This window comes from Krasilnikovia sp. MM14-A1259 (assembly GCF_047159535.1).
Lineage (GTDB): Bacteria > Actinomycetota > Actinomycetes > Mycobacteriales > Micromonosporaceae > Actinoplanes.
Genome location: NZ_BAAGAJ010000002.1, coordinates 6,499,537 through 6,555,492, shown reverse-complemented (window position 1 = coordinate 6,555,492; position 55,956 = coordinate 6,499,537). Strand labels below are relative to the sequence as shown.

General features: G+C 71.9%; 57 protein-coding genes and 1 tRNA gene (2 of these 58 cut by a window edge). 17 read left to right on the top strand and 41 right to left on the bottom strand.

Annotation, left to right across the window (positions count from 1 at the left end):
* The 3 genes from ACMCNK_RS29835 to ACMCNK_RS29825 all read right to left on the bottom strand — a co-directional run.
* A protein-coding gene (locus ACMCNK_RS29835; RefSeq protein ID WP_412739666.1) for a hypothetical protein crosses the window boundary here: on the bottom strand, positions 1-792 show its 5' portion. The gene continues 630 nt to the left of window position 1, outside the view; only the first 792 of its 1,422 coding nucleotides appear in the window; its start codon is at positions 790-792; its stop codon lies beyond the left edge, outside the window.
* 162 nt (positions 793-954) lie between these two features.
* Positions 955-1,449: an SRPBCC family protein gene (locus ACMCNK_RS29830; protein ID WP_412739665.1), complete on the bottom strand. Its 495-nt coding sequence runs from the start codon at positions 1,447-1,449 to the stop codon at positions 955-957.
* Positions 1,446-1,817: an ArsR/SmtB family transcription factor gene (locus ACMCNK_RS29825; RefSeq protein WP_412739664.1), complete on the bottom strand. Its 372-nt coding sequence runs from the start codon at positions 1,815-1,817 to the stop codon at positions 1,446-1,448. The genes ACMCNK_RS29830 and ACMCNK_RS29825 overlap by 4 nt, the downstream gene beginning before the upstream one ends.
* A gap of 191 nt (positions 1,818-2,008) precedes the next feature.
* On the opposite strand from ACMCNK_RS29825, the gene ACMCNK_RS29820 reads away from it, so the two are divergent.
* Positions 2,009-2,929 (top strand): carbonic anhydrase family protein, encoded by a 921-nt coding sequence (locus ACMCNK_RS29820; RefSeq protein WP_412739663.1) that lies wholly within the window; start codon positions 2,009-2,011, stop codon positions 2,927-2,929.
* A 131-nt stretch (positions 2,930-3,060) separates the two neighbouring features.
* Here the strand turns inward: ACMCNK_RS29820 and ACMCNK_RS29815 are convergent, their stop codons facing one another.
* The 6 genes from ACMCNK_RS29815 to ACMCNK_RS29790 form a co-directional block, all read right to left on the bottom strand.
* Positions 3,061-4,953, bottom strand: a complete 1,893-nt coding sequence (locus tag ACMCNK_RS29815) for an adenylyl cyclase (protein ID WP_412739662.1) — start codon at positions 4,951-4,953, stop codon at positions 3,061-3,063.
* A 221-nt stretch (positions 4,954-5,174) separates the two neighbouring features.
* On the bottom strand, positions 5,175-5,405 hold the full coding sequence (locus ACMCNK_RS29810; protein ID WP_412739661.1) for a helix-turn-helix domain-containing protein: 231 nt from the start codon (positions 5,403-5,405) through the stop codon (positions 5,175-5,177).
* A complete protein-coding gene (locus ACMCNK_RS29805; protein ID WP_412739660.1) occupies positions 5,405-6,013 on the bottom strand; it encodes a hypothetical protein in 609 nt (202 codons plus the stop codon). The genes ACMCNK_RS29810 and ACMCNK_RS29805 overlap by 1 nt, the downstream gene beginning before the upstream one ends.
* Positions 6,014-6,118: 105 nt before the next feature.
* Positions 6,119-6,643, bottom strand: a complete 525-nt coding sequence (locus tag ACMCNK_RS29800) for an SRPBCC domain-containing protein (RefSeq protein WP_412739659.1) — start codon at positions 6,641-6,643, stop codon at positions 6,119-6,121.
* Entirely contained in the window at positions 6,640-6,960 is a 321-nt protein-coding gene (locus ACMCNK_RS29795) for an ArsR/SmtB family transcription factor (protein WP_412739658.1), read from the bottom strand. The genes ACMCNK_RS29800 and ACMCNK_RS29795 overlap by 4 nt, the downstream gene beginning before the upstream one ends.
* A 91-nt stretch (positions 6,961-7,051) precedes the next feature.
* Complete coding sequence (locus ACMCNK_RS29790; protein WP_412739657.1) at positions 7,052-7,702, bottom strand: DNA-directed RNA polymerase II; 651 nt, start codon at positions 7,700-7,702, stop codon at positions 7,052-7,054.
* 124 nt (positions 7,703-7,826) lie between these two features.
* Here ACMCNK_RS29790 and ACMCNK_RS29785 point away from each other — a divergent pair, with 124 nt between their 5' ends.
* Both ACMCNK_RS29785 and ACMCNK_RS29780 read left to right on the top strand, forming a co-directional pair.
* Positions 7,827-9,095, top strand: a complete 1,269-nt coding sequence (locus ACMCNK_RS29785; protein ID WP_412739656.1) for a GNAT family N-acetyltransferase — start codon at positions 7,827-7,829, stop codon at positions 9,093-9,095.
* Positions 9,096-9,122: 27 nt separating this feature from the next.
* Entirely contained in the window at positions 9,123-9,647 is a 525-nt protein-coding gene (locus tag ACMCNK_RS29780; RefSeq protein ID WP_412739655.1) for a hypothetical protein, read from the top strand.
* 163 nt (positions 9,648-9,810) lie between these two features.
* Here ACMCNK_RS29780 and ACMCNK_RS29775 read toward each other — a convergent pair whose 3' ends face one another.
* The 5 genes from ACMCNK_RS29775 to ACMCNK_RS29755 all read right to left on the bottom strand — a co-directional run bounded on the left by ACMCNK_RS29775 (position 9,811) and on the right by ACMCNK_RS29755 (position 13,440).
* Positions 9,811-10,290, bottom strand: a complete 480-nt coding sequence (locus ACMCNK_RS29775) for a ribose-5-phosphate isomerase (protein ID WP_412739654.1) — start codon at positions 10,288-10,290, stop codon at positions 9,811-9,813.
* A gap of 24 nt (positions 10,291-10,314) precedes the next feature.
* Positions 10,315-11,235, bottom strand: a complete 921-nt coding sequence (locus tag ACMCNK_RS29770) for an alpha/beta hydrolase (protein ID WP_412739653.1) — start codon at positions 11,233-11,235, stop codon at positions 10,315-10,317.
* A 15-nt stretch (positions 11,236-11,250) separates the two neighbouring features.
* Positions 11,251-12,441 (bottom strand): DUF1015 family protein, encoded by a 1,191-nt coding sequence (locus ACMCNK_RS29765; RefSeq protein WP_412739652.1) that lies wholly within the window; start codon positions 12,439-12,441, stop codon positions 11,251-11,253.
* 29 nt (positions 12,442-12,470) lie between these two features.
* A complete protein-coding gene (locus ACMCNK_RS29760) occupies positions 12,471-12,749 on the bottom strand; it encodes a hypothetical protein (RefSeq protein WP_412739651.1) in 279 nt (92 codons plus the stop codon).
* A gap of 64 nt (positions 12,750-12,813) precedes the next feature.
* Entirely contained in the window at positions 12,814-13,440 is a 627-nt protein-coding gene (locus ACMCNK_RS29755) for a DsbA family protein (protein ID WP_412739650.1), read from the bottom strand.
* A gap of 170 nt (positions 13,441-13,610) precedes the next feature.
* Here ACMCNK_RS29755 and pepN point away from each other — a divergent pair, with 170 nt between their 5' ends.
* Together pepN and ACMCNK_RS29745 are read left to right on the top strand one after the other, a co-directional pair.
* Positions 13,611-16,184: an aminopeptidase N gene (gene pepN, locus ACMCNK_RS29750; RefSeq protein WP_412739649.1), complete on the top strand. Its 2,574-nt coding sequence runs from the start codon at positions 13,611-13,613 to the stop codon at positions 16,182-16,184.
* A gap of 114 nt (positions 16,185-16,298) precedes the next feature.
* A complete protein-coding gene (locus tag ACMCNK_RS29745; protein WP_412741034.1) occupies positions 16,299-16,856 on the top strand; it encodes a Uma2 family endonuclease in 558 nt (185 codons plus the stop codon).
* Between the two features lie 15 nt (positions 16,857-16,871).
* Here ACMCNK_RS29745 and ACMCNK_RS29740 read toward each other — a convergent pair whose 3' ends face one another.
* Together ACMCNK_RS29740 and ACMCNK_RS29735 are read right to left on the bottom strand one after the other, a co-directional pair.
* Positions 16,872-17,318: a DUF5130 family protein gene (locus ACMCNK_RS29740; RefSeq protein WP_412739648.1), complete on the bottom strand. Its 447-nt coding sequence runs from the start codon at positions 17,316-17,318 to the stop codon at positions 16,872-16,874.
* Positions 17,305-17,595 carry a hypothetical protein gene (locus ACMCNK_RS29735; protein WP_412739647.1) on the bottom strand — a complete coding sequence of 97 codons (291 nt, stop codon included), beginning with the start codon at positions 17,593-17,595 and terminating at the stop codon, positions 17,305-17,307. The genes ACMCNK_RS29740 and ACMCNK_RS29735 overlap by 14 nt, the downstream gene beginning before the upstream one ends.
* A 190-nt stretch (positions 17,596-17,785) precedes the next feature.
* On the opposite strand from ACMCNK_RS29735, the gene ACMCNK_RS29730 reads away from it, so the two are divergent.
* Together ACMCNK_RS29730 and ACMCNK_RS29725 are read left to right on the top strand one after the other, a co-directional pair.
* Positions 17,786-18,295, top strand: coding sequence for a hypothetical protein (locus ACMCNK_RS29730; RefSeq protein ID WP_412739646.1), 510 nt, complete (start codon positions 17,786-17,788; stop codon positions 18,293-18,295).
* A gap of 10 nt (positions 18,296-18,305) precedes the next feature.
* Positions 18,306-18,968 (top strand): class F sortase, encoded by a 663-nt coding sequence (locus tag ACMCNK_RS29725; protein WP_412739645.1) that lies wholly within the window; start codon positions 18,306-18,308, stop codon positions 18,966-18,968.
* A 24-nt stretch (positions 18,969-18,992) separates the two neighbouring features.
* On the opposite strand, the gene ACMCNK_RS29720 is transcribed toward ACMCNK_RS29725, so the two are convergent.
* Complete coding sequence (locus tag ACMCNK_RS29720) at positions 18,993-19,535, bottom strand: HNH endonuclease (RefSeq protein WP_412739644.1); 543 nt, start codon at positions 19,533-19,535, stop codon at positions 18,993-18,995.
* A 238-nt stretch (positions 19,536-19,773) separates the two neighbouring features.
* On the opposite strand from ACMCNK_RS29720, the gene ACMCNK_RS29715 reads away from it, so the two are divergent.
* The 4 genes from ACMCNK_RS29715 to ACMCNK_RS29700 all read left to right on the top strand — a co-directional run bounded on the left by ACMCNK_RS29715 (position 19,774) and on the right by ACMCNK_RS29700 (position 24,462).
* Complete coding sequence (locus ACMCNK_RS29715; protein WP_412739643.1) at positions 19,774-20,832, top strand: mechanosensitive ion channel domain-containing protein; 1,059 nt, start codon at positions 19,774-19,776, stop codon at positions 20,830-20,832.
* Positions 20,833-21,103: 271 nt separating this feature from the next.
* A complete protein-coding gene (locus ACMCNK_RS29710; protein WP_412739642.1) occupies positions 21,104-22,624 on the top strand; it encodes an MFS transporter in 1,521 nt (506 codons plus the stop codon).
* Entirely contained in the window at positions 22,621-23,094 is a 474-nt protein-coding gene (locus tag ACMCNK_RS29705; protein ID WP_412739641.1) for a globin, read from the top strand. Before ACMCNK_RS29710 ends, ACMCNK_RS29705 begins: the two co-directional genes overlap by 4 nt.
* A gap of 93 nt (positions 23,095-23,187) precedes the next feature.
* Complete coding sequence (locus ACMCNK_RS29700) at positions 23,188-24,462, top strand: delta-60 repeat domain-containing protein (protein WP_412739640.1); 1,275 nt, start codon at positions 23,188-23,190, stop codon at positions 24,460-24,462.
* Positions 24,463-24,573: 111 nt separating this feature from the next.
* On the opposite strand, the gene ACMCNK_RS29695 is transcribed toward ACMCNK_RS29700, so the two are convergent.
* The 5 genes from ACMCNK_RS29695 to ACMCNK_RS29675 form a co-directional block, all read right to left on the bottom strand.
* On the bottom strand, positions 24,574-25,155 hold the full coding sequence (locus tag ACMCNK_RS29695; RefSeq protein WP_412739639.1) for a YbjN domain-containing protein: 582 nt from the start codon (positions 25,153-25,155) through the stop codon (positions 24,574-24,576).
* Between the two features lie 128 nt (positions 25,156-25,283).
* The gene (locus tag ACMCNK_RS29690; protein WP_412741033.1) at positions 25,284-25,943 is read right to left on the bottom strand and encodes a hypothetical protein; all 660 of its coding nucleotides are present in this window, start codon (positions 25,941-25,943) and stop codon (positions 25,284-25,286) included.
* Positions 25,944-26,105: 162 nt separating this feature from the next.
* The gene (locus tag ACMCNK_RS29685) at positions 26,106-26,519 is read right to left on the bottom strand and encodes an acyl-CoA thioesterase (protein WP_412739638.1); all 414 of its coding nucleotides are present in this window, start codon (positions 26,517-26,519) and stop codon (positions 26,106-26,108) included.
* The gene (gene ettA, locus ACMCNK_RS29680) at positions 26,512-28,188 is read right to left on the bottom strand and encodes an energy-dependent translational throttle protein EttA (protein ID WP_412739637.1); all 1,677 of its coding nucleotides are present in this window, start codon (positions 28,186-28,188) and stop codon (positions 26,512-26,514) included. The genes ACMCNK_RS29685 and ettA overlap by 8 nt, the downstream gene beginning before the upstream one ends.
* A gap of 151 nt (positions 28,189-28,339) precedes the next feature.
* Positions 28,340-28,852, bottom strand: a complete 513-nt coding sequence (locus ACMCNK_RS29675) for a hypothetical protein (RefSeq protein ID WP_412739636.1) — start codon at positions 28,850-28,852, stop codon at positions 28,340-28,342.
* A gap of 102 nt (positions 28,853-28,954) precedes the next feature.
* Here ACMCNK_RS29675 and ACMCNK_RS29670 point away from each other — a divergent pair, with 102 nt between their 5' ends.
* Positions 28,955-30,352 carry an alpha,alpha-trehalose-phosphate synthase (UDP-forming) gene (locus ACMCNK_RS29670; RefSeq protein ID WP_412739635.1) on the top strand — a complete coding sequence of 466 codons (1,398 nt, stop codon included), beginning with the start codon at positions 28,955-28,957 and terminating at the stop codon, positions 30,350-30,352.
* Here the strand turns inward: ACMCNK_RS29670 and cobA are convergent, their stop codons facing one another.
* Genes cobA through cobC form a run of 3 tightly spaced genes read right to left on the bottom strand, consistent with a single transcriptional unit; the run spans position 30,353 to position 33,695 of the window.
* Positions 30,353-31,582: a uroporphyrinogen-III C-methyltransferase gene (cobA, locus tag ACMCNK_RS29665; RefSeq protein ID WP_412739634.1), complete on the bottom strand. Its 1,230-nt coding sequence runs from the start codon at positions 31,580-31,582 to the stop codon at positions 30,353-30,355. It lies immediately after the preceding gene.
* Positions 31,579-32,634 carry a nicotinate-nucleotide--dimethylbenzimidazole phosphoribosyltransferase gene (cobT, locus tag ACMCNK_RS29660; RefSeq protein ID WP_412739633.1) on the bottom strand — a complete coding sequence of 352 codons (1,056 nt, stop codon included), beginning with the start codon at positions 32,632-32,634 and terminating at the stop codon, positions 31,579-31,581. Before cobT ends, cobA begins: the two co-directional genes overlap by 4 nt.
* Positions 32,631-33,695, bottom strand: coding sequence for an Rv2231c family pyridoxal phosphate-dependent protein CobC (gene cobC, locus ACMCNK_RS29655; protein ID WP_412739632.1), 1,065 nt, complete (start codon positions 33,693-33,695; stop codon positions 32,631-32,633). Before cobC ends, cobT begins: the two co-directional genes overlap by 4 nt.
* 84 nt (positions 33,696-33,779) lie before the next feature.
* Here cobC and ACMCNK_RS29650 point away from each other — a divergent pair, with 84 nt between their 5' ends.
* A complete protein-coding gene (locus ACMCNK_RS29650; RefSeq protein WP_412739631.1) occupies positions 33,780-35,978 on the top strand; it encodes a transglycosylase domain-containing protein in 2,199 nt (732 codons plus the stop codon).
* 50 nt (positions 35,979-36,028) lie between these two features.
* Here the strand turns inward: ACMCNK_RS29650 and ACMCNK_RS29645 are convergent, their stop codons facing one another.
* Together ACMCNK_RS29645 and ACMCNK_RS29640 are read right to left on the bottom strand one after the other, a co-directional pair.
* The gene (locus ACMCNK_RS29645; protein ID WP_412739630.1) at positions 36,029-36,661 is read right to left on the bottom strand and encodes a TIGR03086 family metal-binding protein; all 633 of its coding nucleotides are present in this window, start codon (positions 36,659-36,661) and stop codon (positions 36,029-36,031) included.
* 73 nt (positions 36,662-36,734) lie between these two features.
* Positions 36,735-38,504 carry a cobyrinate a,c-diamide synthase gene (locus tag ACMCNK_RS29640; RefSeq protein ID WP_412739629.1) on the bottom strand — a complete coding sequence of 590 codons (1,770 nt, stop codon included), beginning with the start codon at positions 38,502-38,504 and terminating at the stop codon, positions 36,735-36,737.
* A gap of 141 nt (positions 38,505-38,645) precedes the next feature.
* Between ACMCNK_RS29640 and ACMCNK_RS29635 the strand changes: the two genes are divergently transcribed.
* Together ACMCNK_RS29635 and ACMCNK_RS29630 are read left to right on the top strand one after the other, a co-directional pair.
* A complete protein-coding gene (locus ACMCNK_RS29635) occupies positions 38,646-39,569 on the top strand; it encodes an SURF1 family cytochrome oxidase biogenesis protein (protein WP_412739628.1) in 924 nt (307 codons plus the stop codon).
* A gap of 66 nt (positions 39,570-39,635) precedes the next feature.
* Positions 39,636-40,070: a hypothetical protein gene (locus tag ACMCNK_RS29630; protein ID WP_412739627.1), complete on the top strand. Its 435-nt coding sequence runs from the start codon at positions 39,636-39,638 to the stop codon at positions 40,068-40,070.
* Here ACMCNK_RS29630 and ACMCNK_RS29625 read toward each other — a convergent pair.
* From ACMCNK_RS29625 to ssb, 8 genes are all read right to left on the bottom strand, one after another.
* Positions 40,043-41,599, bottom strand: coding sequence for an ATP-dependent DNA ligase (locus ACMCNK_RS29625; protein ID WP_412739626.1), 1,557 nt, complete (start codon positions 41,597-41,599; stop codon positions 40,043-40,045). The two genes, ACMCNK_RS29630 and ACMCNK_RS29625, sit on opposite strands and share 28 nt — an antisense overlap.
* A gap of 171 nt (positions 41,600-41,770) precedes the next feature.
* Positions 41,771-43,261 (bottom strand): FAD-dependent monooxygenase, encoded by a 1,491-nt coding sequence (locus ACMCNK_RS29620; RefSeq protein WP_412739625.1) that lies wholly within the window; start codon positions 43,259-43,261, stop codon positions 41,771-41,773.
* Between the two features lie 3 nt (positions 43,262-43,264).
* On the bottom strand, positions 43,265-44,614 hold the full coding sequence (locus ACMCNK_RS29615) for a dipeptidase (RefSeq protein ID WP_412739624.1): 1,350 nt from the start codon (positions 44,612-44,614) through the stop codon (positions 43,265-43,267).
* A gap of 179 nt (positions 44,615-44,793) precedes the next feature.
* Positions 44,794-45,870 carry a M48 family metallopeptidase gene (locus ACMCNK_RS29610; RefSeq protein ID WP_412739623.1) on the bottom strand — a complete coding sequence of 359 codons (1,077 nt, stop codon included), beginning with the start codon at positions 45,868-45,870 and terminating at the stop codon, positions 44,794-44,796.
* A 56-nt stretch (positions 45,871-45,926) separates the two neighbouring features.
* A complete protein-coding gene (locus ACMCNK_RS29605) occupies positions 45,927-46,559 on the bottom strand; it encodes a uridine kinase (RefSeq protein WP_412739622.1) in 633 nt (210 codons plus the stop codon).
* Positions 46,549-48,087: a cobyric acid synthase gene (locus ACMCNK_RS29600; RefSeq protein ID WP_412739621.1), complete on the bottom strand. Its 1,539-nt coding sequence runs from the start codon at positions 48,085-48,087 to the stop codon at positions 46,549-46,551. Before ACMCNK_RS29600 ends, ACMCNK_RS29605 begins: the two co-directional genes overlap by 11 nt.
* Entirely contained in the window at positions 48,084-49,115 is a 1,032-nt protein-coding gene (locus ACMCNK_RS29595; protein WP_412739620.1) for a cobalamin biosynthesis protein, read from the bottom strand. Before ACMCNK_RS29595 ends, ACMCNK_RS29600 begins: the two co-directional genes overlap by 4 nt.
* Before the next feature lie 125 nt (positions 49,116-49,240).
* Complete coding sequence (gene ssb, locus ACMCNK_RS29590) at positions 49,241-49,969, bottom strand: single-stranded DNA-binding protein (RefSeq protein ID WP_412739619.1); 729 nt, start codon at positions 49,967-49,969, stop codon at positions 49,241-49,243.
* A 180-nt stretch (positions 49,970-50,149) separates the two neighbouring features.
* Here ssb and ACMCNK_RS29585 point away from each other — a divergent pair, with 180 nt between their 5' ends.
* Together ACMCNK_RS29585 and ACMCNK_RS29580 are read left to right on the top strand one after the other, a co-directional pair.
* Positions 50,150-51,172: an alpha/beta hydrolase gene (locus tag ACMCNK_RS29585; RefSeq protein WP_412739618.1), complete on the top strand. Its 1,023-nt coding sequence runs from the start codon at positions 50,150-50,152 to the stop codon at positions 51,170-51,172.
* Positions 51,173-51,219: 47 nt separating this feature from the next.
* Positions 51,220-51,295: transfer RNA gene (locus tag ACMCNK_RS29580), tRNA-Arg, on the top strand.
* Between the two features lie 90 nt (positions 51,296-51,385).
* Here ACMCNK_RS29580 and ACMCNK_RS29575 read toward each other — a convergent pair.
* From ACMCNK_RS29575 to ACMCNK_RS29550, 6 genes are all read right to left on the bottom strand, one after another.
* Complete coding sequence (locus ACMCNK_RS29575) at positions 51,386-51,553, bottom strand: tyrosine-type recombinase/integrase (protein WP_412741032.1); 168 nt, start codon at positions 51,551-51,553, stop codon at positions 51,386-51,388.
* Between the two features lie 295 nt (positions 51,554-51,848).
* A complete protein-coding gene (gene serS, locus ACMCNK_RS29570) occupies positions 51,849-53,138 on the bottom strand; it encodes a serine--tRNA ligase (RefSeq protein WP_412739617.1) in 1,290 nt (429 codons plus the stop codon).
* 73 nt (positions 53,139-53,211) lie between these two features.
* Positions 53,212-53,787, bottom strand: coding sequence for a histidine phosphatase family protein (locus tag ACMCNK_RS29565; RefSeq protein ID WP_412739616.1), 576 nt, complete (start codon positions 53,785-53,787; stop codon positions 53,212-53,214).
* Between the two features lie 2 nt (positions 53,788-53,789).
* A complete protein-coding gene (locus tag ACMCNK_RS29560; RefSeq protein WP_412739615.1) occupies positions 53,790-54,692 on the bottom strand; it encodes an aminoglycoside phosphotransferase family protein in 903 nt (300 codons plus the stop codon).
* A gap of 32 nt (positions 54,693-54,724) precedes the next feature.
* Positions 54,725-55,726 carry a hypothetical protein gene (locus ACMCNK_RS29555; protein ID WP_412739614.1) on the bottom strand — a complete coding sequence of 334 codons (1,002 nt, stop codon included), beginning with the start codon at positions 55,724-55,726 and terminating at the stop codon, positions 54,725-54,727.
* A gap of 5 nt (positions 55,727-55,731) precedes the next feature.
* Positions 55,732-55,956, bottom strand: the 3' portion of a protein-coding gene (locus tag ACMCNK_RS29550) for a hypothetical protein (RefSeq protein ID WP_412739613.1). Its footprint extends 795 nt past the window's final position; the window shows 225 of its 1,020 coding nt (coding positions 796-1,020); the start codon falls outside the window, past its right edge — the gene reads right to left on this strand; its stop codon occupies positions 55,732-55,734.

Below are 55,956 nucleotides of genomic sequence, written 5' to 3'. Positions count from 1 at the left end.
GCGGGCCACGAACCGGGCCGCTTCGGCCCGCGCGGCCAGCCACGTCCGGTCGCCGGTCAGCTCGGCGAGCTGCGTGAACAGCGCGACCAGGTCGGCGTTGTGGGTGGTGGTGACCTGCCGGAAGGCGCCGCCGTCGCGGCCGATGCCCGCGGTGAAACCGCCGAGCGGGCCGGACGAACGGCAGGTCCGCACGATCCACTCGCCGAGCCGGACGGCGCCGCCGAAGAACCGGTCGTCGCCGGTACGCCGGTGCAGCCCGCACAGCGCCAGCGCGGCCCACGCACACTCGCCCGTGCCGGACCCGCTGAACCCGAACGCGCCGCCGACGTTGACCGTGCCGTCGGGCCGCACGAACCCGTACGGCTGGGCCACGCCGCCGCGCGTGTACGGCCCCACGGTGTACGCCTGCCGCAGCCGGCCGTCGGAGTACTGCGGGTCGTGTTGCTGGGCGTAGACCAATGACTGCCCGAGCAGCCGGGCCTGATCGTCGGACTCGGGACGGTCGTCGTCCAGGAATGCCAGGGTCGCCAGCGCGGCGTCGTAGGTGAATCCGGTCGTGAACAGCCCGATCTGGTCGGCGTACGACTGGGGCAGCCGCAGCTCGCCGGACTGGCCGTGGGCCGCCGTCATCGCGTCCAGGAACCGCAGCGCGCGCCCGCGTGCCGCCACCGGGACCACCGGCGGCGGCGCGGCATCGGCCCGGCCCGGCGCCGCATCGGCCCGGCCCGGTGCCAGGACGGCCCCGGTCAGCGCGGCGCCGCCGACACCGGTCAACAACGCCCGCCGGCTCACGGCCGGCCCCGCACCGTTCACGTACTCCCCCGTCGGTCCCGGTCGGCGTCCGGTCGGATGCCGGTTCCTCCCCATCCCTACCGGAACCGGGTCCGCGGCGAGCCGGGAATCGGGGAATCCGCGGCCGCCGCCGCGCCCGGGTCGGCGTGTTTGCGGCAGCGCTCAGCGCAGGGCGCCGGCGAGCACCTCGTCGATCTGGCCCATGGCCAGGCGCATGCCTTCCTCCATGCCCATGGCCAGCATCTTCTCCAGTTGCTCCGGGTTGGCGAACGTGGTGAGCGTCGTCATCCGCGTGCCCGCGCCCGCGGTTTCGAGCGTCACGACCATGTGGACGGTGTCGGCGGGGTCCACCGGTTCCCCGGTGTCGTCGGCGAAGCCGTCGTCGAATTCCAGCCGGTGCGGCTCGTCGATGGCGGTGATCGTCCACCAGCCGCGCGCCTTCTGCCCCTCCGGCCCGGTCATGTAGTAGCGGGACTGGCCGCCGACGACGAACTCGTGCCGGTCGAACGTGGCCGGCCACGTCGGCGGCCCCCACCACCGCTCAAGCCGGCGCGGGTCCTGCCAGACCTGCCACACCTGGGCGATGCCCGCGTCGAACTCGGCGACGAACGTGAGCGTCAGGGCTTCGACGTCCTTGTGTGTGCTGATCACGGTCACGGGTTTGCTTCCTTTCGCTGATCTTCGGCCAGGATTTGTTCGATGCCGCGGGCCCGGTGCGCCCACAGCCGTTCGTACGCGCTGAGCAGCCGGGCGGCCCGGCGCAGCACGGCCATGTCCACGTGCACCACCTGCTCCCTGCCGCGTTTCTGCTTGACCACGAGGGCGGCCTTTTCCAGCACCGCCACGTGCTTCTGCACCGCCGCGAGGCTCATCGGGTAGTGCCGGGCGAGCGCGGAGACGGACTGCTCGGCCCGGATCGCCCGGACGAGGATGTCGCGGCGGGTGGTGTCCGCCAGGGCGTGGAAGACGCGATCGGCGCCTTCGGGGCCGAGTTCGTCGAGCACGTCCGTTCGATCTACAACCATATGGTTGTAGATTAGTGGCACCGGGCGCCCGGTGCAAGCGCTTCGGCCGGATGGCCTGGTCACGGCGTGCACTCCCGGGGCTTACCCACGGATGGCGTAGATCATGAGATGGCATGTCGGCGCGTTCCCCGGATGCCACAGACTCGGTCGCAGTGACGGCCCGGTCCCGCAGTGTCCACGGAAGGAAGCCGATGAGCCGACATCTGTCCCGGCGCGCCCGCCGCTCCGTACTCGCTGCCTGGGCCGCGGGGCTGGCCGCGGCCCTCGCCGCGGCGCCGGTCCCGATCGCCGCCGCGGCGGCCGGCGCATCCACATCCGCCGCCGCGGCGGCCGGGCCGGCCACCGTCCCGGCCTGGACCCACGATCCGGCCCGGACCGACGGACCGGCACACTGGGCCTCGCTCACGCCCGACTGGGCGGCCTGCGGCGGCGAGGGCGACCAGTCACCGGTCGCGCTCGGCAACGGACGGCGCGCGGCACTGCCGGAACTGCGGGCCGACTACCCGCGCGTGCCGCTCGTCGTCGAGAACACCGGCCACGTCGTCGAGGTGCCGCAACCGGACGGCGCACAGGGCACGCTGCGCTTCGGCGGGACCACCTACCGCCTCGTGCAGTGGCATGTCCACGTACCCAGCGAGCACGTCCTGAACGGCCACCGGTACGCCATGGAGATCCACCTGGTGCACCGCGACAGCAACGGGGCGACCGCGGTGCTGGCCGTGCTCGCGGACGTCGCCCGGCCCGGCGGCTACCCGCTCGGCGGCACCGCCGGCCTGCTGCGCCGCACGGCGCGCGCCGCCCCGGCGGCCGCGGGCACCGAGACGGACACCGGCACCACGGCGAGCGCCGCCGACCTGCTGCCCACGGGCACCGGGCGCCCCACGGACGGCGCGGTCGTGACCCGATATCTCACGTACGGCGGCTCGCTGACCACCCCGCCCTGCACCACCGGGGTGCGCTGGATCGTCCTACCCACGCCCGTACTCGTCGGCGCGGGCACGGTCGAGCGGCTGCACGCCGTGGTGGCCGGATTCCCCGGCTACGACGGCTACCCGGACAACAACCGCCCGCTCCAGCCACTGGGCTCCCGCGAGGTGCTCCGCCGCGGCTGAGCTGGGGCCGCCCCCGTCCCGGCCGCATGACGGCGGGCCGGAAGGCACGCGGGCCGGAAGGCACGGCCGGCAGGCCGGACATACGACGGCGGACCGGAGCTGCCCGGCTCCGGCCCGCCGTCGCGGCGCGGTCAGGACGCCGGGTAGTCCACGACGTACACCGGCTGCCCGACCTTGGTGGTGTCGGCCGGGCCGCCGACACCGTTGACCACGTGGTCGATCGTGCCCGCGCTGAGGTTGACCGTCATGATGTGGTGCAGCTTCACGCCCGGGGTCGCGGGCACCTCAAACCCGTTCGCGGTGTGGATCGACGGGTTGTTCTGGTTGAAGACGTACACCCCGGCGCCGTAGAGCCGGTGGGTCTTCACCCGCGTGCCGACCTTGTACGCGGCATAGCCCGGGACGTTGCCGTTCATCCAGTCCGCTTGCGTCGGCGGGTCGTACGGCAGCTCGTTCTGGTACAGCACCGTGGTGCCCTGCTCGCCGTTCCACACCGTGTTGTACTGCTGGAAGTGCTCGACGAACAGGCCCGTCGCGGTGACGTTGTCGCCGTTGACGACGACGCCGGTCCGGCCGATGTTGGTGTGCCAGCGCTGGGTGTCGGTGAGACCCTCGACACCGTGGTCGGCCCGCCATACCCAGGTGTGGTCGATGAGCACGTTGTCGCTGTTCACCTCCAGCGCGGTGTCGGCCTTGCCGATGTGCGGGCCGCCGACGCGGAAGTACACGTCGGACAGTGTGGTCGGGTCCGCCACCGTGCTCCAGCCGTGGCCGCGGCGTGCACCGACCTGCAGCAGCACCGGCGACTCCTCGGTGCCCGCGTCGACCGTGACACCCGCGACGATCACACCGGGTACGTCCGCGACCCGCAGCGGAACCGCACCGCCGACCGCGGTCAGCGTGGCGTGCCCGAGACCCAGCACGACCGTGTCGGGCCGCGCGACCTCGATGCTGCGGTCGATGTCGTAGACGCCGGGGGTCAGCAGCAGATTCTTGCCGCGGGCGAGCTCGCGATTGATCCGCTGCACGGAGTCCGACGGGCGGGCCACGAAGAAGTCACTCAGCGGCAGGGTATGCCCGACGGTCAGGCCGTTGGCCCACGAGACCCCCTGCGTGTTGCGGCGCGCCGACGGCACCCGGACCTGGTAGCGGCCCGCGCCGTCCACGAACAGGTACGGCTTCTCCCGGCTCACCGGCGTGGTGGCGAGCGTCGTGTACGGCGGGTTCGGGAATCCCGCCTCCGCGGGCGCGCCGACCACGCCGGAGAAGACCTGGTTCCACACCCCGTTCGACCAGCCTGCCACCTCGCTGTTGCGGGTGATCCACTGCTGCTGGGAGCCGCTGACCACGAACGGCAGCCGGGAGTCGGCGATGAAGCCGCCGCTGGCGTACTGCGGTCCGGCGGTGCAGTAGTCCATCAGCGACAGGTTCGCGCCGGTGATGTTGAGCCGGCGCAACGACACCGCCTGGGACACGGCCCAGAAGTCGGCCGACCCGCGGCAACCGTCCTGGCCGGCCGCGTTCACGGCGATGGACAGGTTGGACAGGGTGCGCCAGAAGTTCACCAGTGCGAGGCAGTTGCTCGTGCCGCCGTTCTCCAGGCACCGGTTGTAGACCTCGACCTTGCCGTTGATCACCACGTCGGTGGGTGACGCGCCCAGACCGGCGATCTCCGTGTAGTACCCGACCCGGACTTGCAACGGGTGCTCGGTGGTGCCGTACGTGCCGGGCTTGAACAGGAACGCGTAGCGGGCGGTGCCCATCTCGTTGTCGACCTGCTTGGCGTACGCGGCGTCGAGCGCGGCCTGGATGTCGCCGACCGGCATGCCGGGGTCGAAGACGGTGACGTTCGCGCCGAGGCCGGACGAGTGGGCCGGGCCGGGCGGAGCGGCACCGGCGGCGGCCGGTCCGGTCATCGCCGCGGCGAGGATGAGCCCGAGGCTCAGTGCCAGCGCGCGCCCGCGGGACCGGTTGCCGGGCCGCTGCGGGCGGGCATCTGGGCGCCCATGGCGGTGGGTCGTCATGCGATGCAGTCCTCTCGGTAACAAGCCCTTAATGAGTTGCATCACAGCAAAGCAGCCGCGCCGCCCGGAGCGTCAAGAGAACGGCATGGATAGGAGACGGTCGGTCAATCGATAGAAGCCACTGGTGCAACCGGTTCCGGGAAAACGCTCTCCGAACGCTGGAACCGGTTCCGGAATCATGTGCCGGGACCGCTTCCGCCAGACGCCGGGAAGGCGAGGGGTCACCGCTCGCCGACGCGGACGGTCAGAAGATCGCCCGGCTGGCAGTCCAGGACCTCGCAGAGGGCGGTCAACGTGCTGAACCGGATCGCCCGGGCCCGCCCGTTCTTGAGTACGGACAGGTTCGCGAGCGTGAGCCCGACCCGGTCGGCCAGCTCCGTGAGGGTCAGCCCGCGGGCGGCGAGCAGCCGGTCGAGGTGGATCTCGACCCGGTGCTCCTCCTCCGGCGGCATCAGATCACCTCGTCGAGTTCTGCACGCAGCGTGCACCCGTACGCGATCACCTGGGCGAATCCGAGCACCATCAGACCCGGCAGCAGCCACCAGAGGTGGACGAGCCAGTCGACGCCGGTGAACGGGTGACCGTGCGGCAGTGCGGTGCGGTACAGCGCGAGCGCCGCGGCGGCTCGGACCACCTCGGCGAGCACCCCGCCCACGAGAATCACCGCGCCGAGACGGCGCAGCCCGTGGGCCATCTCCACGGTGAACGGGTGCAGGCCGGCGGCCCGGTCGACCAGGCGCCGGGCGAAGATCGCCATGCCGAGTGCAGCGACGGCGACCGGAAGCCCGTTGGCCAACGGGGCGAGCACCGCCTGCAGCAGGGTCGGGTCCGACACGGACACCTGGACCGACCACGGGTGCAGGTGCAGGTTCGCCTGCTGCAGGACGTACGGCTGGGGGCCGTAGACGTCCTCGACGGGCACCGGGAAATGCCCGAAGAACTGGCGGTCCCACACGGCCAGGAGCGCGTTGATCAGCACCAGCACGTTGCCGGTGATCATGAGGGTGAGCAGGACCCGGATGCCGCGCAGGGGCCGGCGTCGGCGGACGGTGGTGGACAACGAAGCTCCTTATCGTTTATCGATGTATTGATAATCGATAAGAAGGTGCGCGATGTCAACCCGGACAGGTGCGCGGCTCCGGGGCCGCGCACCTGCGGCCACCGCTCAGCCGGTGAAGTTCGCGCCGGTCTCCAGCAGCGTCTTGAGGTCGCTGAGGATCCAGGCCCAGCCGCCGCCCGCGCCCGAATCCTCGGTGCCCGCGACCATCGCGGCCGTGGCGGGGGCGCTGGTCAGCTCGTGGGTCACGGTCAGCTTGCAGACCCCGGCCTGCATCTTGGCGTCCTCGATCTCGAAGGTGAGCCGGGTGAACGGCTCGGCCGCGGTGGTCGGATCCATGAGCATCCGCCACGTCTGCACGAGCCGCCGCGGCGGGTCACACTCGATCACCTCGCCGTCGAGGATCGTGTCCGGCACGTCGAAGCCGTTGGCAGTGGCGAAATCCTTCATGTCCTTGGTGGCCGACGAGTGGAAGGCGCCTCCCGGCTTGAGCTCGTAGAAGCTGGGCGCCTGGTAGCCGTAGCGGGCGTTCCACTCCGGATCCGTGATCGCGGCCCAGATCCGCTCGGGGGCCGCCTTGATCCAGACCCGGTAGACCTGGGTCGCCGTAGCGGTGACGGTGTCGGTGGTCATGTTTCCTCCTCCAACGCATTCTTCAGATCGACGAGCGCCGTCACGTGACGCTCGGTGTACTTGTCGATCCACCGGTCGTGGATCAGTCGGATGGGCACGGGATTGAGGAAGTGCAGCTTCTCCCGCCCGGAACGGCGAACGACGACCAGACCGGCCTCCTCCAGCACCCTGAGGTGCTTGGCGACGCCGAAACGGGTCATCTCCAGCTCGGACTCCAGCTCGGTGAGCGTGCGGCCCTCACGGGCGAACAGCAGGTCGAGCAGGAAACGACGGGTGGGGTCGGCCAGGGCCTTGAACACCCGATCGTCGTCCGTCATGACCCAAAGTTATGTGACCAAAAGGTCACATGTCAAGGTCGCAAAAACCCCTCGGGTGGATCCCGAGGGGTCAGCGGTCAGCCGGCGGAGATCACTTGAGGTGGCCGACGACCCAGTGGAAGCTGCTCATCACCCAATCCGTCTGCTGCAGGTGCGCGATCCCCACCCCGACCAGGAACAGCGCCGCCACCAGGTGCGAACCCTTCGCGGTACGGCGTACCCGGCCGAACTGGCGCTCCAGCACGAGCCCGCCGACGAACCGTGCCAGCGCGAACAGGCCCGCCGCGACCACGACACTCAGCACGAACACGATGATCGGCACGGTCATCGACTTCTTGCCGCCCGAGGAGATCGCCCAGACCCCCCAGCAGACGAACGCGAACAGCAACGCCGCGGTGCTCCATTCGCTGCCCCGGCGCAGCTGCTTCAGATGCCAGCCCATGGGATGACGCTCATGCGGCGCCTCAGCGCCCGGCCAGCCCGTACCGGTCGCCTCGTGCTCGGCGAACGGCCTCGTCCGCGGATTCGGATTGACCTGCGCCCGGCCCCGCGAGAACGGGTGCGCATCGGGCTGACCCGGGAGCTGGCCGCCCGCGACACCCGGCGGGACCGCCTGGGTGGCGAACGCATCACCGTGAACGACACCCGGCGAGGTCGGCTGCGAAGCGGTCGGCGGCTCCGCCCAAGGGTCCTGCGGCGGCATGTCGAGGGTCCGTTCCGACCACCGCGGTTGGTCCGGCATCATGCTCCCTTCCCTGGGCCCAGCGCCCGCTGCTGCGGCCATCGCGCTCGTCGTTGCTGCCATCGAGAGTAACGAGCCCGCAAATAGCTCGCCGCCGCGCGCGCCGTCCGTTACACAGAAGGCCATGGACGGTGCGGGAATTCAGCTCAGGATCGGCAGCGCGGACGACTGGGACGCGATCACGGACCTGATGGGCCAGGTCTTCCACGAAACCTGGGCGCCGACGGCCCGCGACGTCGAGGGATCGATCTTCGAGCCGGAACGCTCCCTGGTCGCCGACGACGGCGGGCTCGTGGTGGGGCACGCGGCGGCGTACACCCGTGATCTGACCGTGCCCGGCGCGGTGGTCCCGGCCGCGCACATCACCCTGGTCGGCGTGGCACCGGCCCACCGGCGCCGCGGCCTTCTCACCCGCATGATGCACCGGCAGCTCCACGAGATCGCCGCCGCCGGGCGCGAGGCGGTCGCGGTCCTGTGGGCCAGCGAGGGCAAGATCTACCCCAGATTCGGGTACGGCCTGGCCGCCCAGCAGTTGCGAATCGACGTCCGGACCCGCGAGATCAGCCTGCGCGAACCGGCACCGGGCCGGCCGCCGCACACGCCCGCCGGCGACCCGGCACAGGGCGCCCGCCTGCGCCTGGTCCGGCCGGCCGAGGCGATCGCCGACCTGGCCAAGGTGTACGAGCAGCTCCGCCCCGACCGCCCCGGCTGGTCCAGCCGCGACGACCGGTGGTGGAGGTACGTGCTCGCCGACCTGGAGTCCCAGCGCAACGGCGCAACCCCGCTGTCCGGCGTGGTCCACGACACCGCGGACGGCCCCACCGGCTACGCCCTGTGGCGCACGTTGTCCCGCTGGGACCGTGGCGGCCCCGACGGCGAGGTACGGGTCCGCGAGGTGGTCGCCACCGACCCGGCCACGTACGCGGCGCTGTGGCGCTTCCTGCTCACCATCGACCTCACCCGCTCGGCCACGGCCGGCCTTCTCGCCCTCGACGAGCCGTTGCTGCACCTGGTCGACGAGCCCCGGCGGCTCGGCAGCCGGATCTCCGACGCGCTGTGGGTCCGCCTGATCGACGTGCCACGCGCGCTGGCCGCCCGCCGGTACGCCCGTGACGTCGACGTGGTGATCGAAGTGACCGATGTCCTGCTACCCGCCAACGCGGGCCGCTGGCGGCTCACCGCGGGGCCCGGCGGCGCCACGTGCACGCCCACCGACGACCCGGCCGACCTGTCCTGCACCGTCCTGGAACTGGGCGCCGCGTACCTGGGTGGGCCGTCGCTGGCCGCCCTGGGCTCCGCGGGCCGCGTCCGGGAACTGACGCCGGGGGCGCTGGCGGTGGCCTCCACCGCGTTCGGCTGGCATCGGCTGCCGCACGCCACCGAGATGTTCTGAGTGGCGCGCGGCGGTAGGTTCGGCGCCATGGGCGAAACCGAGCGCCGACGCCGCCGCGTGCGTCCCCCGTCGTCCGCTGCCGCTGCCGATCCTGCCGACGATCCTGTCGACGCAGCCGACGATCCTGTCGACGCAGCCGCCGCGGCCGGAAGCGGGCCGAAACCGGCTGCCACCGGCGGGGCCAAGCCGCCTGCCCGAAGCGGGCCGAAACCGGCTGCCACGGGCGGGGCCAAGCCGCCTGCCCGAAGCGGGCCGAGACCGGCTGCCACGGGCGGGGCCAGGCCGGCTGCCGGGAGCGGGGCCAGGCCGGGGCCGCCCGGCGCGGGCGTCCGGCCCACCTCGGGCGCGGGTGCGGGCGGTGCGGACGACCGCGAGTCCGAGCGGGGCCTGCGCGGGCTGGTCGGCTCCGGTTCGTCCCAGGTCAGCCTGAGTGCGGCGCTCCGGGCGCGGGACGCCGCCCGCCCGACCGAGGAGCAGCTGGCCGAGGCGGACACCGGCCTGCCGATCGTGCGGCGCCACTGGACGCCCCGCGAGGACCTGCCGCGCCGCTGACCCACCACCCGGGCGCGCAAGCTCCACGATCGTGAACACGGTCGCGATGAGCAGCCGAGCGCAGCATCCGCGTACAGATCACCGGACGGACTCATGCCGTTCGGATCAGACCGGCCCGGCCAGAACGGCGCGGGACCGGCGGCCCCGGTCGAAGCCGGCCCGGTCAGGCCGGCGGCGTCGGCAGGGGCGGCAGCTCCCGGGTGCGCTCGTACTCCGCGAGCTGAGCGATGCGACGGATGTGCCGCTTGTCCTCCGAGAACGAGGTGCTCAGGAACGCGTCCGCAAACGTGGCCGCCTCGTCCAGGGTGTGCTGACGCGCGCCGATGGCCAGCACGTTCGCGTCGTTGTGCTGCCGGGCGAGCTGGGCGATCTCCACCTTCCACGCCAGCGCCGACCGCACCCCCTCGATCTTGTTGGCGGCGATCTGCTCGCCATTGCCGGAACCGCCGATGACGATGCCGAGGCTGCCCGGGTCGGCCACCACCTGGGCACCGGTCCGCAGGCAGAACGGCGGGTAGTCGTCGTCGGGGTCGTACCCGTGCGGGCCCACGTCGATGACCTCGTGGCCCTGCTTGGACAGGTGGTTGACGAGGTGGTTCTTCAGCTCGTAGCCGGCATGGTCGGAACCCAGATAGACGCGCATGACCCGCAGTCTGTCAAACCGGGCTCAGAACGTCAGCGCGGCCCGCAGGGTGACGGCGATGTGATCCGCAGCGCATCGAGCCGCATCGAAGACCGCGAGTTTGCGCGCGAAGCCGTGGTTGACCCCGGCGTACCGGACGTGCACCACGGGGACACCGGCGGCCAGCAGCGCGTCCGCGTACTCGGCGCCCTCGTCGCGCAGCACGTCGTACTCGGCGGTGATCAGCAGGGTCGGGGGCATGCCGGCCAGATCCTTCGCCGCCAGCGGCGCGACGTCGGGGCCGTATCGGGTGAGCGGGTCGGGCGCGAACGTCTCCCACGCCAGCCGCATCGAGGCGCGGTCCAGGCCGTACCCGCCGACCTGTTCGTACGATTCCGACGCGGTCATCGGATCGATGGCCGGGTAGATGAGCACCTGGTGGTCGAGCGGGGTGCCCGCGTCCCGCTGACGCCGGGCGGCGATCGTGGCGAGCTGACCGCCGGCGCTGTCGCCGCCGATCGCCACCCGGGAAGGGTCGACGCCGAGACCCTCACCCTCGGTACGGACGAAGCCCAGCACCGTCTCGACATCCTGCAGGGCGGCCGGGAAGACGTGCTCGGGGGCCAGCCGGTAGTCCACGGAGAGCACCGCGCAGCCGGAACGGTCGGCGATGCGACGGCACAGCCGGTCGACGGTCTCCACGCTGCCGTACGTCCAGCCGCCGCCGTGCAGGTAGACGAACACCGGGGCGCCGTGCCGGTTCGCGTACAACCGGCAGGGGACCCCGGCGGCGTCCACGTCGGAAACCACGGGCAGCGGGATCGCGGGGCCGCACTCGGCCTCGTTCGCCTCCTCCATCGCGGAACGGACGAACCGCAGCAGAGCCATCGGGTCCGCGGCGAGGGCGTCCGCGGGCGGGCGGCGCCGCATCCGCAGCGACTGTTCGACCTGCGGGTGCAGTCCCATCGGCCGGCGCCCCCGTCAGCCCAGCTCGGCCAGGACCAGGCCGGCCCGCGCCTTGGGAGTGAACCAGGTGCTCTTGCGCGGCAGCTTCTGGCGGGCCAGGTTGACCGCCACGAAGTCCTCGACGGTCACCGGGGCGACCAGCACCGCCAGCTCGGCGCGGCCCGCGTCGACCTCGCCGCGCAGCCACTGCGCGGAGTAGTCGCCGCCCACGTACGAGATGCGCTTGTCGCCCGGGTCGAGGCCCAGCACGTCGCGCAGCAGAACCCGCTCGACCAGGGCGTGGTCCAGGTTGTCGACCGCGGACTCTCCGGCCGACGACGGCAACACCACCGCGTACGAGCGGCCCTGCGCGTACAGCTCGATCGCGCCCTTGGCGGGCACCGCCGCGGGGCGCGGCAGCTCTTCGACCTGCGCCCCGGCCGCGCGCAACGCGGGCACGAAGTCGGCCGCGGGCAGCTCGCTGACCAGCCGGTTGTACGGCTGGATGGCGACCGAGGCCGGGGTCGTGACCACCGCGAGGAAACGTGTCAGCCCCCCGGTCTGCGCGGCGAGGCTGCGGTGGTTGCCGTCCGCGACGACCAGCTCGCCGCCGCCGGCCAGCCCGGTCAGCTCGTCCTGCAGGGGGCCCGCGGGGACGACCCAGATGGCGTGGGTACGGCCGCTCTGGTCGGTGTCGGACGCGGCGGGCTCGCCGGCCGCGTCGGCGGCTGCCGCGAGCGCGGTGTGCAGTTGCTCGCCCCGCCCGGTCTGCAGCAGCAGGACCGGCGACAGCAGGGTACGCAGCGTCTCCGCGAGGGCCACCCGCTCGCGCACCTTGGCGATGAAGACGTCCTCGTTGCGGATCACCAGGCCGGGCTCGTCCGCGGCGGTGGAGATCTGGTCCGTGTCGACCATGGCCCACAGCCCGTACGCGGCGGGCTCGCCGGGGGCGGTGATCCGGTACAGCACCACGACCTGGTCGGCAGCGGTGTAGCCGCCGCGGGCCTGCTCGGCGGCGAGCCGTGCCGTCGCGTCCGGCAGCGCGTCGGTGAACGACTTGCCGAGCGAGTCGGGCGCCCGGTGCGGCATCTCGACCGCGAGCGCGCTGTGCGGGTTCGCGGCGATGATCGCGGTGATCTCGGCGTCGTCGGCGAACTCGTCGTAGTTCTGCGCGCCGGTGCCGCCAGTGGTGATCCAGGCCCGGCTGATCGGGTGCACGACCGTCATGGCCACGAACCTACCGGCGGCCCGCCCGGTCAGTTCGCGCGGGCTGTACGGCGGTGACGTCCCGGTGCCGAGGCCGGCCGCGGCTGTCCCGGGGCGGCGTGCCGGGGCGCGTCCGGGTCCGGGTCGACCGCCGCCGGGGCCGGTTCGGGGCCGGCCGGGACAGCGTCGGTGCCGACCGGACCGAGCGTGACCACCACGGGCGGGGCCACCATCGCGGCGGCCTCCGGCGGCAGGGTCGGGCACACGCTCGCCCACGCGCTTCGCTGCACAGCGACCGTGATGTGGGCGACGCTGTCGGTCTCGGACATCGGAGCCTCCGGTCGGGTGGGTGGTATCTCCACTCAACGCCGACCGGGGGCTTCCGGTGGTGTTTCAGTCGAAGATCGGACCGATGTCGCGGGAGCGCTTCAGCTCGAAGAAGCCGGGCGTGCCCGCGACCAGCAGCACGCCGTCCCAGAGGCGGCCGGCCGCCTCGCCCTTGGGCGCCGGGGTGACCACGGGGCCGAAGAACGCGACCGTCTCCCCCGCGACCGGGCCCGGGGCGTGGATCACCGGGGTGCCCACGTCCGTGCCCACGGGCTTCATGCCCGCGTCGTGGCTGGTCCGCAACGCGTCGTCGCGGGCGTCGGTGCCCGCCGCCGCGGCCAGCGCCACATCGAGGCCCACCTCCGCCAGGGCCTCGGTGTACAACTTCTCGTCGAGTTCGTATTTCTGCAGGTGGATCCGGGTACCCAGGGCGGTGTAAAGGTCTCGCAGCACCTGCGGGCCGGCGGCTTCGGCGGCGGCGATGCAGACCCGTACGGGCCCCCAGGCCTTGGCCATCAGCTCCTGGTACTGCTCGGGCAGGTCACGCCCGGCGTTGAGCACGGACAGGCTCATCACGTTGAACCGGACGTCGAGGGGACGGACCTTCTCGACCTCCAGCAGCCAGCGGGACGTCATCCACGCCCAGGGACATACCGGGTCGAACCACATGTCAACGGTGGCACGTTCAGTCATGTGTCGATCCTCCACCCTGCGCGTTGGCGGCGTCGTGGAAGATCTCCTCCGCGCTCGGTGAAGTGCGCCACCCAGGGACCGCATAGGGTGTCGTGGAAAACTCGGGTCGGGGGCGTGCTGCCTCCGCCCGCCGCAGCCGCGACAGCCAGCGCTGGGTGCGGAGATTCTGTATGAGGAGAGGCAACGTGGCCGGAGTTCGGAACCTGACCCAGGTGGAGGCTGCAGAGCGGGCGCGCCTGCTCGACATCACCGGGTACGACATCGCATTGGACCTCACCGACGGTTCGGGGAACCCGGGCGAGGACACGTTCCGGTCCACCGCCACGGTCACGTTCCGCTGTTCGGAGCCGGGTGCCACGACATTCATCGAGGTCGCCGCCGTCACCCTGCGTTCCGCGGTGCTGAACGGGACACCGGTCGACACGTCCGACTGGTCGGCCGAGAAGGGCCTCACGCTCACCGGCCTCGCGGCCGAGAACACGCTGGTCGTCGACGCGGACTTCGCGTACTCGGCGAGCGGGCAGGGCGTGCAGCGCAGCCAGGACCCGGTGGACAAGGAGATCTACCTCTACAGCCAGTTCGAGACGGCCGACGCCCAGCGGGCGTACGCCTGCTTCGACCAGCCCGACCTCAAGAGCGTCTTCACGTGGCACGCGACCGTGCCCGCGCACTGGAAGGTCATGTCCAACATGCCGGCGGAGCGCACCGAGCCCGCCGGGCCGGGCGCCAAGACGGTCCATTTCCAGCAATCGGTGCGGATGAGCACGTACATCACCGCGCTGTGCGCGGGGCCGTACCACGAGGTGCGCGACTCGCACGACGGCATCGACCTGGGCGTGTTCTGCCGCGCGTCGATGGCCCAGCACCTGGACGCCGACGACCTGTTCCTCATCACCAAGCAGGGCTTCGACTTCTTCCACGAGCACTTCGGGATGCGCTACCCGCTGCCGAAGTACGACCAGCTGTGGGTGCCCGACTTCAACGCCGGGGCGATGGAGAACTTCGGCTGCGTCACGCACGCCGAGGCGCACTACATCTTCCGTTCCCAGGTCACCGACTACGAGTACGAGCAGCGCGCCAACACGATCCTGCACGAGATGGCGCACATGTGGTTCGGCGACCTGGTCACCATGCGCTGGTGGAACGACCTGTGGCTGAACGAGTCGTTCGCCGAGTGGGCCAGCCACTGGTGCAACACGCAGGCCACCCGGTTCACCGACGCGTGGACGACGTTCCTGTCCATGCGCAAGAACTGGGGCTACCGCCAGGACCAGCTCTCCTCCACCCACCCGGTGTACTGCGAGATGCCGGACCTGGAGGCGGTCGAGGTCAACTTCGACGGCATCACGTACGCCAAGGGCGCCAGCGTCATCAAGCAGCTCGTCGCGTACGTCGGGCTGGACTCGTTCCTGGCCGGGCTGCGCACCTACTTCCAGCGGCACGCGTGGGGCAACGCCACGTTCGACGACCTGCTCACCGAGCTGGAGACGGCCTCGGGCCGGGAGCTGCGCAAGTTCGCCGCCCAGTGGCTGGAGACGGCGCAGGTCAACACGCTGCGCCCGGCGGTGGACATCGCCGCCGACGGCACGTACGCGCGGGTGGTCGTGCAGCAGGAGGCGCCGGCCGCGTACCCGACGCTGCGCACCCACCGCATCGGCGTCGGCCTGTACGACCTCGACGGCGACCGGCTGGTGCGCCGCGAGCTCATCGAGGTCGACGTCAGCGGGGAGCGCACCGAGCTGACCGTGCTCGCCGGCAAGCGGGCCGCGGACGTGCTGCTGCTCAACGACGACGACCTCACGTACGCGAAGCTGCGGCTGGACGAGCGGTCCATGGCCACGGTCGTCCAGCACATCGGCGGCATCGACTCCTCGCTGTCGCGGGCGCTGTGCTGGGCCGCGGCCTGGGACATGGTGCGCGACGCCGAGCTGGCGGCCCGGGACTACGTGGCACTGGCCGCCAGCGGCCTGCCCGCCGAGAACGACATCAACCTGGTCACCGCGACCCTGCGGCAGGCCGCCAGCGCGGTGGCCATGTACGCGGACCCGGCGTGGGCCCCGACCGGCTGGGCGCTGCTGGCCGACACCGCGCGCACGGCCATGGCCGCCGCCGAGCCCGGCAGCGGCTTCCAGCTCGCCTGGACGCGGGCGTTCATCGGTGCGGCGCGCAGCCAGGAGGACCTGGCGACGCTGCGCGGCTGGCTGGACGGGGTCGCGGTGCCCGCGGGGCTGACCGTGGACACGGAGTTGCGCTGGACGCTGCTGCAGGCGCTGACCGCGCAGGGCGCGGCCACCGACGAGCAGATCGAGAACGAGCTCAACGGCGACCGTACGGCCAGCGGTGAGCGGGAGGCCGCGCTCGCCCGGGCGCTGATCCCGACCGCGGAGAGCAAGGCGCAGGTGTGGGCGCGGCTGACCGGGGCGGAGAAGCTGCCCAACTGGCTGCACCGCTCGCTGCTGCAGGGCTTCCAGACGTCCACCCAGGTGGCGCTGACCGCCCCGTACGCGGAGAAGTTCTTCGAGGTGGTCGGCGACGTGTGGGCCCACTCGGACAGTGAGCCGGCGCAGGAGTTCGTGCTGCTGGCGTACCCGGCGTACCAGGTCACCGAGGAGACGGTCGCGAGGACGGACGCCTGGCTGGCCCTCGAGGGGCATCCGCAGTCGCTGCGCCGCCTCGTGGCCGAGGGCCGCGACGGGGTGATCCGGGCCCGCAAGGCCCGCGCCCGGGACACCGGGACTGCCTGACCCGACTTGACGAAGGCGGCCCCGGTTGGGGTCGCCTTCGCGCCGACCACACCCGGCGGCCACCCTGCGTGAGTACGCTGACACTCCGCGGTATGGGAGGTGGTCGGCTTGATCATGGGTCAAGGCTCGCTGACACGCTGGACTGCGCCGGCCGGCGCATGGACCCGGCCCGACCTGCATCTGTTCCCGCAGGACGGGCACCGGTACGAGATCGTGGACGGCAGCCTGCACGTCACGCCCCCGCTGGACGCCACGCACGAGGCGGCGGTCGGGGCCCTCGTGACGACGCTGCGGAGCGCGGCGCCGCCCGGCTGGTGGGTGTGCGCCCGGCAGGGCGTCCAGATCGGCGACAGCAGCCTGATCCCCGACGTGACCGTGCTGCGCCCCCACTCCTCGGGGGCGAGCTGGTCCGCCCCGGCCGACGCCGCGCTCGTGGTGGAGGTCGAGTCGCCGCCGTCGCGCCGCTACGACCGCCTGCTCAAACCAGACCTGTACGCCGACGCGGCCATCCCCCGGTACTGGCGGCTGGAGCTGGAGCAGGACATCGTGGCCCTGCACGTGTACGTGCTGGGTTCCGGCGGTTACACGCTGGAACGCACCGTCGAGGGGGCCGAACCGGCCGTGCTCGACTTGCCGTTCCCGGTGCGGGTCACGCCGTCGGCCTGGGTCTGACCCCGGCCGCCCGGGTCAGCGGCGCCCGGCGTGGGAGGCGAGCTGGTCGAGACCGGAGATGATGCCCCCGGCCAGGTCGCCGCCGCCGAAGGACGCCACCATCGACAGCGCCGCCAGTTTGGCGTCCCGGTCGGAGATGCGCTTACGCGCCTCCGGCCCGGTGACGATCTCCAGCACTCGCTGGTTCGGCGACAACGCGACCAGCACCGCGGTGGCGTTGCGCTCCAGCTGGGAGTGCAGCTTCTCGGCGGCCGCACGCACCGGCTCGTCCAGCTCACCGATGTAGACGCTGAACGTCAGGCCGGTCTGCTGATCGGCGACGCGCAGTGCCTCGTCGAGGCGCAGCAGCTGCCGCGTCGTGAACGGGCCGTCGAGCGCCGCGGCTCCCTCGGCGGGCGTGATCCCGGGCGTGTCGCCGACGGGCTCGTCGATGGTGGCAACCTGCGCCTCACCAACTGTCACTTGCGCCTCCTACGGGACCGGGCAGCACGCGCTCGCCCTGGGAGTTCTCCAGTACGCCCGAGGTCAGCGCCCGCTGCTCCCCGTGGTGGTCGAGCGCAGGGCCCACCTGCTCGGGCGCGGCGAGGAACCAGATCGGCTGGAAGTCGTACGGCCGGCCGGGGCGGTAGCGCCGGGAATGGCGACCACGGTCGCTGCCGGCGAACGTCAGCCCGAAGACGATCCCGATGATCGAGAGTGGGATGACCGCATAGACCAGAACGGTGCTTGTAATCGACAACCTCAACGCCCCCAGGCGCCCGCGTGCCCAATGATCCGAACGCCATCACGGTAGCGGAGCGCAGGTCGTCCCGGACGTTCGGGTCTCGACCTGGTGTCTCACGCCGTAGGGATCTACGCGGATCGGGGCCTCCGATGCGAAAATCACCCTCACGCGCCGTTCCTGCCTCCGACGGCAGTGAGGGGGAGTCATGCACAGGTACGTCCCCACCGTCACGGTTGTCCCATGGGGGCTCGGGATACTCACCGCCGGGTCACTCGCCTGGGGGGTCCTGACCGCGGCCCCCGCGCTCGCCCAGGGTGTTTTCGTCGAGACGAATCCCAGCACGACCCGCGCCGGCGACGAGATCGCGGTGCGCGCCAGCTGCACGGACAACCTCCAGGCCGCGGCGGTGACATCGGACGCGTTCGGGCAGGTCACGGCGGCACCGAACTACGGCTTCCTGACCGCCACCGTCCAGGTGCCGCCCACGACCCGCCCCGGCCCGTACGAGGTGCACCTGGCCTGCCCGGACGGCAAGAAGGCGACCAGCACCCTGCACGTGGTGACGAAGGTGGAACCGAGTCACGGCCCGGCGACCGGCGCGGGCGGCACCGCCGCCGACCGGGGGGCGCCGCTGCTCATCGGCGGCGGCACCGTCGCCATCGCGGCCGGTTCGATCCTCGCCGCCGCGGCCTGGCGCCGCCGGCGGGTGGGCTGAGGGGTACGCGGTGCCCGGCGTACGGCCGGTGCCACCGCCCCCGCCCGTGCGGGGCCGCCGCCGCTTCCCGACCGCGGCCGTGGCGTGCGCGCTGGTGTTCGTGGGCCTGTTCTGCGTCGCGGCCGGGTTCGGCACGACCACCCGGTTCGACCTGCGTGACCTGTTCCGCGGGCCGGACAAGCCACCGCCGCGGGCGTTCCCGGTACTGGAGCCGAGCCCGCCCGTCCGGCTCGTCATCCCCGCGATCAAGGTGCGCGCGCCGATCCTCGAGGTGGGCCTGGCCGCGGACGGATCCGTCGACGTGCCGCCGCTGCCCCAGCACCGCGAGGCGGGCTGGTTCCGCGACGGCCCGACACCGGGCCAGTTCGGGCCTGCGCTGATCGTCGGACACGCCGACACCCGGACCGGGCCGTCGGTGTTCCACGATCTCGACCGGATGCGGCCGGGCCAGCGGATCGAGGTGCTGCGCCGGGACCGCCGCGTCGCGGTGTTCGAGGTCAATTCGGTCGAGCACTACGCCAAGGCGCACCTGCCGGTCAACCGGGTGTACGGCGACTACAGCCGCCCCCAGCTACGGCTCGTGACGTGTGGTGGCCGGTGGCTCGGCACCGCCCGGGGGTACTCCGACAACGTGATCGTCTTCGCCTCGCTGGTCGCCACCCGCCAGGTCTGACGCGGGGCGGCCGCGCCCCGGGTCTCAGGCGGCCTCGGCGTCCACCGGGGCGGGCAGGTCGAGCCAGTCGGCCCAGCGCGGGTCCGGGGTGCGGTGACCCAGCACCCGCCAGGCGACCCCGCGCGGGGCGGCCGGCGGCGAGTGCAGCCGCCAGCCCAGCTCGGCCGGGGTCTTGTCGCCTTTGCTGTGGTTGCACTTGGCGCACGCGGCCACGACGTTGTCCCAGGCGTGCAGACCGCCGCGGCTGCGTGGGAAGACGTGATCGATCGTCTCGGCGGAACCCCGGCAGTACGCACACCGGCCGCCGTCGCGGGCGAAGATGGCCCGCCGGGACAGCCCCACATGGGTCCGGTACGGCACCTTCACATACCGGGTGAGACGGACCACGGACGGCACCGGCAGCGTCTGGTGGGCGCTGTGCAGCAGGCCGTCACCGTCGGAAACGCACTCGGCCTTGGCGGTCAGCACGAGAATGGTCGCTCGACGCACCGATACGACGCACAGCGGCTCGTAGGTAGCGTTCAACACCAACGCGGAAGAGCCCACTGCGGGTCGTATGTCAGGCATCGCGATCACCCTTCCGGAGGCAGGTGCTGTAACGGCTCCCATGGCTTGACGTGCGGGCGTGGTCGGGCGGTCACCGGCGGTGCACAAGGCCCGGATCTCCGGTGTCCGTGCGCCAATAGTCCCTGATGAATGACGGAATTGCGAGCACAATCTGTGGCCTGCTCATGAACGTCCGAGTACGGGGGTGAAAGATGTCCGGTTCAAGGTCCCTCGCCCGGGGCAGGTACGGTTCAGACCCGTGTTGTTCCTTGCGCCCTCTCCGACGCCCACGCCCGACATCGAGATAAGCACGCCGACGATCGACGACTGCAAGAACGACTGGTTATGCCAGAAGGTCCTCGACGTGACCCACAACAGGGGTCTGGCACTCAGCAGCTACGTCGCCATTGTCAAGCCGCTCCGGATCCTCGCGATCATCCTGGTCGCCTTGCTGGTCCGCTGGCTGCTGCATCGGATGATCAAGCGCCTGACCGCCACCAGCTCCCAGGCTTCGATGCCCGCGATGCTCAAGCCGTTGCGCGAGCGCGTGAAGGACACCCCCGACGGGCAGTTCGTCCCGGAGCGGCGACGGCAGCGGGCCGAGGCCATCGGCTCGGTGCTGCGCAGTCTCGTCACCGCGGTGGTCTTCAGCATGGCCGCGCTGCTGGTCATCGGCGAGCTCGGCTTCAACCTGGGCCCGCTGCTGGCCAGCGCCGGGATCATCGGCGTCGCCGTGGGCTTCGGTGCGCAGAGCCTGGTCAAGGACCTCATCGCCGGCCTGTTCATGCTGCTGGAGGACCAGTACGGCGTAGGCGACTCGGTCGACCTGGGCGACGCCACCGGCGTGGTGGAGACGGTCGGCCTGCGCGTGACGACCGTCCGCGACGCCCGCGGCGTGCTCTGGTACGTGCGCAACGGCGAGATCGTCCGGGTGGGCAACAAGAGTCAGGGCTGGGCGATGGTGGTCATCGACCTGCCGATCGGTTTCGTCAGCTCCGAGCAGGCCGGTGCCGTGCTGCGTACGGCGGCGCTCGACCTTGCGCAGGACCCGCAGCACGCCACGGAGTTCCTGGAGCCGCCGGAGGTGGTCGGCGTGGAACAGCTCACCGTGGACGGTGCGGTGGTCCGGACGATCGCCAAGACCACGGCGGACGGGCAGGCCGCCGTCCAGCGGGAGCTGCGCCGCCGGCTGGTGGACGCGCTGGAGGAGTCCGGGCTCGCCCAGCAGATCGCCGCGTCCCGCCTGGCGCCGCGGGCGGCCGTACCGCAGCCGTACGCCGCGCCGGAATCTGACACTCGCCCGGGCGGAGCGACCTGACCTGGGCGGATCCCCCATCGGTGGATGCCTGGATCGGCCGAAAGGTCGCTGATCCACCCGTACGCCCTAGCCATGAGTCGGACGATCGGGCAGAATCCGCAGAAGCATCTGCACATGCACCGTCACGTTCCGCGCAGTGCTCAATGGGCTGATGGGCTCACCCGGCGGCATAGCGGTCTCCGGGCGCAGGGGCCGACCACGCGCAGCCCGCCGCGGACGTGCCCGACCGCCGCCGCGATCCGACGGCCGTCCGCGAACGATGGGGGGCCCGGTGTCCGACGACACACCTGCCGCGCCGTCGGCACACCCCGCCGACGCGGTGAGCCCGGAGCGCCAGGTCACGTTCCGTGACGTGTTCGCCGTCCGGGAGTACCGCGCCATGTATTCGGCGCTGCTGGTGAACTGGATCGGCGACTACCTGGCCCGGGCCGCGATCACGGTCCTGGTGTACCAGCGCACCGAGTCGGTGATGTTGTCCGCGGCGTCGTTCGCGATCGGCTACCTGCCGTGGATCGCCGGCGGGCCCCTGCTCGCGGCGCTCGCGGAGCGGTATCCGTACCGGCGGGTCATGGTGATCTGCGACCTGTCGCGGATGGCGCTGATGGCGCTGGTGGCGGTGCCGCAGATTCCCGTCCCGGCGTTGCTGGTGGTGGTCTTCCTCGCGATGCTGGCAGGTCCGCCCACCCAGGCGGCCCGCTCGGCGCTGCTGCCGCTGCTGCTGGGCCGCGACCGGATGGTGGTGGCGCTGGCGGTCAACACCACGACCGCGCAGGCGGCGCAGGTGTTCGGCTACTTCGTCGGTGCGACCGTCGCCGCCGCGGTCAATCCGCGGCTCGCGATCGCGATGGCCACGGTCGGGTTCGGGCTGTCGGCGGCACTGCTGCTCAGCGGTGTCCGGGCCCGGCCGGCCGCCGTCAGCCCGGCCCAGCGCGCCCCCCTGCTGCGCGAGACCGGCGAGGGCTTCAAGATCGTCTTCGGTACGCCGGTGCTCGCCGCGATCGGCGCGCTGGCCGTGACGCTGACCATCTTCGCGATCGTGCCCGAGGGGCTGGCGGCGGCGTGGGCGGCGCAGGGCAATCCGGATCCGGCCACCCGGGGGCTGCACCAGGGCATGATCATGGCGGCCGGGCCGGTCGGGTGGGTCATCGGCGGCGTACTGATCAGCCGGTTCGTTCGGCCGAGCGTCCGGCAGCGGCTGATCCGGCCGCTGGCGGTCGCCGCGCCGATGGCCCTGGTCCCCGCGCTCGCCGCTCCCCCGGCGCAGGTGGTGGCGCTGCTGACGCTGCTGTCCGGGATCGCGCAGGGCGGCCTGCTGCCCACGCTCAACGCGATGTTCGTGCTGGCCCTGCCGCACGGGTTCCGGGCCCGGGCGTTCGCGGTCATCCAGGGCAGCATGCAGCTGGCCCAGGGTGGCGCGGTGCTGGCCACCGGCCTGCTGGCAGAGCACGCCGCGGTGCCGACGGTCGTCGGGCTGTGGAGTGTCGGCGGCACGCTGCTGATGGCCGCGCTCGCGGCCCGGTGGCCACGAACCGCACGCTTCGAGGCCGCCATCGCGGCAGCCGCGGAGTCGGCCCCCGCGCCGCCGGCGGCCGCCCCACAAGCAACCGCACCCTCGCAGGCCACGCCGCCGATGACCGCGCCGCCGGTGGCCGCGCCGCAGACAGCGACGTCACAGACCGCTGGGCCGCCGAAGGTTGCGCCGCAGAACGCCGGCCCACAGACGCACCCGGCGCCGGGCCGCCCCACCACGCCCGGCGCCCCGCGGGCGGCGGCTGGCACACTGGACGGGTGAGCGCAGCCAACCCTCAGCCGAACTCCCTGCCGGTGACCCCGGCGCCCGGAACGGATCCGGCACCCGCCACGCCCGAGGAGGCGAGCTTCTTCGTCGCCGTGGGCGGTGAGCCGACGTTCCGCCGGCTGGTGGCCGCGTTCTACGCGGGCGTGGCCGATGATCCGCTGCTGCGCCCGATGTATCCGGAGGAGGATCTCGGCCCGGCCGCCGACCGGCTGGCGCTGTTCCTCATGCAGTACTGGGGCGGCCCGAACACGTACTCGGCGCAGCGGGGGCATCCGCGGCTGCGGATGCGGCACGCGCCGTTCCGGGTGGGGCCCGCGGAGCGCGACGCCTGGCTGCGACACATGCGGGAGGCGGTGGACTCGCTCGGGCTGCCGGAGCCGCACCACTCCGCGCTGTGGGAGTACATGGAGCGAGCGGCGTATTTCATGGTGAACACCATGGATTCGGAAGAAATACCGCAATAAACGCATCCTGGCGCGGGTCCGGCTCGTTGAGCATGTGTCCAACCGTGTCGCGCCGTAGTCCGGCGCCCGCGGACCCGAGCCCAGGAGCCGCCCATGCGTCGCCGCCTGCTAGCCGCCGTTCTGCCTTTGCTCCTTCTGCCCCAGCTGGTCCTGCTCGGTGTCGGCAGCCCGGCGGTCGCGGACATCGCCCAGCCTGCGGTCGTCTCCGCCGATCCGGTCGACTACACGCCGCACGTGCTGGACGGGACCGTGTGGACCGTTGCGGTCGTCGGTGACATCGTCGTGGTCGGCGGCGCCTTCACCAAGGTGACGGACAGCACCGGAAAGCTGACGTTCAATCGGCGAAACATCTTCGCGTACGGGCTGCGCACCGGCGCGATCACGGCGTTCGCCCCGGAGGTCGACGGCGCGGTGTACGCGCTGGCCGCGGGCCCCACCAACACGGTCTACGTCGGCGGGGTCTTCAAGACCGTGAACCGGGTCGCCCAGCGCGGCCTGGCCCGGCTTTCGCTGCTCAACAGCGCGCGGATCGTCTCGTTCACCGCGAGGATCAACTGGGGTGACGTGCGGGCGATGGCGATCTCCGGCAGCCGCCTCTACGTCGGCGGCACGTTCTCCGCGATCAACGGAAAGACACGGGTGGGCCTGGCCCGGCTCAGCATCGCGAACGGCGGGGTGGACCTCGGCTTCGACCCGAAGTTGTCCGCGCCCGGGATCGACCGTACCCGGGTCGAGCATTTCGACATCTCCCCGGACGGCACCAAGCTCATCGCGGTGGGCGCACTGTTGCGGGCGAACGGCCTGGACCGGACACAGATCGTCATGTACGACGTATCCGGCGCGTCCGCCGTGGTCACCGGCTGGTACACCAACGTGTACAAGCAGCCGTGCATGGCTGGTTTCGACACCTACCTGCGTCAGGTGAAGTTCTCCCCCGACGGCCAGTACTTCGTCGTGGTGGCCACGGGACGGGCGGCCTCGCCGAGCTCGATGTGCGACTCCGCGGCCCGCTTCGACGTGGCCGGCGACGGCGCGCACGACCCGACCTGGGTGCAGCGCACCGGCGGGGACTCGCTGTACGCGGTGGCGGTCACCGGCCCGGCGGTGTACGTCGGCGGGCATCAGCGCTACCTGGACAACCCGAACGGGACGGACAGCTCCGGTCCCGGCCCGGGTGCGGTGTCCCGGCCGGGCATCGGCGCGCTGGACCCGGCCACCGGCAGGGCGCTGCCGTGGAATCCGACACGGTCGCGGGGGGTCGGCGTCCGGGTGTTCGTGGCCGTGCCGAGCGGGCTGATCGTGGGCTCGGACACGACCATGCTCGGCCGCGAATATCACGGCCGGATCGGAATGTTCCCGCTGGCCTGACGTCCAGTGACGGCGAAGGGGGCCCGACCGGGCCCCCTTCGGCACGTTTCGAAGCGATCGCCGGGGCAGGGTCACGCTGAGCTGCTGCGGAAGCGGACTCAGCGGCGGGTGCTACAGCAGCGCGCCCTCGTCGTGCAGCCAGTCGACGAAGGAGGTCGCCACCGCGGCACCACAGTCGAGCATTTCGACCAGCAGGGCGTCGTGCGCACCGGAGTTGAGCGGCACCTGCAGCTCGGCGTAGATCGGTAGCTGGCCCCGCTCGGTCGGGTCACCGACGTACGCCTTGCAGAAGCGCCGGGTGTGGTTCCACTCGTTGACCACGCGATAGGCGCGGTCGGCCCAATCGGGCGGGACGGTGGTGTGCGGGCGAGCACGCATCACGAGAATCTCGTCGTCAGGCCCCTCGAGCGTGAACAGCACCGCGTGCCGTTCCCACATCGCCAGCAGGCTCCCGCCGCCGTCAGCGAGAAACCGGATGTCGAGCAGATCGAGGGCCTTGCCGATCCGCGCCAGCGTGACCGGCGCGATCTGGTCGGGTTGATCGATCGTGGACAGATCGGTCGGGGAACCGGACTTTCCGGGCTCCCGCTGCGCCGGAACCCCGACGCGGACGTTGCTCTGCAACGCCACCTCTCCGCCGGTCTGCGGCCGGCCGCCCCCGGTCGATCCGGGACGCCATGACCACCACGGCATCGTTGTACACCTCACTCCCCAGAGGCCCTCGCCGGACGTAGCGGTGGACCCGGAGGCAGACGGTACCCGTACAGGTCCCGGAGGTCATCCCCCCAACGAGAGGGCGAAGCCGGTTGGCCGAGGCTCCATCACCCGAACGGGTGAGTCGCTATAGGCGTAACGGCCAGATCTTGGACCGGCTGTAGCCACGCAACTCCATATGGTGCGGAAAGTCCCACCCAGCGTCCCGCCATGCACACCCTTGTATCCGGAGCGTCCACATCGGCCGGTCCCAGGAACCCCATCCGGGACACCGCCTGAACGAGCCGTTGCGGCACGTCGACCCGTCCGCCGTCCGGCAGCATCACCACCAGCGCCACGTGATCCAGCAGGGCGTCGCGCACCGCCCGCTGGCCGACCGCCCGGTCACCGAGCGCACCGGCCGTGACAGCGCGCAGCGTGCCGGCGGCGGCCGCCGCCAGCCGGGCCAGTTCGGCCGCCGCGACCGCCTCGACCGGGCGCACCGCCGAGGGCGGCAACGGCCAACGCCACGCCGCGTCCCGGCGCGACGGCAGCGCCGCATCCCCGCGGGCCAACGCGTCCAGCAGGTCGGCCGCGGACACCGTGGCGTCCACCGGGCCCGTCCCCGCCACCTCGCGGGTGACCAGCACCCCCCACGGCAGCCGGGCCCACAACGCGGTACGGCCTTCCCCGCCCCGCAGGCGCACCGGGGCGCCCGGGTCGAGCCGCGTCAGCCGCGCCAGGTACGCCCCGGCGTCCTTGACGCCGGTCAGACCGTGTCCCGTCATGACCGACTGCACCGAGCGCAGCGAGGGCCAGGAGGGCATGACTCAACCAGCACCGTCATGACCGACTGCACCGAGCGCAGCGAGGGCCAGGAGGGCATGACTCAACCAGCACCCTCATGACCGACTGCACCGAGCGCAGCGAGGGCATGACAGCCAGCACCGTCATGACACCAGGTACGGGGTCAGGAACTGGCGTTCCGGCATGGTGAGCCGGCGCGGATGGCCGTTGGCCAGGTCGTACGGCACGCAGACCGACTTCGCCCGGCTGGCCAGCACGTCCGCGTCGAACAGCTCGTACGAGACCGTGAACGAGGCCGCCCGCAGCTGCGAGACCCACATCTCGACGCGCACCGGCTCGCCGTAGTCCACCGGGCGCAGGTAGTCGATCTCGTGCCGGGCGATGACGATGCCGTCCTCGAAGGAGGTCAGCCCCATCGCCTTGGCGCCGACGAAGAACATCGCGACGCGCGCCTCCTCGTAGAGCGTGAGGAAGCGCGCGTTGTTGACGTGGCCGTACGCGTCCAGGTCGGACCAGCGCACGGCCGCGTCGTACACGAAACGGTGTGGATCAGTCACGCGTCAGCTTGCGGTAGGTGACCCGGTGTGGCCGAGCCGCCTCGGCGCCCAGCCGGTCGATCTTGTTCTTCTCGTACGCCTCGAAGTTGCCCTCGAACCAGAACCACTTGTCCGGGTCCTCCTCGGTGCCTTCCCACGCGAGCATGTGGGTGGCCACCCGGTCGAGGAACATCCGGTCGTGGGAGATGACCACGGCGCAGCCGGGGAACTCCAGCAGCGCGTTCTCCAGGCTGGACAGCGTCTCCACGTCGAGGTCGTTGGTCGGCTCGTCGAGCAGGATCACGTTGCCGCCGATCTTCAGCGTCAGCGCGAGGTTGAGCCGGTTGCGCTCGCCGCCGGAGAGAACCTTGACCGGCTTCTGCTGGTCCGGGCCCTTGAAGCCGAACGCGGCCACGTACGCCCGCGACGGCATCTCCACCTTGCCGACCATGAGGTGATCCAGGCCGTCGGAGACGACCTCCCACACGGTCTGGTCGCCGCCGAGGCCGGCGCGGTTCTGGTCGACGTACGAAAGCTGGACGGTCTCGCCGACCCGGACCGTGCCGGTGTCCGGCTGCTCGAGGCCGACGATCGTCTTGAACAGCGTGGTCTTGCCGACGCCGTTGGGGCCGATGATGCCGACGATGCCGTTGCGCGGCAGCGAGAACGACAGGTTGTCGATCAGCACCCGCTCGTCGAAGCCCTTGACCAGGTCCTTGACCTCGATGACGGTGTTGCCCAGGCGCGGGCCCGGCGGGATCTGGATCTCCTCGAAGTCCAGCTTGCGGGTCTTCTCCGCCTCGGTGGCCATCTCCTCGTAGCGCTCCAGGCGAGCCTTGCTCTTGGTCTGGCGCGCCTTGGCGTTACTGCGCACCCACTCCAGTTCCTCGGATAGGCGCCGCTTGAGCTTGGCGTCCTTGCGCCCCTCGACCGCCAGGCGGGCCGCCTTCTTGTCCAGGTACGTCGAGTAGTTGCCCTCGTACGGGTACGCCCGGCCGCGGTCCAGCTCCAGGATCCAGTTGGCCACGTTGTCCAGGAAGTACCGGTCGTGGGTGATCGCGATGACCGTGCCCGCGTACTTGGCGAGGTGCTGCTCCAGCCACTGCACGCTCTCGGCGTCCAGGTGGTTGGTGGGCTCGTCGAGCAGCAGCAGGTCGGGGGCCTCCAGCAGCAGCTTGCACAGGGCGACGCGGCGACGCTCGCCACCGGAGAGCTGGCTGACGTCGGCGTCCGGCGGCGGGCAGCGCAGCGCGTCCATCGCGAGTTCGAGCTGGGAGTCGACGTCCCACGCGTCCGCGTGGTCCAGCTCCTCCTGGAGCTTGCCCATCTCCTCCATCAGCTCGTCGGAGTAGTCCGTGGCCATCTGCTCGGCGATCTTGTTGAACCGCTCCAGCTTGGCCTTGGTCTCCGCGACCGCCTCCTCGATGTTGCCGAGGACGGTCTTGGCGTCGTTGAGCTTCGGTTCCTGAGCCAGCATGCCGACCGTGAAGCCGGGCATCAGCCGGGCCTCGCCGTTGCTCGGCATGTCCAGGCCCGCCATGATCTTCAGCAGGCTGGACTTACCGGCCCCGTTCGGGCCGACCACACCGATCTTGGCGCCCGGCAGGAAGTTCAGCGTCACGTTGTCGAGCACGACCTTGTCGCCGTGCGCCTTGCGCGCCTTCTCCAGGACGTAAATGAACTGGGCCACGGTGCGCCCTACCTCCGTGATCGTGAAATGCGGAGCCGGATGCAGCTACGCGGTCTGGCCGCGGACCGGCCGAGGTCGGGGGACAATCTTTCCACCCCGCCGAACCGGCTCCCACGTCAACCCCGGCGAGACGCCCTGGATTCCCCGCCGATCACCCGGCCGCGGCCATCTGGATCTCCACCCGCCCGTCCTTGTGACGGATCAGCAAGCGCTGCGCGGTCACCGTGAACACCGTGCCGTCCTGCGACTTGACCTTGTACTCGTCCCCGTCCTGCTGCACCCCCTCCAGGAACAGCGCGGTCTCCCCCTCGATCCACTTGGCCGCCTCGCCGCCGCGGTTGGCGTGGTAGAACAGCTGGCCCGCTTCGTCGCGGCAGATCCAGATCGCGGAGGTTTGCGTACGCAACAGCAGCGCGATGTGCAGAGTGCCCCGCGCGCCGTGGCTCGGGGCCACGGCCTGGGTCTCCTCCCGGCAGTCCTGGACGCTCGCCGACGGCACCGGCTGCGGCCCGTTCTGTGCCTGATTGTCGGTTGTTCCTCGCCGCTGCCAGGACGCCAGCGCCAGGCCCCCCGAGACCCCGATGATGATCAGGAAGACGGTGGCGAGAACCACAGGCAGCAGTAACGGCCTGCGTGCCGGGGAATGATCGTCGGACAGTTCCACCTGACAAGGATGGCACCCGATCGCCATCCCACGGCAAGCCCCACCCCGCTACGCACAGTAGGCTCGGCATAGGGGAAGAAACGACCCGGAGGTGCACTCAGCGTGGCCGAACGCAGTTCCTTCGTCGTAGTCGCCAACCGCCTGCCCGTCGACGAGGTCACCACCACCGACGGGGAACGGCAGTGGCGGCCCAGCCCGGGAGGGCTCGTCACCGCCCTGCACCCGGTGCTCGTCCAGCGCCAGGGCACCTGGATCGGCTGGGCCGGCGGGGACGGCGACGCGCCGGAGCCGTTCGAGCTGGAGGGCATCCGGATCCACCCGGTGCCGCTGAGCGCCGACGAGCTGGAGCGCTATTACGAGGGCCAGTCGAACGCCACCATCTGGCCGCTGTACCACGACGCGGTCGAGACCCCGGTCTACAAGCGGCGATGGCGCGAGGCGTACCGGGTGGTCAACCAGCGGTTCGCCCGGGCCGCCGCGGAGGTGGCCGCGGAGGGCGCCACGGTCTGGGTGCAGGACTACCAGCTCCAGCTCGTGCCCGCGATGCTCCGCGAGATGCGACCCGACCTGCGGATCGGCTTCTTCCTGCACATCCCGTTCCCGCCGATCGAGCTGTTCATGCAGATGCCGTTCCGGGCCGAGGTGTTGCGCGGGTTGCTCGGCGCGGACCTGGTCGGTTTCCAGCAGCGGCTGGCCGCGCAGAACTTCGTCCGGCTCGCCCGGCACCTGCTCGGACTGCGCTACGAGGGACAGTCCATCCAGGTGGACGGGCGGAAGGTCAAGGCCGGGGCGTTCCCGATCAGCATCGACACCCGCGAGATGGAACGCATGGCCGCCGACCCGTCCGTGCAGGCCCGGGCCAAGCAGATCCGCGCCGAGCTGGGCGACCCGGAGACGATCATCCTCGGCGTGGACCGGCTCGACTACACCAAGGGCATCGAGCTGCGCCTCAAGGCGTTCCGCGAGCTGCTGGCCGACGGCAAGCTCACGGTCGGCGACGCGGTGATGGTCCAGGTCGCCACGCCCAGCCGGGAGCGGGTCGAGCACTACCAGACACTGCGCGTCCGGGTGGAGCGCGAGGTCGGCCGCATCAACGGCGAGTTCGGCAAGGTCGGGGTGCCCGCGGTGCACTACCTGCACCAGTCGTACAGCCGGCAGGAGCTTGCGGCCATGTACGTCGCCGCGGACGTCATGATGGTCACCCCGTTGCGCGACGGCATGAACCTGGTCGCCAAGGAGTACGTGGCCTGCCGCGGCGACGCGGGCGGCGCGCTGGTGCTCAGCGAGTTCGCCGGGGCGGCCACGGAGCTGCGGCAGGCGTTCCTGTGCAACCCGCACGACCCCGACGGGGTCAAGGAGGCACTGCTGCGCGCCGTGGGCGCCGAGCCGCCCGAGCTGAAACGGCGGATGCGCGTCATGCAGCGGCACCTGCGTACGCACGACGTGGCGTCGTGGGCCCAGTCGTTCCTCACCGAACTGGGCGCTATCGACGCCTCCTGATCAGCCCAGTGCGGTCACCACGTCGCCGACCACCACGACCGCGGGAGGGCGGATGCCCGCCTCGGACACGGCGTCGGCGACCTCGCCGAGCGTGCTACGCAGCACCCGCTGAGCGTCCGTCGAGCCCTCCTGGACGACCGCGGCCGGGGTGTCCGCCGCCCGGCCCTCGGCCAGCAGGCGCGCCGCGATCCGGGAGAGATTCTTCAGCCCCATGAGGATCACCAGCGTGCCGCGCAGCCGGGCCAGCGCCGCCCAGTCCACCAGCGACGACGGATCCTCGGGCGCCACGTGGCCCGAGACCACGGTGAACTCGTGCGCGACACCACGGTGGGTGACCGGGATGCCGCCCAGTGCAGGGGCGGCGATCGAACTGGTCACGCCGGGCACCACGGTCACCGGCACGCCGGCCTTGGCGCACGCGACGACCTCCTCACCGCCGCGGCCGAACACGAACGGGTCGCCGCCCTTGAGGCGTACGACGAACTTGCCCGCCTGGGCCCGCTCCACGAGGATCCGGTTGATCTCCTCCTGCGCCGCCGCCGGCCCGTACGGGATCTTGGCGGCGTCCACGAACTCGACCTCGGGGCGCAGCTCACCCAGCAGCATGCCGGGCACCAGCCGATCGGCAACCACCACGTCCGCCGCGGCCAGCAGCCGCCGGCCCTTGACCGTGATCAGTTCCGGGTCGCCCGGCCCGGAGCCGACCAGTGCGACATGCCCGCCCTCCGCGGAGGCGTGAGCGGGCACACCGGGCGAGCGCCCCGCCGGAACCGCGGCCAGGGGCCCGGACTCCAGTGCCGCGGCGACGACGTCGCGGACGGCCAGGGCGCGGCGCCGGTCACCGTCGTCGGTGACCGCCACGGTGACCGCGCCGTGCCGGGTCACCGCGGGCGTCCAGGCGGTCGCGGCAGTCCGGTCGTCGGCCCGTACGCAGAACACCCGGGCCGCCTCGGCGGCCTCGCTGACCTGCGCCGCGGCCACGGGGTCGTCGACCGCGACCTGGATCAGCCAGGCGCCGTCCACATCGGCCGGAACGAACCGGCGCGCGTGCCAGGTGACCCGCCCCGCATCGACGTGACCGCGCAGCGCCGGCGTCAGCTCCGGAGCGACCACCTCGACGCGGGCGCCCGCCGCCAGCAGCGCGGGGACCCGGCGGGTGGCGACTGCGCCGCCCCCGACGACGAGCACCCGCCGGTCGTCCAGGCGCAACGCGAGCGGATAGAGGTTCACTTCTCCGAGACCCCCGCCGAGTCGAACGTGGCCACGTCGTGCAGGACCCGCACCGCGGCGGCCACGACCGGCAGCGCGAGCACCGCGCCTGTGCCCTCGCCGAGGCGCAGCCCGAGATCCAGTACGGGCGTGAGCCCGAGATGGGCCAGGGCCACCGTGGCGCCCGGCTCGGCGGACCGGTGACCCGCCACCATCGCGGCCACCGCGTCCGGCGCGAACGCCGCCGCGGCCAGCGCCGCCGCGGTCGCGATGACCCCGTCGACGATCACCGGCACCCGGCGCGCCGCCGCGCCCAGCATGAACCCGGCCAGCGCGGCATGCTCCAGCCCGCCGACCGCCACGAGCACCCCGAGCGGGTCGGCGGGGTCGGGGCGGTGCCGGGCCAGCGCGTCGCCGACCACCGCGACCTTCCGCGCGTACGTGGGATCGTCCACTCCGGTGCCGCGGCCGGTCACCGCGGCCGCGTCGGAGCCGGTGAACGCCGCGATCAGCGCGGCGGCCGGGGTGGTGTTCGCGATGCCCATGTCGCCGCCGATCAGGGCGGCCGCGCCGCCGTCGACCAGCGCGTTCGCGACCCGGATGCCCACCTCGACGGCGGCGCGCGCCTCGTCGCGGGTCAGGGCCGGCTCCGCCGCGAGGTCGCGGGTGCCGCGGCGCACGTTGGCGTCCAGCAGGTTCGGGGCGTCGCCCGGCACGGGGACCTTCACCCCCACGTCGACCACGAGCACGTCCGCACCGGCCTGGCGGGCGAACGCGTTGACCACGGCCCCACCGGCGACGAAGTTCGCCACCATCTGCGCGGTGACCTCCTGCGGCCACGGCGTGACCCCCTGGGCGTGCACGCCGTGGTCCCCGGCGAACACGGCGACGCTCGCCGGTTGCGGCAGCGGGGGCGGGCACGCGCCGGCCAGCCCGGCCAGCCGTACCGAAAGATCCTCGAGGGCGCCCAGCGAACCCGCCGGCTTCGTCAGGCGGGCCTGCAGGTCGCGGGCCGCCGCCATGGCCGCGGGGTCCGCGGGCGCGATGGCCGCCAGCGTCGTCTCCAAGGTCACTGTCGCTCCTTCAGCACGTCGGTCAGGGTCGCGATGAACGCGTCCGTGGTCGCAGTGTCGCGCACCGCCACCCGGAGCCAATCGGCGCCCAGCCCCGGAAAGGTGTCGCCACGCCGCACCGCGTAGCCGCGTCTGCGCAGCTCAAGGCGCACCTCGGCGGCATCGGGCAGGCGCATCGCCACGAACGCGCTCGCCGGATCCCCCGCAACAGTGACCTGCGGCACGTCCGCGAGGCGTTCCACCAGGTGGGCACGCTCGGCCGCCATCTCCGCGGCGATGCGGCGTTCCGCGGCGACCGCCGTCGGCGACGCGCACGCGGTCGCGGCGGCCAGCGCCGGGGTGGACACCGCCCACAGCGGCTGCGCCGCGGCCAGCCGGGGCAGCAGGTCGGCGGGGCCGAGCAGGTAGCCGATGCGCAGCCCGGCCAGACCCCACGTCTTGGTGAGGCTGCGCAGCACCACCAGGCCGGGCAGGTCGCGGCGCCCGGCCAGCGACTCCGGCTCCCGCGCGACGCCCGCCCGGTGGGTGGTGTCCGCGAACGCCTCGTCCACCACGAGGACCCGGCCGGGCCGGGCCAGCGCCGCCACATCGGCGGCCGGATGCAGCACCGACGTCGGGTTCGTGGGGTTGCCGACGAACACGAGCTCGGAATCCTCCGGCACCAGCGCCGGGTCGAGGCGGAACCCGTCCGCCTCGGACAGCAGCACCCGGTCGACGTCGTGCCCGGCGTGGCGCAGCGCCGCCTCCGGCTCGGTGAACTGCGGGTGCACGACCACCGGGCGCACGGCCCCGCGCAAGGCCTGGGCGAGCAGCACGAACGCCTGCGCCGCGCCCGCGGTGAGCAACACCTCGCCCGGGTCGCGGCCGTGCCGGGCCGCGACCGCCGCGGTGGCCAGGGTGGCATCCGGGTACGCCGCCAGTTCGCTCAGCGACGCCGTGATCGGCTCGGCGAGCCAGGCGGGCAGCGGTTGCTGCCGCACGTTGACGGCGAGGTCGATCAGACCCGGCTCCACCTCGGCGTCGCCGTGGTGACCGAGCGCCTCCTCGATCGGCTTCGTCACGGCCCCAGCATGCCGGATGAGGATCGGACGCTCACTTCGGCCGTTCCGTACAAACATGAGAGGTTTTGCCATACCTTCAGAAACGTGCTGCGCAGCCGACTCGCCGACGCCATCCGGTTCACCCCACTGGTCCGTGCCGGGCTCATCGCCGGGCTCGTCGTCGCCGGCCTGGTCTTCCCCCTCGCAGCGATCGCCGGTATCGGGGCCCGGGAGGGCACCGACGCCCTGGAGAACATGTCCGACGAGCTCACGGTCGTACCGTCGGCCCAGACCACGTACGTGTACGCCAACGACGGCCGGACGCTGCTCACGATGTTCTACGAGGAGCACCGCAAGCCGACCAGGCTCACGGACATGTCGCCGTACATCGCGCAGGCGATCGTCGCGGCCGAGGACACCCGCTTCTACCAGCACCACGGCGTCGACCCCAAGGGTGTGGTCCGCGCGTTCGTCGCCAACCAGCAGGCGGGTGGCGTCTCCCAGGGCGCGTCGACACTCACGATGCAGTACGTCCGGATGGCCCTGCGCGACGGCGCGAAAACCCCGCGGGAGGCGCTGGCCGCCACCGAGCAGACCACCGCCCGCAAGCTGCGCGAGATGCGGCTCGCCATCGAGCTGGAGAAACGCGTCACCAAGCAGGAGATCCTGGAGCGCTACCTCAACTCCGCGTACTACGGCCACCGCGCGTACGGCATCTTCGCCGCATCGCAGATCTTCTTCTCCACGACGCCGAAGAACCTGACCCTCACCCAGGCCGCACTGCTCGCCGGGCTGGTCAAGGCGCCCAGCGCGTACGATCCGGCCAGCCGGGACCAGCAGGCGGCCACCGAACGGCGCAACTACGTCATCGACCAGATGCTCAAGATGGGCACGATCACCGCGGCCCAGGCCACGACCGCGAAGAACTCCCCCATCGCACTGCGGCTCACCACCCCGCCGAACGACTGCGTCAGCATGACCAAGGCGCACAACAACTGGGGCTTCTTCTGCGACTACCTGCGTACGTGGTGGATGGAGCAGCCCGCGTTCGGGGCGACACCGATGGAACGCGAAGAGGCCCTGCGCCGCGGCGGCTACCGGATCGTCACCACCCTCGATCCGAAGATCCAGACGTCGGCGTTCAAGCACGTGCTGAACAAGGAGCCGCGCCGCAGCCCGTACGCCCACGGCGAGGTCGTCATCCAGCCCGGCACCGGCCGTGTCGTCGCGATGGCGGTGAACCGGAGGTACTCGCTGGACCAGCGCCACAACGGCGAGCACAGCGACCCGGCGAAACGGCGCGCCGGACTCAAGGGTAACTACCCCAACACGGTCAACCCGCTGCTCGGCGGCGGGGACATGGCCGGCTACCAGGCCGGATCCACCTTCAAGATCTTCACGATGCTGGCCGCGCTGAGCCGCGGCCTGCCGCTGTCCACATCGATCATGGCCCCGCAGAAGTACGTGTCCAGGTACATCACCACCCGTGGCCGCGCCTCCTGCGGCAGGCACTGGTGCCCGCAGAACGACAACAAGTCGATGAGCGGCGTGCAGACCATGTGGAGCGGGTTCGGCAAATCCGTCAACACGTACTGGGTGCAGGTCGAGGAACGGATCGGCGCCCGCTACGCGGTGCGGATGGCCGAACGGCTCGGGCTGAAATGGCGTACCAGCGTGGACCGGACCCTGGCCAGCCCCGCGCACGCGAACGACTGGGGCGCGTTCACGCTCGGCGTCAGCGACGTCACCCCGATCGAGATGGCGAACGTGTTCGCCACGGTCGCGGCCCAGGGCCTCTACTGCGAGCCGATCCCGGTGAGCGCGATCACCAACCCGGACGGGACCAGCACCGCGTACCAGGGGGTCGCCGTCGCCTGGCCCCGCTGCCACCAGGCACTGACGAGGGCCGTCGCCAGGGCCGCCACGGACGCCGCCCGCTGCGTGACCGGCTACGGCGCCGCCCGCGGCAGTTGCGGCGGCTGGTCCACCTCCCCCATGGTGTACGGCGTCCTGCGCCGGCCGGTGGCCGGCAAGAGCGGCACGACCGACAGCAACCGGACCGCGTGGTTCTGTGGCTTCACCCCGCAACTGGCGGCGGCGGCGTTCGTGGCGGATCCGGACAACCCGAAGCACTACGTCGGGTCGGGCCGCAGCACGATGTCGAAGTTCACCGTGGCCCAGACGCTGCGCGATGCACTGGAGGGCCAGCCGGAGCTGAAATTCGCCCCGCCACCCGACCGCCTGGTGTACGGAGGAAACCGCACCCTCCACCGGACCTTCCACCACCGGCTACGGCACTCGTAGCGAGCCGTTCCCCGCCGACGCGCGCCGCGGCCTCCCGGCGTACCTGAATGTCAGGCCGCGTCGCGGGCTTCGCGACCGCGCCGGCGACGCCCGCCCGGACGCCAGTTCGGGTCGCGCCCGGTCAGCCCGACCACCTTCGCCAGCAGCGTCGGCTCGTCCTCCAGATCCGTCATCGCACCGGTGGCCGCTGCCCGGTCTGCCGCCCGCTGCGGGGACAGGAACTCGGCCAGCGCATGCAGGATCCGCGGGTCCGCGGCGAAGTCCTGCCCGGTCGCCCGGGCCAGGTCCCAGCCGTGCACGGTGAGCTCGTTGATCGCCACCGCTGCCAGTTCCGACGCGGGCCGGGTCACGCCGTCGGCCTGCGCGGTGCCCGCCCACGCTCCCGGATGCTTCCACGCGGTCGCCAGGTCCTCCAGCAGAGCGGGCAGCTGGCTGCGCCAGTGCGACGGCAGGTGCACCGCCGACGGTTCCGGCGCGGGGACGGCGGTCCCGGGGGCACCCGACTCCTTCCGGGCGACCTGGGTGAACGCGAGACTCAAGACCATGAGGTGATCCAGCAGGTCGCCGACCGACCACCGGTCACACGGCGTGGACGCCGTCAGGTCGTCGTCGGTGACGCCCAGCAGCAGCGCCCTCAGCTGACGAACCGACGGGTCGAAGTCGAGCGGCACACGGTCGGTCACGATCCTGCTCCTCCCGTCACCCGGGCGTGTTTGCGCTCTTCACGTTACGTCGACCAGGTGGACGTCCGCTGCCTCACACGGAGCCGCCGGCCACATCCACCGTGTCGGCCTCGACGGCCGACGCCCCGGCCGGTGGGGGTACGGCCGCGTGCACCGTGGGCTGCAGCGGCACGGCCACATGCGCCGCGGACAGCTGCGGCACGGCCGCATGCTCCCCGGACAGCTGCGGCACGGCAGGGCGCGCCGCAGGCAGCGGCGGCACGGCCGCGTGTGCCACCGGCTGCGACGGCACGGCGGGGCTCGCCACCGGATGCGACAGCACGGCGGGGCTCGCCACGGGCCGGGGCGGCACCGGCGGTTGTCCCAGGGGCTGGAGTGGCACCGGCGGTTGTCCCAGGGGCTGGAGTGGCACGACTGCCTTCGGCCCGGTCGAGTGGGGCGCACCGGCGGCGGAAGGCCCGTCCAGGGCCGCCGCCACCATCCGGCAGGCGATTTCGGGCGCTGCCGCCCAATGCAGGCCGAGCTGGGACGCATGCACCTGGCGCCAGACGAATCCCTCCGGGTCACCGCCGGCCCACGTCCAGGCGGGGGTCTGACCGGCCCGCGGCGTCACGACCGCCCGGTGCTGCTTGTACCCGGTGATCCGGGCGCCCGCCGGGGCCAGCACCGAGGTCACCGGCGCGGTCGCCTCGCGGTAGCCCGCGACGGTCCGCTCCACGGTCGTCGACGACGCGTCCAGCACCGCGCACATCGGGCGCCCGTCCAGGTCACGCCCCAACCACGGCAGGCCCACACCCTCCGCGACGACCGGACGGCCCTCATGGGCGAACTGCGCCACCAGATTGCACAGCCGCCGGTTGGCGGACAGCTCCTCCGCGTACGCCTCGGGCAGCGCGCCACCGATCATCAGACCCCGGACCCCGGCCGGCAGCGACTCGTCCCGCAGCGGGTCGAAGATCACCACGTCCGCGCCGGCGGCGGCGAGCAGTTCGGCGTTCTCGACGTACGTGTACGGGGCGCCCGGCCCGCCCGCCACAGCGATCACCGGACGGCCCTCCCCGGCCGCGGCACCGTCGCCCGGCGAACCCACCAGGCCCGCCGCGGCCAGGGCATCGCCCGGTGACCACACCGGGCTCGGCAGCGCCGGCGCCGAACCGGCGAGCGCGAGCAGCCGTTCCAGGTCGAGCGTGGCACTGACGGCCTCACCGAGGCGGCGCACGGCGCGCGCCGCGTCGACCGACCGGTGCGCCACCGGGACCGGGCCCTGCGCCCGCGGGGGCAGCACCGCCGGCAGATCCCCGCGGCGCACCGCGCCGAGCACCGGCATGCCGATGTCGTCCAGCGCGGTCCGCAGGATCTGCTCGTGGCGAGGCGAGGCGACCCGGTTGAGGATCACACCCCCGAGGTGCACCATCTCGTCGAACATCCGGAAGCCGTGCACGAGCGCCGCGATCGAATGCCCCATCGCGGCCACGTCCACGACGAGCACCACCGGGGCGCGCAGGGCCGCCGCGACTGCCGCCGTACCGTCGATCTCGGGCTGGCCGGTGAGGCTGTCGAACAGGCCCATCGCGCCCTCGACGACCGCGAGGGGCGCGCCGCTCGCGCCGTGCGCGAACAGCGGCGCCACCAGATGCGCGCCGACCAGGCGCGGGTCCAGGTTGCGGCCCGGCCGGCCGGCCGCCAGGCCGAGGTACGCGGCGTCGGTGTGATCCGGGCCCACCTTGAACCCTGCCGCCGGCAGACCACGCGCCGCGGCCGCCGCGAGCAGCCCCACGGCGATCGCGGTCTTCCCGTGCCCGGACGAGGGGGCGCTCACGACAAGGCGCGGCTGGGCGGTCATCAATGGCACTCCCGACGATTACGGTTTCGGCGACGACGTGCTAATGACCGCCGGCGTTCGCACCCTACCCTCCGAGGGCGCGTCCCGGCCGCTGCGCCGCCGCCCGGCCCGGCTACCAGGGCCGCCCGGTAGCCTCTGAGTGTGTACCGGTTCGTGCTGACGCCCCGCTGGCTGGCCGCCGCGGCGCTGACCGTGGCCGCCGCGGTGGTCATGGTCTTTCTCGGTAACTGGCAGTTGCACCGGTATCACGAGCGCAGCGCGATCAACGCCCGCATCGATGCCGCCGACTCGGCCACCCCGAGGCCGCTCACCTCCGTCCTGGACCGGCCCGTGTCGCCCGGCACGGCGGGACCCGCACCCGGAGCGGACCTCGCCTGGACGAAGGTCACCGTCACGGGCCGCTACGACCCGGCCCACGAGATCCAGGCGCGCGGTCGCACGGTTGACGGGGAGGTCGGGTTCGAGATCCTCACCCCGCTGGTGCTCGGCGACGGTACGGCGGTGCTGGTCGACCGCGGGTGGATCCCGCCCGCCCCGGGCGGGGCCATCGCCGCGCCGACCGTGCCACCTGCCCCGGCCGGGCAGGTCACCGTCGTCGGGCAGGTGCACCGCTCGGAGAGCCGCCCAACCCCGGTCGAGCATCGTGACGGGCGTCTGGACACCCGGCGCATCGCCGTGCCCCGGCTGGCCGCCCAGCTCCCCTACCCCGTGTACGGGGCGTACGTCCTGCTGACCGGCCAGACACCAGCGGCGGACAGCGCGTTCGCACGGATCCCCGTCGACCACGAGGACGCGTGGCAGAACGGCGGGTACGCCGTGCAATGGTGGCTGTTCGCCGTGATGGCCGTGTTCGCGTTCGTCTGGCAGGCGCGCAAGGAGGCACGCGGCGAGACGAACGGTGCCCCGCAGCCGACGGACCGCGTGGCGGAGGCTGACCGGCAGCGGGCCGACCAGGGCGGGGACCGGGTCGCGGAGGCCGACCGGCAACGGGCCGGTCGAGGCGGGGACCGGGTGGACGGGTACGACCGGGAGCGCGCCGCGTCCGCGGCTGACCGGCCGGAATAGGGCCGGCGAATTTCGCCGGCGGTCACCGCGCTCGCCTGACGTGTGGGGCCCCGCTAAGGTGCGAGCGTGACCTCCACTGCGGACTCCTCGCCCGGTCAGGACCCCTGGAGCGTACGAGCCGTGCCCGCCGTCCCGGTGCCCGCCGCCCCGGGGCCGGTCGTCGTGCAGATCGGCGACCTGGCCGTCACGTCGACGGTCGTGCACACTCCTGCGGGCGACATTCCCCTGTCGGGCTCGACGTGGCAGGTCAACGACTACTGGCACAACGAACAGAAGATCCCGACGTGGGCGATCATCGCGGCCGTCGTGGGATTCTGCGTGCTGACCGTGTTCAGCCTGCTGTTCCTGCTGGCCAAGGAGACAGTGCCCCGAGGCACCGTGCAGGTCACCGTCACCAACGGCCCCCGCCAGTACGTCTGCCGCATCCCGGTCGCCGACCAGAACCACGTGGCCTTCATCCATCAGCAGGTCAACTACGTGCGCTCGCTGGCGGCGTTGTAGCCGCCGATCTGCCGGACCGTGTCGATGGTGTCCGCCTCCTCCGCCCGCTTGTCGTCGCGGTAACGCAGCACCCGCGCGAAACGCAGCGCCACCCCGCCCGGGTAGCGCGGTGACGCCTGCACCCCGTCGAACGCGATCTCCACCACCTGCTCGGGCCGGACCATGACGACCCACCCGTTGTCCTCCACGGCCAGCTCCGTGAACCGCACGGTCTGCCAGCGCAACAACTCGTCCGTCAGACCCTTGAACGTCTTGCCGAGCATCACGAAGGCGCCCGTACCCGGGTCCCGCGCGCCCAGGTGCAGGTTGGACAGCCAGCCACGACGCCGGCCGTGGCCCCACTCCACCGCGAGCACGACCAGGTCGAGGGTGTGCCTCGGCTTGACCTTCACCCACGCGGACCCGCGGCGACCCACGTCGTACGGTGCGTCGGGGGCCTTGACCACCACCCCCTCCTGGCCTGCGGCCAGGGCCGCCGCGAACGCCTCCAGGCCCTGCTCGGCGGTCTCGACCGTGCGCCGGCCCACGATCAGCCCGGCGGGCACCGCATCGGCCAGGGCGGCCCACCGCTGCCGGCCCGGCTCGTCGAGCAGGTCGACGCCGTCGAGGTGCAACACATCGAAGAAGTACGGAACGAGCGCGGCAGCGTTGGCCGATCCGGACCCGGCGCCGCGCGTCGCGGCGCGACTCGACGTCTCCTGGAACGGCCGGGGACGGCCCTGCCCGTCGAGGGCCATCGCCTCCCCGTCGAGCACCACCTCGCGCACCGGCAGCGCGCGGGCGGCGGCCACGACCCCCGGCAACCGGGCGGTGATGTCGTCCAGGCTGCGCGTGAACACCGCAACCTCGTCGCCCGAACGATGGACCTGTATGCGGATGCCGTCGAGCTTCACATCCACCGTCGCCGGTGCACCGGTCGCCAGCAGGGCGGCGGCGACATCCGGCGCGCTGCCCGCCAGCATCGGGCTCAGCGGGGTGCCGACGCGCAGGTGGATCGCGGCCAGGTCCGGCGCGCCGCCGGTGAGCGCCGCGACCGCGACCTGCTTGAGGTCGCCGCAGAGCAGCAGCGCGCGCCGCACCGCGGTCGGCGGAACCTCCGCGGCGCGCGCGATCGCGTCGGCCAGCAGCCCGGCCTGGGCGCCCTGGCGCAGCTCACCACCGAACAGGCCGACCAGCATGCGCTGCTCGTCGGCCGTCGCCGCGGCGAAAAGGGCGCCCAGCAGCTCGCGGCGACGCGCCTGCGATCCGGCACCCGCGACCACGGCCAGCTCCGCGATCGCCGCGTCGACCTGGGCCACCGTGAGGCTGGGCTCGGCCGCGGGCGGCGGCTGGTCGCGCAGGCTCGCGTAACCGACGCCGGTCTGGCGTTGGCGCAGCTCGCCCGCCAAGTAGGCGGACCCGGCCGCGAGCTCACCGGGATCGAGGCGGCGCAGGGCCGCGGCCAGCAGGTCGACCTTGGCCTTCCGGCCCGACGTGGCTGCGACGGCGGCCGAGGTGGCTGCCAGATCCGAGAACCGCACGGAACTCATCCTGGCAGCCACCCCTGACAATCCGGGCCCGTCGCTCGCATGCCGGGCGACTACGGCAGCTGCCCCCGACGATCCGGGCCCGTCGCTCGCATGCCGGGCGGCTTCGGCGGCCGCCGCCGCGGTCGGGACTCGGACCAGTGCCGGCCGACGCGATGGCGGTCGACCTGGCTCTCAGGCCGGGCGCGGGGGCATCGCGGCGGCGAAGGTCTCGGCGGCGGCCGCGGGTGACGCCTGCGCGGCCACGAAGCCGTCCGGGCGGACCAGGTACAGCCGGCCCGGTTGCAGCGGAGTCTGCGGCGCCGCCGGGAAGACGTGCACCCGCAGGCCCAGCTCGGGAACGTCGGCCGCGTCGATCCCGCCGTACGCGTGCACCTGCCACTCCAGGGCGCGCAGCACGTCGAAGTTGCCGCCCGCCCACGGCAGCCGCCGCCCCACGACGGGGTCGCGGTGGCCCCCGGCACGCCGCTTCGCGTCCGGATCCATCCAGTAGTGGATGCGCAGCTGACCCACGTACCCGAACAGCCGGGAACCGCTGGACGCCTCCGGCAGGGTGCGGACGCCGACCGGTGCGAGCAGCGGCACCACCACCCGGCGCAACGCCCGTGCGGCGAAGCGTTGCGAGGTGATCGCGCCGAAAAACCGGTCCGTCGTACGCACCAGCACCTGTGCGACCGGGCGCCGCTCCGCCTCGTACCGATCGAGCCACGTGTCCCCGGCCCGGCCGTGCACGACGTCGGCCAGCTTGAACGCCAGGTTGTGGGCATCCTGCAGGCCGGTGTTCATGCCCTGGCCGCCGACTGGCGAGTGCACGTGACCGGCGTCGCCCGCCAGGAAGAACGGCCCGTCGCGGAACGCGGCCGCGACCCGGTGATGCACCCGGTACGTGGCAAACCAGCGCGAGTCGCCGTACGTGACCGCGAAGCCGGTCTTGATCCGGTCACGGGCGTCCTGCTCGGTCACCTCGCCGTCGCCGTCGCTGTCGCGTGCCAGACCGATGAGCCGCCAATTGCCGCGCCCGGCCATCGGGAACCCGAGCAGGAACTCGTCCCCGCCCGGCCGCACGTTGACCGCGGCCTCGACCAGGCCACCGACCGCGGTCGCGTCGATGACGTAGAACCGGTGCGGGTTGGTGATCCCCTCGAACGCGATGTCACGCTCGCGGCGCACCACCGAGTTCGCCCCGTCCGCGCCGACGCAGAACCGGGCCCGGATCGTGGTGTCCCCCGCGGTCGCCTCGACGCCGCCGTCACGCTCGGCCAGTGCGGTGAGCTGCTCGCCCCACCGCACGTCGCCGCCGAGCTCGCGCAGGTGGGCGTACAGAATCTGCTCGTTGCGGCTCTGCTCCAGCACCTCCAGGTACGGGTGCGGGGTGAGGTCCTGCCCGAGCGCCCCGAGCGGAATGCGGCCGAAGACCCGGTCGCCGAAGCCCGGCGCGAGCGCCACCGCCCGCTGGGCTTCCGCGAGGACGGTGTCGCCGATGCCGAGCTGGTCGTACACCTCCAGGCTGCGCGCCTGTACGATCAGGGCCCGCGACTCCCGGGTGGGCCCAGGCTTGCCGTCCACCACGACGACCCGGACCCCGAGCCTGACCAGCCAGTTCGCCAGCATCAGCCCGGTGGGGCCGGCACCGACCACGAGCACGTCGCAGCGCAGCTCGGCCATGGGTCAGCGCCCCAGAGCCGCCACGTTGCGCAACAGCAGCGCCTCGGCGAGACAGACCCGGGCGAACTCGCCCAGATGCAGGCTCTCGTTGGGGCCGTGCGCGGCTGCGTGCGGGTCCTCGACGCCGGTGACCAGGATCGCTGCGCCCGGGAACAGCTCCTGGAACGTGGCGATGAACGGAATCGAGCCCCCCATGCCCATGTCGACCGGCTCGACGCCGTCCCACGCGGCGCGGAACGCGGCGCGTGCCGCGTCGTACGCCGGGCCGGACGCGTCGATCACGCACGGCGCGCCGTCGCTCTCCAGTGTCACCTCGACCTGGGCGCCCCAGGGCACGTACTTTTCGAGGTGGGCGCGGATCGCGGCGTACACCGATGCGGCGTCGTCGCCGGGCGCCACGCGGATGCTCAGCTTCGCTTTCGCGGCCGGGACCAGCGCGTTCGCGGCGACCGCGGTGCCGGGGGCGTCGATGCCGAGCACGGCGATGGCCGGCTTGGTCCAGATCCGGTCGGTGATCGTGCCGCGCCCCACGAGCTGGACCCCGTCGACGATGCCGGCCTCGTGCCGGAAGCGGTCCTCGGGATAGTCGACGGACGCGCCCTCGCGGCCCACCAGGCCGTCGACCGCGATCTCACCGTCGTCGTCGTGCAGCGTCGCGATGAGCCGCGCCAGCACGGTCAGCGCGTCCGGCACCGGACCGCCGAACATGCCACTGTGTACGGCGTTGGCCAGCGTCCGTACCTCGACGAAGCAGTTGACCAGGCCACGCAGGGAGGTGGTGAGCGCCGGCACCCCGACGTCCCAGTTGCCGGAGTCAGCGATCACGATGACGTCGGAGCGCAGCAGCTCACGGTGGGTTTCGAGGAGGCCGTCGAGCGATTCCGACCCGTACTCCTCCTCGCCCTCCACGAACACCGCCACGCCCACGGGCAGGTCGTCACCGAACGCCCTCAGCGCCGCAACGTGTGCCATCACGCCCGCCTTGTCGTCGGCGGCACCGCGCCCGTACAGCCGGCCGTCGCGCTCGACCGGCTCGAACGGGTCGCTGTGCCACAGCGCCGGGTCGCCGGTGGGCTGCACGTCGTGGTGCGCGTACAGCAGCACGGTGGGGGCGCCGGGCGGGGCCGCCTTGTGCCCGATCACCGCGGGCTGCCCGCCGCCGCGCACGATCTGGACGTCGAGGCCGCAGCCGCGCAGCAGCTCGGCGACCGCCTCGGCGGAGCGCTCCACGTGGCTGTGGTCGAAACCCTCGAAGGCGATGCCGGGGATGCGGACCAGCCGCTCCAGGTCGGCACGGACCCCGGGCAGTTCCCGCGCGATCGCGGCGCGCAGTTCGTCCTCAGAAAGGCTCATGCCCGCATGCTATGCCGCATGGGTGACACCGGGGCCGTGGCGGGGCGGCCGGCCCGCCGCGTCGGTAGGGGTGGCACCTGCCCGGCGTCGTCGCAGCGGCGGGTCGACCGGCCGGCGAGGCCACTGGGGCGGCGCGTCCTGGGGGTCGTCGCCGCCGCGGGCGCATCCGGCCGGCGAGGTCACTGGGGCGGCGCGTCCTGGGGGTCGTCGCCGCCGCGGGCGCGTCCGGCGCCGGCCGCCCACTCGCGGGCCCGGCCGGCAGCGGACCCGGCCAGGTCGGCGGCCCCGCCACCCAGCTTGCGCAGCAGCCCGGCCAGCGGGTCCTGGGAGTTGCTGAACGCCTCCCGGTACGAATCCGCAGCGGCCTTGACGTCCGCGGTGACCGAGGCGTCGCCGTCGTCGTCGCGGCGCGGGTACTCCCCGGCCAGGATGCGGGCGTACGCACCCGAGTCGATCCACCGGCGCAGCTCCGCCGCCCGGGCCACCGGCACCGGATGGGTGCTCCACGCGGTCAGACCGATCTTGTGAATGCTGTCGCGCAGATCCCCGCCCCCGGCGTACTCCGACGCCTGCTCCAGGAACGCCGCCGTGTCGATCTGCGACAGATCACCGCCCCCGGCCAGCTTCATCAGCAGCCGCAACGAAGCCGCCGGATCCTGCCCCGCCAGCAACCCGGCCCGGTCCGCGGACAGCTCCGCCTTGCGCCACCACTCGTACATCGCGGCCATGATCCCGCGCAGGGCGATCGCACCGACCGGCAGCCACGACAACCCGGCCGCCCAGCGGGTGAGGATCGTCATGATCGTGCGGTACACCGCGTGGCCGCTGCGTACGTGTCCCAGCTCGTGCCCGAGCATGGCCCGCAGTTCGTCGTCGTCCAGCCGCTCCACGGCCGCGGTGGTGATGACCACGAACGCACGGTCCATGCCGATGGACTGCCCGTTGATGATCGGCGACTGGTGCACGTACAACTCGGGCAGTTCGGCGACGTCGAGGGCGCTGGCCGCCTCCGCGAATCGCTGGTACACCCGCGGATACTGGCGGTGGTCGACGCGGATGGCACCGGCCAGATACGACAGCCGGAAACCGCGCTCGTTCCACATCCCGAAGAACGTCTTCACGAGATCGTCGAAGCCGCGCAGCTCCCGCAACGCGGTCAGCGCGCCGCGGTCGGCCGGATGCTCCCACGCCCGCGAGCTGATGCCGGTCAAGGTGACCCTGCGCCGCACGGGACGGCTCTCGTCCTCGGTCGTCATCGTCAACCCCGCTCTCGCCGTTGGAGCAACCTGCCGTCGGAGACCACCAGCGTGGCTCAAGCCGGCGCAGGCTGCCAGATCCGCTCGTACTCGTCGTCCCGGCGCTCGGCGGCGCCGTCCACCACCAGGTCTGCGTGGGCTTCGGTGGCATCGGCGGCGAAATGCCGGCGCTCGGCGGCGCGCCACTGCTCAAGGTACGACCGAAAGGCAACGTCGGCACGGTCGCGGGCGAGAACACGCTCGCGGCGCAGCCCGTCCGGTGCGGTGACGAACACCGCCAGGCTCAGCCGCGGCCGGATCGCCCGGCGCGCGCACGACACGCCTTCCAGCAGTACGGCCCGCGCCGGCGCAATCGTGACCGGAGCACCGCCGAACGCACCGCGATCCCACTGGTAGGGCAGGTACGTGGCCGGCCGTCCCGCCCGCAACGGCTCCAGCACCTGCTGCTCGAGGCGCTCCCAGAACGTGAACTGGTCCGCCCAGCCGTCGAGAAGGTCGTCAGTGTGCACGATCGGCGCGCCCAGCACCCCGGCGAGCCGCCGGGCGAACATGGTCTTGCCCGCCCCACTCGGGCCGTCGATCGCGACCAGCCGCACCGGCCCGAGCCGGGGCGGCTTCGCCAGGATCCAGGCCGCCAGCTCGGCGAAGCGTTCCACCGTGCTGCCGGCCGGCTCCGGGTCAGGCTGCACCGGGCGCTCCCGGCGGGATGAACGGCAGTCCGGCGGGCGGGCCTTCGTCGATCAGCCGCCACAGGGCGTCCGTGTCGAGGTGGTTCTCCACGAGGTCGCCGAGGACGTCGAGCGCCCGCTCGCGGACCGCGCCGTACCGCGTGTCGGGGGCGACCACGAAGCCGTGCCGTCCGGCCTGGCGGGTCGCCTCGGTCAGGAAGCGGCGGCGGAACTCGTCGGACTCGAACGCCCCGTGCCAGTGGGTGCCGCAGACGGTGCCCGACACGGCACCTTCCGGGGTGCCGTCGGCATACCGCAGCAGCGGCTCGGGGTCACCGGACGACACGAACCCGTGATGGATCTCGTACCCGTGCACCGGCACCTCGCCGTACGCGGTGCCCCGGGAACGCACGAGCGTCTTGCGGGGGCCGAACGTGACACCGACGGGCAGCAACCCGAGGCCCGGGACCGTCCCGCGACGGCTCTCCACGTCGTCGTGGATGGTCTCGGCCAGCATCTGGAACCCGCCGCAGATGCCGATGAGGGGCTTGCCCGCGGCAGCGTGGGTGTGCACCGCATCGGCAAGGCCGGTCTCCCGCAGCCAGGTGAGGTCACTGACCGTGGCCTTGGAGCCGGGGATCACGACGACGTCCGCGTCGGCGATCTCCGCGGGCTCGATCGTCAACCGCACCTGCACTCCGGGTTCGGCTGCCAGCGCCTCGGCGTCGGTGGCGTTCGAGATGCGGGGCAGCCTGATCACCGCGATGCGCAGCCACTGGCTGCCGCGCGGCGGTCCGGGGCGGCCCAGGACCCGCCCGTACGCCAGGGAATCCTCGGCGTCGAGCCAGATGTCGAGGTCGAACGGCAGCACCCCGTGGACGGGCCGGCCGGTGGCCCGCGCAATCATGTCGAGGCCGGGTTGGAGCAGGCCCGGGTCGCCCCGGAATTTGTTGATGACGAATCCGCTGATCAGCGCCTGATCCTGCGGCTCCAGCAGCGCCACCGTGCCGAACAGGGCGGCGAAGACCCCGCCCCGGTCGATGTCGCCGACCACGATCGTGGGCAGGCCGGCCTGGCGGGCCAGCCCCATATTGACGAAGTCGCCGTCCCTCAGGTTGATCTCGGCCGGGCTGCCCGCGCCCTCGCAGATCACCGCGTCGTACTCGGTCCGCAACTGCGCCAGGGCGGCGTGGGCCGTCTCGGCGAGCCGGGGCCGAAGTTGGCGGTAGTTCGCCGCGGTGACCGTGTCGACCGCCTCGCCGAGCAGCACCACCTGGCTGGACATGTCGCTGCCCGGCTTGAGCAGCACCGGGTTGAACCGGATGTCCGGGGGCAGCCCGCACGCGGCGGCCTGCATGGCCTGCGCGCGGCCGATCTCGCCGCCGCGACCGTCCGGTCCGACGACCACGACCGAGTTGTTCGACATGTTCTGCGCCTTGAACGGCGCCACCTTCACCCCCCGGCGGTGCAGCCACCGGCAGATGCCGGCGGTCAGCACGCTCTTGCCGGCGTCCGACGTCGTCCCCGCGACCAGCAGTCCCCCGCTCACCGCACGCCTCCGCTGCCTGCCGCCGGGCGGCACCGGGATGATCCCCAGCGGCGCAGCATCGGGGTGCGCAAGCGCCGGACGGCACCGGAGCGGGCCAGTGCCAGACCGGCGGCGAGGACCGTCGCGGCTGCTCCCACCGCGCCGGACAGCCGCGCCGCCCCGCGCAGGTGCGCCGCTGACGGACGCGGACCGTCGCCGAGGAACGGCCGCGACTCCGTACGCCCGAAGTACACGTTGCGCCCCCCGAGCCGCACCCCGAGCGCACCCGCCATCGCCGCCTCGCACTGGCCGGCGTTGGGGCTCGGATGATCGTTGCGGTCCCGCCGCCACACCCGCAGCGCCTCGCCCGGCCGGCCACCCGCCAGCGGCGCCGCCACCACGGTCAGGGCCCCGGTGAGCCGGGACGGCAGCAGGTTGAGGACGTCGTCCAGGCGCGCGGCGGGCGTGCCGAAGCGGGCATACCGGGCGGAGCGGTGCCCGACCATCGCGTCCAGAGTGTTGGCGGCGCGGTAGCCGAGCAGACCCGGCAGGCCACCCAGCGCACCCCAGAACAGCGGCGCCACGACCGCGTCCGAGGTGTTCTCGGCGACCGATTCCACCGTGGCGCGGGCCAGTTCCGGGGCGTCGAGCGCGGACGGGTCCCGGCCACACAGGTGACTCAGCCGGCCCCGGGCCGCCGCGAGGTCGCCGTGCTGCAGGTGCCCCGCCATGACCGTGGACTCGCGCCGCAGCGTGCGCCCGCCCAGCACGGTCCAGGTCGCGGCGGCCACCAGGGCGGCACGGGCGACCGGGCGCCGGCGGGTCAGTACGGCCGCCGCCGCGCCGGCAAGCACGGGCACACCGACCGCGGTCATCGCGAACGCGGCTCCCGCCCGCCGGTGTGGCGCATAGACACGGCGCTCCAGGGCGGCGGCGGCCGTCCCGAAGCCGGCAACGGGGTGGAACCGTCGTGGATCCCCGAATGCCGTGTCCAGCGCGTACCCGATCAGCAGACCGACCGCGTCGGCCGACGTTGCCCCCTGCCGCACCGTCGCTCACCTCCGCGGGAACTCTAACGAGCCGGCCGGGGACGCACCGGGGTGAGGCCGCCGTTCCGGGGATTACCGGGGGGAATCGACCCCGGAACGGCGGCGCGTGGGGGGCGGTTGATGGATCAGGCGGGCACGGGCTGGCGTCGGCGCGAGCGGCGCACACCCGCGCGCTCGGCGGCGCCCTGGTCGGACGGCAGCGCTTCGACCGCGATCTCGATGTCGTCGCCCTCGGTGGGCTCGGCATCCAGTGGCACGTCGAGCGGGTCCTGCGCTGGCGTGCCGGACGGCGGGTAGCCGTCGGCGCCCTCGGCGTGCGGGTCGAACCCGCCGGGGGCGGCGCCGGCCAGGTCCAGGAACCCGTCGTCCTCGCCCGGGAGGCCGTCGCCGTAGTGGACGGGTGCCTCGTTCTCAGGCACCAGGTGTGCGGCCTCGCCGCGGACCTGGGTGTCCCCCTCCGGGCCGGCCATCGCCGAGGTGCCGGGCACCGGCCGATTGCGCTGGAACCTGCTCCGGCCACGGGCCAGGTCGTGACCGACGGCGACCGCCTCCATCTCGTACGTGGTGCGCTGGTTGCCTTCACTGTCGGTCCAGTCACGGGTGTAGAGCCGCCCCGCCACGATCACGGGATCTCCCACGGCGATCGACGCGGCCACACCCTCCGCGAGCTTGCGCCAGCAGGTGACCCGTACGCGCAGGTGGTTGCCGTCGACCCAGCGCCCGCTGTCCCGGTCGAGGCGACGTGCCGTCGACGCCACCCGGAAGTTGGCGACCAGGGAGTTGGTGTTGCTGGTGCGACGCCACTCGGGGGCGGTGAGCACGTTGCCCACCACGACGATGTTTGTGTCGAACACTGCCTCTCCTTACCGCTCGTCCGTACCGTTCGGATGTGGGAGGCAGCGTCCCGCAGAACGCGCGGCACCGGCGCGGCGCGCGGCCCCAGGCTGTGGACGGGGGCCGCCTGTGGACAGGCCGTGGAATCCATCCTGATCTGGTATGGACCAGCAGGGGGTACCGGCGGGTAACCTGGCGGGGTGGATATGGACGTCCTGGGCCCGCCGTACGAGCGGCACACCATTGACCTGGGCAGCGACGACGAAGGCCCCGTAGTGGCCACGCTCGTCCGCCGGCGCGCAGAGGTCCCGTCGCGGCGCGCGATTTTGTATGTGCACGGCTTCGTGGACTACTTCTTTCAGACCCACCTGGCCGACTTCTTCGTCGCTCGCGGGTGGGATTTCTACGCCCTCGACCTGCGCAAATACGGCCGGAGTCTGCTCGAGCACCAGACCCCCAACTTCTGCCGCAGCCTCACGGAGTACTACCCCGAGCTGGACGAATCAGCACGAATCATCCGCGAGGTCGACGGGCACGACCAGATGCTGGTCATCGGCCACTCCACGGGTGGGCTGATCACCTCACTGTGGGCACACTCACGGCAGGGCCGGGGCATCGTCGACGGACTGTTCCTCAACAGCCCGTTCTTCGACTTCAACGTGCCGTGGCTGCTGCGCCGTCCGCTGATGAGCATCGCGGTGGGCGCGAACCGCCGCTGGCCGTACCGGGTGATGCCGGTGGCCGGGCTCGGCCTGTACGGCCAGAGCATCCACAGCGAGCACCGTGGCGAGTGGACGTACGACCTGGCCTGGAAGCCACTGCTGGGCTTCCCCGTCCGGTACGGGTGGCTGGATGCGATTCGGCGTGGCCAGAGCAAACTGCGCTCCGGCCTGGCCATCGACGTACCCGTACTCGTCGCCTGCTCGACCCGGACGTTCCGGGGCCGCGCCTGGTCCGAGGACGCCCGGGTGACCGACGCGGTGCTCGATGTGGAGCACATCGCGCGCTGGTCTCCCCAGCTGGGGCCGAGGGTCACGATCACCCGCATCGACGGGGGCATGCACGACCTCACGCTCTCCGGCAAGGACGTTCGCGCGGACGTGTTCCGCGAGCTCGGCCGCTGGGTGGATGCGTTCCTGCCCGCACCGGGCACGCCGGAGATCGTGGTGCCGCCGGCACCGGAGGACGCGGCGGACCCGGAGGTCGAGGCCCCCACCGCGTGACATCAGGCTCGTCAGCCGCGCCTGGGGCCCTTAGTATGTGCTGGCCAGCGCTCGTAGCTCAGCGGATAGAGCAACGGACTTCTAATCCGTCGGTCGCAGGTTCGAATCCTGCCGGGCGCGCCACTACTCGTATCCACCAGGGCATTCGCCCCATCGGCTACGTCGCCTGGGTGTTCTATTACCTGTTTTGTTACCCGTTTTGGCGTCTGAGCGTCACAGGTGCTCGGCTACCGAGGGCTTGTCGCCCATGAGATCGCGGCCAAGGTACACGCTGGCGGTCATGGCCGGATCAGCGTGGCCAAGCTGGTCGGCGATCTGAGCGATCGGCACGCCCGCCTGATCGAGCAGGGTCGCTACGGTACGCCGGAACGTGTGCGGGATGGCCCACGGGAATCCGCTGCCGATGAAGATGCGGGCCAGCGCTCTGTATCACCGGCGGAAAGAGGTGGAGGGTAAAGAAGTTTCGATCAACCGAAGCTGTGTAGGCGTTACGCCTTCGAGGGGCCTCCGGCCCCAGTCGGCTTCGCAGCTTGTTGTGATGTTGAGCTGAAGAGCCATTCGCCAACTGTCATCGCTTCGCGGGGTAGGGGTATGACCCCCTACCCCGTTTCGCTGGCACCGCTACGTCTTAGCAGCTGAGATTGCGCCACAGTTTCAGAGCCGTCGTGACTGTATGTTACTCGGTCAGACCGCTGAGGAGAATTCGACGGAATCCGGTGTACGGAACCAGGACTTCGGGAATGCGCACGCTGCCATCGGCTTCCTGGTTCTGTTCGAGGATGGCGACAAGCGTTCGACCGACCGGAAGCCCGGAGCCGTTCAGCGTTGCAGCGAAGCCACGCTTGCCGTCGCGGTCGACGTACCGGATGTTCGCTCGCCGTCCCTGGAAGGTCGAGCAGTCTGAACAGCTTGAGATCTCGCGGTAGCGATCCTGCGTCGGGATCCAGACCTCGATGTCATACGTGAACTGGGCAGCGAAGCTGATGTCGCCGGCAGGGAGAGCTACCACCCGATACGCCAGGCCAAGATCGCGCAGGCAGGCCTCAGCGTGCCCGAGCATGATCTCCAGTTCCTTCGACGATTCGTCAGGGTGGCAGATCCGCACCATCTCCACCTTGGAGAACTCGTGGACCCTGATCAGCCCACGGGTATCGCGCCCGTAGGAACCCGCCTCGGAGCGGAAGCACGGCGTGTGGGCCGTCAGCGCGACGGGCAACTGGTCGGCCTTGATCGCTGTGCCGGCGTAGAGGTTGGTGAGCGGCACCTCCGCGGTGGGGATCAGGAACAGTTCCCGGTCACCCACGGATGTCTTGAACAGGTCCTGCTCGAACTTCGGGAGTTGCCCGGTGCCGGTCATCGTTTCGCGCGTCACCAGCGACGGGACGGCGTGCTCGACGTAGCCGTGCTGCCGCGTCTGCTTGGTGATGAGGAACTGGCCGATCGCCCGTTCCAGCGCTGCGCCAGCGCCCTTGAGCACGGCGAACCGTGGACCGGACAGCTTCGTCGCCGCCGGGAAGTCGAAGATGCCGAGGCGCTCGCCGAGGTCAACGTGGTCCACCGGGTCGAAGTCGAACACCGGAGGTGTGCCTTCGCGGCGGATCTCGACGGCGAACTCGTCGCTGTCGCCGTCGGGACAGCGGTCCTCGGGAAGGTTGGGGATCTGCAGGAGCATGTCGCGCAGCGCGGCATCATTCGCGCTGCTGGTCTCCTCCAGCTCCTGAATGCGCCGCTTGACCGCTCGCGCCTGCTCCGCGAGATCCTCCGTCGGTTCACCCTTACGGGCCGCCGCTTGGACGGCGGAGGCGAGCCGCTTCGATTCGGCCCGCGCGTTGTCGGCGTTCTGGATGGCGCTGTTGCGGTCGGAGGAGAGCCTCTGCAACAGCTCCATGTCCAGGCTGTACCCCCGCCGGGCCAGCTTGCGGACAGCATCGGTCGCGGGGTCGAGCAGGTGCCTCGGGTCGTGCATCGTCGCTCCGTCCGGTGTTCAGCCGATTCATCAGGTTAGTGCACCTGGCCTGCCAGGCGCCCAAGCACATCCCTCAAATGCCTCCATCGCGACTCATTCCGCCGGCGATCAGTTCGCGAAGCTGGTGATCCGCGAGCGGCAGCGCGTGAACGTAGGGGCTTTCCGGGAGGTCGTGGTCGTCGAGCGACCCGTTCCGCATGAGTTGCAAGATCATCGAGATCATGAGTCCGTGGCCGACAACGAGCCGCGGGCCGGGCATGGCGAGCTGCTGACGCAGACCGGCCATGATCCGGTGGGCGGCTGCGCGCCGAGACTCTCCGCCCGGCGGTGCGACGTCAGCTCCGTGATCCCGCAGCCATGTCCCGTAGGTCATCCAGGGGCCATTCTCGAACCGGCCGTAGCTGATTTCGTTGAGCCTCGGATCGATCATCCGCGGAACGGACTCCGCCACGATGAGGCTTGCGGTCTGCCGCGTACGCGGGAACTCCGACACGACGCACGTCGCGATCCTCGCCGCCGACGGTTCCGCTGCGGCGCGGCGGCATTGCTCGATGCCCACGTCGTCCAGGAACACCATCCGCGACGGATCACCGTTCGCGGTGTACGAGCGGCTAAGGCTGGTACGCCCGCGCCTCAGCAGGTAGGTCACCGTCAAGGCTGCTCCCGGAGGTGGGACTGGACGGCCGGCGTTCGCAGGAGCGCAAGGCTTCGGCGTGCGCCGTCCCGGTCGTCCGTGTTGATCTGGTGCGCAAGTCCGTTGAGCGCGACGACAGCGACCCACGTCAGGACCAGGCGTCGATCGATCCCGCTGGTCCTGCCGGCCAACGCGAGACGCTCGTCGAGCCCCGTTGGCGAGTAGAACGCGCACCAGAAGGCCCAGTCGAAGGCGGCAGGCCCTCGCAGTCCTCGGGGGTCGATGAAGACCGGCACGCCAGCCGTGTCGAACAGGACGTTGGCCTCATAAAGATCGGCGTGCAGCACGACAGGCGTCTGGTTTCCGCGCAGGGACCATTCGCAGGCTCTGATCAGCCTGTCGATCGGAATGGACGTGCCGAGCGTCCCGCGGCGGTGGATGGCCAGCAACCTGGGTCGGATCTCGCGGACGAAGTTGTCGGCCAGCGCGGGAAGGTCCGTCGTCGCCGGTGCGGGACGAGCATGGAGCGATGGCATGGCTGCGGCGACCCGCAGCTGATGGTCGGCCGGGCGTGGTCCTCCGCCTGGTGCGCCGCCGATCGCGCGCAGCAGGAGTATGCGCTGAGCGCGGTCGTGATGCAACACCGTGCTCGGGCCGTCGGTAGCCCAATGGGTGAGCGCGGCCAGTTCGGAGCTGAAGCGCGATTGCGAAGGGATGAGCTTCATCATGACGGGCTGGCCGCCCCCGGTGTATCCGTGTGCCAGCACCGAGGTCCAGCCGTCGTCATGGAAGCCGTCAAGCTCGACGTTCCAGCAGGCGGCCATCTCGGTGGCCTGTCGGGGAGCGGACGCGAGCCATGGCCGGATGCTTGGGCCATAATGCTGGGTCAGCCGGTAGGTCACTCCCGCGGGCAGTTTCATGGTGGTTCCTACGCCGTTGGGTTGGCTGCTCATCAGGCGACCTGCCTGAGCGGGTACCCGGAGGAAGGTCGAGTTCGGCGCAGGACCTCCGCTTCGAGCCGGGTTGCTGTGTGTGGCCATGGCGTACCGGACAGTCCGAGGCAGTTCCAGTAGCGATGGTGTTCCCGAACGATCCGGCCGAGGCCCGTCGCGGCGATCGTGGTGTCGATGTCCTGGGCGACGGAGCGGAGCGCCGAGCCCACCCCGCGCGGGCCTGGCTTGATCCCCGCCATGATCAGCAGGACTGCGGTACGCGTGGCGTCGAGGAGGGCAAGGTCGTGCCGACTGCCGAGATCACCGAAAGCGGCTTCGGACCACGTTCGCGCTCCAAGAAGCCATCGCAGCCGTTCCAGGCCGCTGCCGATGTCCGTAGCCATGAAGCGGCGGTCGGTGGTGTTCCACAGGAGGACTGCGTCCCCGAGCCCCCGCCCGTCGCAGTCGATGAACAAAGTGATGCCAGAAACCGGGGGCCTCTGCCAGGCGCGGAGGGACCCATGAATGGTCAGGCGGCCGGCATGGATCCCGATGGCCGAGAGCGCCGACAGCCAGCCGTCGAGCAGACGCACATGATCGTCCGCGGAGCCGACCCGCTGGACGTAGGAGACGTTGGCGAACGAAGTCAGGTAGCCGTCCTCAAGGCGGCCGTCGACTGCCCGGCTTCCGGTGAACCGCACGACCGGCTGCGCCAGGAAGCCTTCGCGCCACACGAAAGGGCTACGGTCCTTCAGCCAGGGATCCAGCGCTTGGACCGCGGAGATGGTCAGGTCCGTGTCGCGGTTCCAGCGCTGGGGCAGCAGCGCGTCACCGACGCGCAGGCCGACGCCGGCCAGGGCACGGCGAAGACCGTCCAGAAGCTGCGCAGGTGAGGGACACGATCGTCGTCGACCGGCGAGCGTACGTCGGCGCGGCACCATGCGGAACCCATCCGCGTCGGCCCCGATGTCCCAGCGGTCCTCGAACCTGGCGACAAGCGCGGTATGCAGCTCTACCGTCAAGGCGTTCACCGTAGGCCCGCCAACGCCTCGAAATGACGGACGGGATCGAAGCGCCGAAGACCGACGTGCTGCACCGTACCCGGGTCCATGCGATCGGTGGCCGTGACAGCCGCGCAGAGCGCCTCCACCGCGGCTGCTTCACCGGATCCGGGCGGTATGACGGCGACCGCACCCGTGTCGTGGCACAGCGCGGCCTCAGGGCAGGTTCCGGGCCGCCAGGCAAGCGCGGC

Bases quoted from the DNA above. Each gene is read 5' to 3' on its own strand.
- ACMCNK_RS29790 (WP_412739657.1), bottom strand. From the start codon at position 7,702: ATGCCGGACCAACCGCGGTGGTCGGAACGGACCCTCGACATGCCGCCG.
- ACMCNK_RS29560 (WP_412739615.1), bottom strand. From the start codon at position 54,692: ATGAAACTGCCCGCGGGAGTGACCTACCGGCTGACCCAGCATTATGGC.
- ACMCNK_RS29730 (WP_412739646.1), top strand. From the start codon at position 17,786: ATGCACAGGTACGTCCCCACCGTCACGGTTGTCCCATGGGGGCTCGGG.
- ACMCNK_RS29690 (WP_412741033.1), bottom strand. From the start codon at position 25,943: ATGACGGGACACGGTCTGACCGGCGTCAAGGACGCCGGGGCGTACCTG.
- ACMCNK_RS29775 (WP_412739654.1), bottom strand. From the start codon at position 10,290: ATGCGCGTCTATCTGGGTTCCGACCATGCCGGCTACGAGCTGAAGAAC.
- ACMCNK_RS29625 (WP_412739626.1), bottom strand. From the start codon at position 41,599: ATGAGTTCCGTGCGGTTCTCGGATCTGGCAGCCACCTCGGCCGCCGTC.
- ACMCNK_RS29700 (WP_412739640.1), top strand. From the start codon at position 23,188: ATGCGTCGCCGCCTGCTAGCCGCCGTTCTGCCTTTGCTCCTTCTGCCC.
- ACMCNK_RS29795 (WP_412739658.1), bottom strand. From the start codon at position 6,960: ATGACGGACGACGATCGGGTGTTCAAGGCCCTGGCCGACCCCACCCGT.
- ACMCNK_RS29785 (WP_412739656.1), top strand. From the start codon at position 7,827: ATGGACGGTGCGGGAATTCAGCTCAGGATCGGCAGCGCGGACGACTGG.
- ACMCNK_RS29780 (WP_412739655.1), top strand. From the start codon at position 9,123: ATGGGCGAAACCGAGCGCCGACGCCGCCGCGTGCGTCCCCCGTCGTCC.
- ACMCNK_RS29755 (WP_412739650.1), bottom strand. From the start codon at position 13,440: ATGACTGAACGTGCCACCGTTGACATGTGGTTCGACCCGGTATGTCCC.
- serS (WP_412739617.1), bottom strand. From the start codon at position 53,138: ATGCACGACCCGAGGCACCTGCTCGACCCCGCGACCGATGCTGTCCGC.
- ACMCNK_RS29620 (WP_412739625.1), bottom strand. From the start codon at position 43,261: ATGGCCGAGCTGCGCTGCGACGTGCTCGTGGTCGGTGCCGGCCCCACC.
- ACMCNK_RS29610 (WP_412739623.1), bottom strand. From the start codon at position 45,870: ATGACGACCGAGGACGAGAGCCGTCCCGTGCGGCGCAGGGTCACCTTG.
- ACMCNK_RS29640 (WP_412739629.1), bottom strand. From the start codon at position 38,504: ATGACCGCCCAGCCGCGCCTTGTCGTGAGCGCCCCCTCGTCCGGGCAC.
- ACMCNK_RS29745 (WP_412741034.1), top strand. From the start codon at position 16,299: ATGGGTCAAGGCTCGCTGACACGCTGGACTGCGCCGGCCGGCGCATGG.
- ACMCNK_RS29695 (WP_412739639.1), bottom strand. From the start codon at position 25,155: ATGCCGTGGTGGTCATGGCGTCCCGGATCGACCGGGGGCGGCCGGCCG.
- pepN (WP_412739649.1), top strand. From the start codon at position 13,611: ATGAGGAGAGGCAACGTGGCCGGAGTTCGGAACCTGACCCAGGTGGAG.
- ACMCNK_RS29810 (WP_412739661.1), bottom strand. From the start codon at position 5,405: ATGCCGCCGGAGGAGGAGCACCGGGTCGAGATCCACCTCGACCGGCTG.
- ACMCNK_RS29815 (WP_412739662.1), bottom strand. From the start codon at position 4,953: ATGACGACCCACCGCCATGGGCGCCCAGATGCCCGCCCGCAGCGGCCC.
- ACMCNK_RS29765 (WP_412739652.1), bottom strand. From the start codon at position 12,441: ATGACGGTCGTGCACCCGATCAGCCGGGCCTGGATCACCACTGGCGGC.
- ACMCNK_RS29760 (WP_412739651.1), bottom strand. From the start codon at position 12,749: ATGTCCGAGACCGACAGCGTCGCCCACATCACGGTCGCTGTGCAGCGA.
- ACMCNK_RS29770 (WP_412739653.1), bottom strand. From the start codon at position 11,235: ATGGGACTGCACCCGCAGGTCGAACAGTCGCTGCGGATGCGGCGCCGC.
- ACMCNK_RS29820 (WP_412739663.1), top strand. From the start codon at position 2,009: ATGAGCCGACATCTGTCCCGGCGCGCCCGCCGCTCCGTACTCGCTGCC.
- ACMCNK_RS29615 (WP_412739624.1), bottom strand. From the start codon at position 44,614: ATGAGCCTTTCTGAGGACGAACTGCGCGCCGCGATCGCGCGGGAACTG.
- ACMCNK_RS29825 (WP_412739664.1), bottom strand. From the start codon at position 1,817: ATGGTTGTAGATCGAACGGACGTGCTCGACGAACTCGGCCCCGAAGGC.
- ACMCNK_RS29720 (WP_412739644.1), bottom strand. From the start codon at position 19,535: ATGCCTGACATACGACCCGCAGTGGGCTCTTCCGCGTTGGTGTTGAAC.
- ACMCNK_RS29800 (WP_412739659.1), bottom strand. From the start codon at position 6,643: ATGACCACCGACACCGTCACCGCTACGGCGACCCAGGTCTACCGGGTC.